52 protein-coding genes (2 of these 52 only partly in view) are annotated in these 56,318 nt (G+C 60.5%); 37 read left to right on the top strand and 15 right to left on the bottom strand.

All coding sequences use genetic code 11. From position 1 onward, the window contains the following. The 4 genes in view from ssuD to ACEN8Z_RS01550 are tightly spaced (at most 33 nt apart) and all read left to right on the top strand, a layout consistent with a single transcriptional unit that may run on beyond the window. Positions 1–223, top strand: the final stretch of a protein-coding gene (gene ssuD / locus ACEN8Z_RS01565; protein ID WP_495596583.1) for an FMNH2-dependent alkanesulfonate monooxygenase. It extends 926 nt beyond the left edge of the window; only the last 223 of its 1,149 coding nucleotides appear in the window; its start codon lies beyond the left edge, outside the window; the stop codon is at positions 221–223. 9 nt (positions 224–232) lie between these two features. Continuing rightward, positions 233–1,015 carry an aliphatic sulfonate ABC transporter permease SsuC gene (gene ssuC, locus ACEN8Z_RS01560; RefSeq protein WP_495596582.1) on the top strand — a complete coding sequence of 261 codons (783 nt, stop codon included), beginning with the start codon at positions 233–235 and terminating at the stop codon, positions 1,013–1,015. Continuing rightward, on the top strand, positions 1,012–1,818 hold the full coding sequence (gene ssuB / locus ACEN8Z_RS01555; protein ID WP_495596581.1) for an aliphatic sulfonates ABC transporter ATP-binding protein: 807 nt from the start codon (positions 1,012–1,014) through the stop codon (positions 1,816–1,818). The genes ssuC and ssuB overlap by 4 nt, the downstream gene beginning before the upstream one ends. 33 nt (positions 1,819–1,851) lie before the next feature. Further along, positions 1,852–2,067, top strand: coding sequence for a TOBE domain-containing protein (locus tag ACEN8Z_RS01550; RefSeq protein ID WP_007967989.1), 216 nt, complete (start codon positions 1,852–1,854; stop codon positions 2,065–2,067). Positions 2,068–2,268: 201 nt separating this feature from the next. Here the strand turns inward: ACEN8Z_RS01550 and ACEN8Z_RS01545 are convergent, their stop codons facing one another. Both ACEN8Z_RS01545 and ACEN8Z_RS01540 read right to left on the bottom strand, forming a co-directional pair. Then, a complete protein-coding gene (locus tag ACEN8Z_RS01545; RefSeq protein WP_495596580.1) occupies positions 2,269–2,907 on the bottom strand; it encodes a TetR/AcrR family transcriptional regulator in 639 nt (212 codons plus the stop codon). A 241-nt stretch (positions 2,908–3,148) separates the two neighbouring features. Continuing rightward, positions 3,149–4,525 carry a glutamine synthetase family protein gene (locus tag ACEN8Z_RS01540; RefSeq protein ID WP_007993134.1) on the bottom strand — a complete coding sequence of 459 codons (1,377 nt, stop codon included), beginning with the start codon at positions 4,523–4,525 and terminating at the stop codon, positions 3,149–3,151. A 667-nt stretch (positions 4,526–5,192) separates the two neighbouring features. Here ACEN8Z_RS01540 and ACEN8Z_RS01535 point away from each other — a divergent pair. From ACEN8Z_RS01535 to ACEN8Z_RS01505, 7 genes are all read left to right on the top strand, one after another. Then, on the top strand, positions 5,193–6,551 hold the full coding sequence (locus ACEN8Z_RS01535) for a glutamine synthetase family protein (RefSeq protein WP_008048742.1): 1,359 nt from the start codon (positions 5,193–5,195) through the stop codon (positions 6,549–6,551). A 59-nt stretch (positions 6,552–6,610) separates the two neighbouring features. After that, positions 6,611–7,975: an aspartate aminotransferase family protein gene (locus ACEN8Z_RS01530; protein WP_495596579.1), complete on the top strand. Its 1,365-nt coding sequence runs from the start codon at positions 6,611–6,613 to the stop codon at positions 7,973–7,975. Positions 7,976–8,164: 189 nt separating this feature from the next. Beyond that, entirely contained in the window at positions 8,165–9,274 is a 1,110-nt protein-coding gene (locus tag ACEN8Z_RS01525; protein WP_007993128.1) for a polyamine ABC transporter substrate-binding protein, read from the top strand. Between the two features lie 243 nt (positions 9,275–9,517). Beyond that, on the top strand, positions 9,518–10,615 hold the full coding sequence (locus tag ACEN8Z_RS01520) for a polyamine ABC transporter substrate-binding protein (RefSeq protein WP_495596578.1): 1,098 nt from the start codon (positions 9,518–9,520) through the stop codon (positions 10,613–10,615). 72 nt (positions 10,616–10,687) lie between these two features. After that, positions 10,688–11,830, top strand: a complete 1,143-nt coding sequence (locus ACEN8Z_RS01515) for an ABC transporter ATP-binding protein (protein ID WP_007993125.1) — start codon at positions 10,688–10,690, stop codon at positions 11,828–11,830. Between the two features lie 35 nt (positions 11,831–11,865). Beyond that, the gene (locus ACEN8Z_RS01510; protein ID WP_495598075.1) at positions 11,866–12,747 is read left to right on the top strand and encodes an ABC transporter permease subunit; all 882 of its coding nucleotides are present in this window, start codon (positions 11,866–11,868) and stop codon (positions 12,745–12,747) included. Then, positions 12,744–13,634: an ABC transporter permease subunit gene (locus ACEN8Z_RS01505; protein ID WP_413421897.1), complete on the top strand. Its 891-nt coding sequence runs from the start codon at positions 12,744–12,746 to the stop codon at positions 13,632–13,634. The genes ACEN8Z_RS01510 and ACEN8Z_RS01505 overlap by 4 nt, the downstream gene beginning before the upstream one ends. A gap of 135 nt (positions 13,635–13,769) precedes the next feature. Here the strand turns inward: ACEN8Z_RS01505 and ACEN8Z_RS01500 are convergent, their stop codons facing one another. Beyond that, the gene (locus ACEN8Z_RS01500; RefSeq protein ID WP_495596577.1) at positions 13,770–14,411 is read right to left on the bottom strand and encodes an HD domain-containing protein; all 642 of its coding nucleotides are present in this window, start codon (positions 14,409–14,411) and stop codon (positions 13,770–13,772) included. Between the two features lie 306 nt (positions 14,412–14,717). Between ACEN8Z_RS01500 and ACEN8Z_RS01495 the strand changes: the two genes are divergently transcribed. Beyond that, the gene (locus ACEN8Z_RS01495; RefSeq protein WP_495596576.1) at positions 14,718–15,683 is read left to right on the top strand and encodes a GlxA family transcriptional regulator; all 966 of its coding nucleotides are present in this window, start codon (positions 14,718–14,720) and stop codon (positions 15,681–15,683) included. 144 nt (positions 15,684–15,827) lie between these two features. Here ACEN8Z_RS01495 and ACEN8Z_RS01490 read toward each other — a convergent pair whose 3' ends face one another. Together ACEN8Z_RS01490 and ACEN8Z_RS01485 are read right to left on the bottom strand one after the other, a co-directional pair. After that, the gene (locus ACEN8Z_RS01490) at positions 15,828–18,227 is read right to left on the bottom strand and encodes a penicillin acylase family protein (protein ID WP_495596575.1); all 2,400 of its coding nucleotides are present in this window, start codon (positions 18,225–18,227) and stop codon (positions 15,828–15,830) included. Positions 18,228–18,315: 88 nt separating this feature from the next. After that, on the bottom strand, positions 18,316–18,912 hold the full coding sequence (locus tag ACEN8Z_RS01485) for a DUF6436 domain-containing protein (protein ID WP_495596574.1): 597 nt from the start codon (positions 18,910–18,912) through the stop codon (positions 18,316–18,318). A 96-nt stretch (positions 18,913–19,008) separates the two neighbouring features. Here ACEN8Z_RS01485 and bipL point away from each other — a divergent pair, with 96 nt between their 5' ends. Beyond that, positions 19,009–19,956: a phospholipase BipL gene (gene bipL / locus ACEN8Z_RS01480; RefSeq protein WP_495596573.1), complete on the top strand. Its 948-nt coding sequence runs from the start codon at positions 19,009–19,011 to the stop codon at positions 19,954–19,956. Between the two features lie 130 nt (positions 19,957–20,086). Here the strand turns inward: bipL and ACEN8Z_RS01475 are convergent, their stop codons facing one another. Continuing rightward, positions 20,087–20,839: a DUF2059 domain-containing protein gene (locus tag ACEN8Z_RS01475; RefSeq protein ID WP_008003922.1), complete on the bottom strand. Its 753-nt coding sequence runs from the start codon at positions 20,837–20,839 to the stop codon at positions 20,087–20,089. A 108-nt stretch (positions 20,840–20,947) separates the two neighbouring features. Here ACEN8Z_RS01475 and ACEN8Z_RS01470 point away from each other — a divergent pair, with 108 nt between their 5' ends. Both ACEN8Z_RS01470 and ACEN8Z_RS01465 read left to right on the top strand, forming a co-directional pair. Further along, the gene (locus tag ACEN8Z_RS01470; RefSeq protein WP_495596572.1) at positions 20,948–21,580 is read left to right on the top strand and encodes a 2OG-Fe(II) oxygenase; all 633 of its coding nucleotides are present in this window, start codon (positions 20,948–20,950) and stop codon (positions 21,578–21,580) included. Positions 21,581–21,582: 2 nt separating this feature from the next. Further along, positions 21,583–22,068: a 2-thiouracil desulfurase family protein gene (locus tag ACEN8Z_RS01465; protein ID WP_495596571.1), complete on the top strand. Its 486-nt coding sequence runs from the start codon at positions 21,583–21,585 to the stop codon at positions 22,066–22,068. Positions 22,069–22,204: 136 nt separating this feature from the next. Here the strand turns inward: ACEN8Z_RS01465 and ACEN8Z_RS01460 are convergent, their stop codons facing one another. Continuing rightward, positions 22,205–22,795 (bottom strand): transporter substrate-binding domain-containing protein, encoded by a 591-nt coding sequence (locus ACEN8Z_RS01460; RefSeq protein ID WP_495596570.1) that lies wholly within the window; start codon positions 22,793–22,795, stop codon positions 22,205–22,207. A 136-nt stretch (positions 22,796–22,931) separates the two neighbouring features. Here ACEN8Z_RS01460 and ACEN8Z_RS01455 point away from each other — a divergent pair, with 136 nt between their 5' ends. Next, on the top strand, positions 22,932–23,357 hold the full coding sequence (locus ACEN8Z_RS01455) for a DUF4399 domain-containing protein (RefSeq protein ID WP_495596569.1): 426 nt from the start codon (positions 22,932–22,934) through the stop codon (positions 23,355–23,357). 61 nt (positions 23,358–23,418) lie between these two features. Here the strand turns inward: ACEN8Z_RS01455 and serA are convergent, their stop codons facing one another. Continuing rightward, a complete protein-coding gene (gene serA, locus ACEN8Z_RS01450; RefSeq protein WP_007995536.1) occupies positions 23,419–24,648 on the bottom strand; it encodes a phosphoglycerate dehydrogenase in 1,230 nt (409 codons plus the stop codon). 204 nt (positions 24,649–24,852) lie between these two features. Here serA and ACEN8Z_RS01445 point away from each other — a divergent pair, with 204 nt between their 5' ends. The 4 genes from ACEN8Z_RS01445 to ACEN8Z_RS01430 all read left to right on the top strand — a co-directional run bounded on the left by ACEN8Z_RS01445 (position 24,853) and on the right by ACEN8Z_RS01430 (position 29,182). After that, positions 24,853–26,247 carry an FAD-binding oxidoreductase gene (locus ACEN8Z_RS01445; RefSeq protein ID WP_495596568.1) on the top strand — a complete coding sequence of 465 codons (1,395 nt, stop codon included), beginning with the start codon at positions 24,853–24,855 and terminating at the stop codon, positions 26,245–26,247. 37 nt (positions 26,248–26,284) lie between these two features. Next, positions 26,285–26,950, top strand: coding sequence for a fumarylacetoacetate hydrolase family protein (locus ACEN8Z_RS01440; protein WP_007995532.1), 666 nt, complete (start codon positions 26,285–26,287; stop codon positions 26,948–26,950). A 270-nt stretch (positions 26,951–27,220) separates the two neighbouring features. After that, the gene (locus ACEN8Z_RS01435) at positions 27,221–28,147 is read left to right on the top strand and encodes an SdiA-regulated domain-containing protein (RefSeq protein WP_495596567.1); all 927 of its coding nucleotides are present in this window, start codon (positions 27,221–27,223) and stop codon (positions 28,145–28,147) included. A gap of 117 nt (positions 28,148–28,264) precedes the next feature. Continuing rightward, entirely contained in the window at positions 28,265–29,182 is a 918-nt protein-coding gene (locus tag ACEN8Z_RS01430) for an SdiA-regulated domain-containing protein (protein WP_495596566.1), read from the top strand. A 146-nt stretch (positions 29,183–29,328) separates the two neighbouring features. Here the strand turns inward: ACEN8Z_RS01430 and rpiA are convergent, their stop codons facing one another. Beyond that, positions 29,329–30,003, bottom strand: coding sequence for a ribose-5-phosphate isomerase RpiA (gene rpiA, locus ACEN8Z_RS01425; protein ID WP_007982953.1), 675 nt, complete (start codon positions 30,001–30,003; stop codon positions 29,329–29,331). Between the two features lie 269 nt (positions 30,004–30,272). Between rpiA and ilvA the strand changes: the two genes are divergently transcribed. Further along, the gene (gene ilvA / locus ACEN8Z_RS01420; RefSeq protein WP_495596565.1) at positions 30,273–31,787 is read left to right on the top strand and encodes a threonine ammonia-lyase, biosynthetic; all 1,515 of its coding nucleotides are present in this window, start codon (positions 30,273–30,275) and stop codon (positions 31,785–31,787) included. A 39-nt stretch (positions 31,788–31,826) separates the two neighbouring features. After that, a complete protein-coding gene (locus ACEN8Z_RS01415) occupies positions 31,827–32,252 on the top strand; it encodes a DUF2269 domain-containing protein (RefSeq protein WP_495596564.1) in 426 nt (141 codons plus the stop codon). A gap of 106 nt (positions 32,253–32,358) precedes the next feature. Here ACEN8Z_RS01415 and ACEN8Z_RS01410 read toward each other — a convergent pair whose 3' ends face one another. Continuing rightward, positions 32,359–33,015 (bottom strand): histidinol-phosphatase, encoded by a 657-nt coding sequence (locus tag ACEN8Z_RS01410; RefSeq protein WP_495596563.1) that lies wholly within the window; start codon positions 33,013–33,015, stop codon positions 32,359–32,361. 143 nt (positions 33,016–33,158) lie between these two features. Between ACEN8Z_RS01410 and ACEN8Z_RS01405 the strand changes: the two genes are divergently transcribed. Next, positions 33,159–33,638 (top strand): RNA pyrophosphohydrolase, encoded by a 480-nt coding sequence (locus ACEN8Z_RS01405; RefSeq protein ID WP_003229203.1) that lies wholly within the window; start codon positions 33,159–33,161, stop codon positions 33,636–33,638. Between the two features lie 22 nt (positions 33,639–33,660). Next, the gene (gene ptsP / locus ACEN8Z_RS01400) at positions 33,661–35,940 is read left to right on the top strand and encodes a phosphoenolpyruvate--protein phosphotransferase (protein ID WP_495596562.1); all 2,280 of its coding nucleotides are present in this window, start codon (positions 33,661–33,663) and stop codon (positions 35,938–35,940) included. Positions 35,941–36,071: 131 nt separating this feature from the next. Here the strand turns inward: ptsP and ACEN8Z_RS01395 are convergent, their stop codons facing one another. After that, positions 36,072–36,818 carry an NRDE family protein gene (locus tag ACEN8Z_RS01395; RefSeq protein WP_495596561.1) on the bottom strand — a complete coding sequence of 249 codons (747 nt, stop codon included), beginning with the start codon at positions 36,816–36,818 and terminating at the stop codon, positions 36,072–36,074. Positions 36,819–36,953: 135 nt separating this feature from the next. Between ACEN8Z_RS01395 and ACEN8Z_RS01390 the strand changes: the two genes are divergently transcribed. The 3 genes from ACEN8Z_RS01390 (at position 36,954) to ACEN8Z_RS01380 (ending at position 39,667) form a co-directional block, all read left to right on the top strand. Beyond that, complete coding sequence (locus ACEN8Z_RS01390; protein ID WP_007995515.1) at positions 36,954–37,736, top strand: sulfite exporter TauE/SafE family protein; 783 nt, start codon at positions 36,954–36,956, stop codon at positions 37,734–37,736. Positions 37,737–37,833: 97 nt separating this feature from the next. After that, the gene (gene lgt, locus ACEN8Z_RS01385) at positions 37,834–38,646 is read left to right on the top strand and encodes a prolipoprotein diacylglyceryl transferase (protein WP_495596560.1); all 813 of its coding nucleotides are present in this window, start codon (positions 37,834–37,836) and stop codon (positions 38,644–38,646) included. Positions 38,647–38,695: 49 nt separating this feature from the next. Further along, entirely contained in the window at positions 38,696–39,667 is a 972-nt protein-coding gene (locus tag ACEN8Z_RS01380) for a thymidylate synthase (protein WP_495596559.1), read from the top strand. A gap of 135 nt (positions 39,668–39,802) precedes the next feature. On the opposite strand, the gene cadR is transcribed toward ACEN8Z_RS01380, so the two are convergent. After that, positions 39,803–40,252: a Cd(II)/Pb(II)-responsive transcriptional regulator gene (gene cadR, locus ACEN8Z_RS01375; protein ID WP_495596558.1), complete on the bottom strand. Its 450-nt coding sequence runs from the start codon at positions 40,250–40,252 to the stop codon at positions 39,803–39,805. Positions 40,253–40,345: 93 nt separating this feature from the next. On the opposite strand from cadR, the gene ACEN8Z_RS01370 reads away from it, so the two are divergent. The 7 genes from ACEN8Z_RS01370 to ACEN8Z_RS01340 all read left to right on the top strand — a co-directional run bounded on the left by ACEN8Z_RS01370 (position 40,346) and on the right by ACEN8Z_RS01340 (position 49,426). Then, positions 40,346–42,607 carry a heavy metal translocating P-type ATPase gene (locus ACEN8Z_RS01370; RefSeq protein ID WP_495596557.1) on the top strand — a complete coding sequence of 754 codons (2,262 nt, stop codon included), beginning with the start codon at positions 40,346–40,348 and terminating at the stop codon, positions 42,605–42,607. Between the two features lie 16 nt (positions 42,608–42,623). Then, a complete protein-coding gene (locus ACEN8Z_RS01365) occupies positions 42,624–43,487 on the top strand; it encodes a LysR family transcriptional regulator (protein ID WP_442096299.1) in 864 nt (287 codons plus the stop codon). A gap of 250 nt (positions 43,488–43,737) precedes the next feature. Next, positions 43,738–44,814 (top strand): putative 2-aminoethylphosphonate ABC transporter ATP-binding protein, encoded by a 1,077-nt coding sequence (locus ACEN8Z_RS01360; RefSeq protein WP_495596556.1) that lies wholly within the window; start codon positions 43,738–43,740, stop codon positions 44,812–44,814. Next, positions 44,814–46,538: a putative 2-aminoethylphosphonate ABC transporter permease subunit gene (locus ACEN8Z_RS01355; protein WP_495596555.1), complete on the top strand. Its 1,725-nt coding sequence runs from the start codon at positions 44,814–44,816 to the stop codon at positions 46,536–46,538. Before ACEN8Z_RS01360 ends, ACEN8Z_RS01355 begins: the two co-directional genes overlap by 1 nt. Before the next feature lie 54 nt (positions 46,539–46,592). Continuing rightward, entirely contained in the window at positions 46,593–47,618 is a 1,026-nt protein-coding gene (locus tag ACEN8Z_RS01350; protein WP_495596554.1) for a putative 2-aminoethylphosphonate ABC transporter substrate-binding protein, read from the top strand. Positions 47,619–47,735: 117 nt separating this feature from the next. Next, positions 47,736–48,869, top strand: a complete 1,134-nt coding sequence (locus ACEN8Z_RS01345; RefSeq protein WP_007995503.1) for a TIGR03364 family FAD-dependent oxidoreductase — start codon at positions 47,736–47,738, stop codon at positions 48,867–48,869. Then, positions 48,869–49,426 carry a phosphonate degradation HD-domain oxygenase gene (locus ACEN8Z_RS01340; RefSeq protein ID WP_495596553.1) on the top strand — a complete coding sequence of 186 codons (558 nt, stop codon included), beginning with the start codon at positions 48,869–48,871 and terminating at the stop codon, positions 49,424–49,426. The genes ACEN8Z_RS01345 and ACEN8Z_RS01340 overlap by 1 nt, the downstream gene beginning before the upstream one ends. Before the next feature lie 132 nt (positions 49,427–49,558). Here the strand turns inward: ACEN8Z_RS01340 and ACEN8Z_RS01335 are convergent, their stop codons facing one another. After that, on the bottom strand, positions 49,559–50,935 hold the full coding sequence (locus tag ACEN8Z_RS01335) for a GTPase/DUF3482 domain-containing protein (RefSeq protein WP_495596552.1): 1,377 nt from the start codon (positions 50,933–50,935) through the stop codon (positions 49,559–49,561). Next, positions 50,928–52,298 (bottom strand): DUF2868 domain-containing protein, encoded by a 1,371-nt coding sequence (locus tag ACEN8Z_RS01330; RefSeq protein ID WP_495596551.1) that lies wholly within the window; start codon positions 52,296–52,298, stop codon positions 50,928–50,930. Before ACEN8Z_RS01330 ends, ACEN8Z_RS01335 begins: the two co-directional genes overlap by 8 nt. A gap of 85 nt (positions 52,299–52,383) precedes the next feature. On the opposite strand from ACEN8Z_RS01330, the gene ACEN8Z_RS01325 reads away from it, so the two are divergent. Continuing rightward, complete coding sequence (locus tag ACEN8Z_RS01325) at positions 52,384–52,896, top strand: dihydrofolate reductase (RefSeq protein ID WP_495596550.1); 513 nt, start codon at positions 52,384–52,386, stop codon at positions 52,894–52,896. 99 nt (positions 52,897–52,995) lie between these two features. Here ACEN8Z_RS01325 and ACEN8Z_RS01320 read toward each other — a convergent pair whose 3' ends face one another. Beyond that, positions 52,996–54,387 carry an L-cystine transporter gene (locus ACEN8Z_RS01320; protein WP_495596549.1) on the bottom strand — a complete coding sequence of 464 codons (1,392 nt, stop codon included), beginning with the start codon at positions 54,385–54,387 and terminating at the stop codon, positions 52,996–52,998. Positions 54,388–54,629: 242 nt separating this feature from the next. Between ACEN8Z_RS01320 and ACEN8Z_RS01315 the strand changes: the two genes are divergently transcribed. Together ACEN8Z_RS01315 and ACEN8Z_RS01310 are read left to right on the top strand one after the other, a co-directional pair. Then, entirely contained in the window at positions 54,630–55,685 is a 1,056-nt protein-coding gene (locus ACEN8Z_RS01315; RefSeq protein WP_495596548.1) for an HAD family hydrolase, read from the top strand. A 477-nt stretch (positions 55,686–56,162) separates the two neighbouring features. Next, positions 56,163–56,318, top strand: partial view of a DUF6124 family protein gene (locus ACEN8Z_RS01310; protein ID WP_495596547.1) — the 5' portion only. The gene runs 132 nt beyond the window's last position; the window shows 156 of its 288 coding nt (coding positions 1–156); its start codon is at positions 56,163–56,165; its stop codon lies beyond the right edge, outside the window.

The raw sequence follows: 56,318 nt of genomic DNA, 5'->3' as shown, positions 1-56,318 counted from the left end.
TCCGACCGTGGCTGCCCGCGTGAAGGAGTACGCGGACCTGGGCATCGATACGTTTATTTTTTCCGGATACCCACATCTGGAAGAGTCGTACCGGGTGGCCGAGTTGCTGTTCCCGCACCTTGATGTCGAACGTCCTGAACTGCCGAAAAGTGCCGGCTACGTCAGCCCGTTCGGCGAGATGGTCGCCAACGACATTCTGCCCAAAGCCGCGTCGCAGAGCTGAGGCGCTGTCATGAAGAAAATCATCCACAGCCTGACGCCCTGGGCGTTGCCGATATTGTTGCTGGCGGTGTGGCAGTTGTCGGTGTCGGCGGGCTGGTTGTCGACACGGATCCTGCCGGCACCGATCGCCGTGATCGAGGCCGGCGTGAGCCTGGTGCGCAGCGGTGAAATCTGGACGCATCTGGCGATCAGTGGCTGGCGTGCCGCGTTGGGCTTCGCCATCGGCGGCGGCCTGGGCTTGACCCTGGGCTTCATCACCGGCCTGTCGAAGTGGGGCGAACGCTTGCTGGACAGTTCGGTGCAGATGATCCGCAACGTGCCGCACCTGGCGCTGATTCCTTTGGTGATCCTGTGGTTCGGCATCGACGAGTCGGCGAAGATTTTCCTGGTGGCGCTGGGCACGTTGTTCCCGATCTACCTCAACACCTATCACGGCATCCGTAACGTCGACCCGGCGCTGGTGGAGATGTCGCGCAGTTATGGCTTGTCCGGTTTCAGCCTGTTCTGGCAGGTGATCCTGCCGGGTGCGCTGCCTTCGATTCTGGTCGGCGTGCGCTTCGCCCTGGGTTTCATGTGGCTGACGTTGATCGTGGCGGAAACCATTTCCGCGAGTTCCGGCATTGGCTATCTGGCAATGAACGCCCGGGAGTTCTTGCAGACCGACGTGGTGGTGTTGGCGATTCTGCTGTACGCGGTGCTCGGCAAACTGGCCGACCTCGCGGCCCGTGGACTTGAACGTGTGTGGCTGCGCTGGCACCCGGCGTATCAGGTTGCCAAGGGAGGTGCGGCATGATCGCGGAGCAACCTCCACGCCTGCTGCGCGGGATTCCGCTGGCGGTGCGCAAGCTGCAAAAAACCTTTGGCTCGCGACAAGTCTTGCGTGAGATCGATCTGCACATTCCGGCGGGCCAGTTTGTCGCCGTGGTGGGTCGTAGCGGTTGCGGCAAAAGTACCTTGCTGCGATTGCTCGCCGGGCTCGATCGACCCTCGGGCGGTGAGTTGCTCGCCGGTGCTGCGCCATTGAGTGACGCGCAGGAAGACACGCGGCTGATGTTCCAGGAAGCGCGTTTGCTGCCTTGGAAAAAGATCATCGACAACGTCGGTCTGGGCCTCAAGGGCAACTGGCGGCCGCAAGCGTTGCAGGCTTTGGAGGCGGTTGGCCTGGCCGACCGCGCCAACGAGTGGCCGGCCGCGCTGTCCGGTGGACAGAAGCAACGCGTGGCTTTGGCTCGTGCGTTGATTCATCAGCCGCGCCTGCTGTTGCTCGACGAACCCTTGGGTGCGCTGGATGCCCTGACTCGAATTGAAATGCAGCAGTTGATCGAACGGCTCTGGCAACAGCACGGCTTCACGGTGTTGCTGGTGACCCACGACGTCAGCGAAGCGGTGGCGATTGCCGATCGGGTGATCCTGATCGAAGAGGGTGAAGTCGGCCTCGATCTGCACGTGGAACTGCCGCGCCCTCGGGTGCGCGGTTCCCATCGGCTGGCGGCGCTGGAAACCGAAGTGCTCAATCGCGTGCTGGCGCTGCCCGGCCAGCCGCCGGATCCGGAACCTGTTTCACCCTTGCCTACGCAATTGCGCTGGGCTCAATAACTCAAGTCTTACCCAACGACAGGAATCAACACCATGACTATCAAGGCCATCAACGTTCGCAACCAGTTCAAAGGCTCCATCAAGGAAATCGTCCTCGGCGACGTGCTGTCGGAAATCGACGTGCAGACCGCTTCCGGCATCGTCACTTCGGTGATCACCACGCGCTCGGTGAAAGAACTGGAACTGGCCGTCGGCAGTGAAGTGATCGCGTTTGTGAAATCCACGGAGGTGTCGATCGCCAAATTGTAATCGTGCGCGTAAACGACAACCCCGAAGGGTTTGAGCCCTTCGGGGTTTTTTGTGCGGGTGATTCAGTGACAGCCGAGGTGTTGCCATCGCGAGCAGGCTCGCTCCCACAGGGTTACTTGTCGTTCACAGAATCTGTATTCACTGAAGATCCTTGTGGGAGCGAGCTTGCTCGCGATGAGGCCAGAGGGGTCAGCACAAGAGTCAGGCCGGAATGCTGCGCTTGGGCAGATAGGGCGGCAGATACAACCCAAGGTAGGCATCAAACACCCGCATCCCTTCTTCAGCCATGCGCGGCGTAATCTGCCCGTGCTGCTGCACCGAACGCGCATACACCCGGTCGCCCAGCTCCATGGCCAAAGCAAACACATCAACGTCCCCCGGCAGCTTCGGCAGCTCGAAGTGGTGATCGAAGAGTTTGTGCATCAGGTCGCCCAGTTCGATGTCGTGCTGACGGTCGGCCTGGGTGACTTCGGTCAGGCCGTGCTGGGCCAGTATGAGTTGGCGGGCGGCGGCGTCTTCACCGTAGATGTCGAGCATGCGTTGTTCCACCAGTCGCGACAAATCGCGCCAGCCGCTCAAGGCGTCATGCTCGATCGGCGCTTGCAGGCAGGCGCGGAACGCAGCGTGGACGTCGGCGGTCAGGGCTTCGAGCAACGCCGGCACGCTGGCGAAGAAATGGTAGACCGAGGAGGGCGGAATCTCCGCGCGCTCGGCGACGCTGTAGATCGACAGACTGGCCACTCCCTCGGCGGCTAACAACGTGCGGGCCGCATCGAGTATCGAATCGATCCGGGCCTGGCTGCGTGCGCGGGGTTTACGGGGGGGGGCTACGCGTGTCATTGGAGTCTCCTGCGGGGCAGCGGGCATTGTACGAGTCGGGTTGTGTGTTGTCTGCCCGGACGCCTTCGTCGGAACGCCGCCCGGAGCAAGCCCGCTCCCACACTGGATTTGTGTTCAACGCAGATGTTGTGTTCGCAGAAGATCCCTGTGGGAGCGAGCTTGCTCGCGATCCGCCGAAGGCGGCCATAAAAAAACGCCGCAGGCTATCTGGCCGGCGGCGTTTCTTCACTACTGCAACCGCTTACACGGTATGCAGGTACCAGTTGTACTCGAGGTCGGAGATGGAGTGTTCGAACTCCTCCAGCTCGCTCTCTTTACAGGCCACGAAGATATCGATGTATTTCGGATCGATGTACTTGGCCATGACTTCGCTGTCGTCCAGCTCGCGCAGGGCATCACGCAGGTTGTTCGGCAGGCTCTGCTCGTTCTGCTCGTAGCTGTTGCCTTCCACCGGATCGCCTGGCTCGATCTGGTTGGTCAGGCCGTGGTGAATACCGGCCAGCACCGACGCCATCAGCAGGTACGGGTTGGCATCGGCACCGGCCACGCGGTGTTCGATACGTACGGAGTCTGGAGCACCGGTCGGTACGCGAACGGCCACGGTACGGTTGTCCAGGCCCCAGCTCGGCGAGTTCGGCACGTAGAACTGTGCGCCGAAACGGCGGTAGGAGTTGACGTTCGGGCAAAGGAACGCCATCTGCGCCGGCAGGGTCTCGAGCACACCGCCGATCGCGTGTCGCAGCGCGGCGTTCTGCTCGGGATCCTCGCTGGCGAAGATGTTGTTGCCTTCCTTGTCGAGAATCGAAATGTGCACGTGCAGACCATTACCTGCCTGGCCTGGGTAAGGCTTGGCCATGAAGGTGGTGTCCATCTCATGGTCATAGGCAATGTTCTTGATCAGGCGCTTGAGCAGGACCGCGTAATCGCAGGCCTTGATCGCGTCTTTCACATGGTGCAGGTTGACTTCGAATTGTGCCGGGGCACTTTCCTTGACGATGGCGTCAGCCGGGATGCCCTGTTCCTTCGCGCCTTCGAGGATGTCTTGCAGGCAGTCGACGTATTCGTCGAGGTCGTCGATCAGGTACACCTGGGTCGACATTGGACGCTTGCCGGACACTGGCGAACGAGGCGGTTGCGGACGACCGTTCACGTTCTCCTGGTCGATCAGGTAAAACTCCAGTTCGAACGCGGCGCAGATGGTCAGGCCCATCTCGTCGAACTTGGCCACGACTTGTCGCAGCACTTCGCGCGGGTCGGCGAAGAAAGGGTCACCTTCGAGTTCGTGCATGGTCATCAACAGTTGCGCGGTCGGGCGCTTCTGCCATGGCTCGTTGCACAGGGTATCGGGGATTGGATAGCAGATTCGATCGGCGTCGCCGATGTCCAGGCCCAGGCCGGTGCTTTCCACCGTGGAGCCATTGATATCCAGAGCAAATAGAGAGGCCGGCAGGTTGATGCCTTTCTCGTAAACCTTGTGGAGGCTGGTGCGTTCGATGCGCTTGCCGCGCACCACACCATTCATATCCGCAATCAGAAGGTCAACGTACAGAACCTCAGGATGTTCCTTAAGGAACGCGTTCGCTTCGTTAAGCTGAACGGCACGCGGGGGTACCGACATGATGCAACACCTTTGTTGTTAAAAATATCAATCATTGATCTTTTCAGATTCCAGTCAACCCGAACGGCATGCCGAAGTCAAGCGAGGCCTTTTTTGCCCTAAAAAAGCGCTCGTGTGGCTTTTTTGAAGCACTTTTGGGCGTTTTTACTCCGCTTGGCGCGGTGACGGCCGCGGGCTTGAGCGGGCCGTGTTGTATTTTTTACGGGGGTGTTGTGTAAAAAAATGAACAAGGCTAAGCTCGAATCAAACCCATAACAGCAATAATACCGGGGTGCTTCATGTCTCGCCTGCCGATAATCGGCGTCACCGACTGCTCAAGACAGGTCGGTCGGCATGCTTATCACATCAGTGATGGCACGTCCGTCCGTTCCGTGGCCTCAGCGGTTCCGGTGATCCTTCCGTCCCTGACGGTTCAACCGTCCCCGTCCGTTATTCTGGACGGTCGCGATGGCACCCCCATTACGGTTACTCCATTCAATATAGAACCGATTCACAATAGCGGCCTGACCATCGTTCAGGGCACCGCTCGCGATTCTGCACGCCCGGCTTCTGCAGCCGTGTCGGCAAGCACGATAATCTGCCGCGCAAACGCTCTACAACGCGACGCCGATGCGTCAAACAACGCCTGACCTTGAAGGGGGCAGACAACTCAAGCCTAGAGGCATTTATGAGTAACAACCTCGACCAGCTCACCGATTGGTTGAAAAACCACAAGATCACAGAAGTCGAATGCATGATCGCCGACCTGACCGGGATTACCCGGGGCAAGATTTCGCCGACCAACAAATTCATCGCCGAAAAAGGCATGCGCCTGCCAGAAAGCGTTCTGTTGCAGACCGTGACCGGCGATTACGTCGAAGACGACATCTATTACGAACTGCTCGACCCGGCCGACATCGACATGATCTGCCGTCCCGACCAGAGTGCGGTGTACCTGGTGCCGTGGGCCATCGAGCCGACCGCCATCGTCATCCACGACACCTACGACAAGCAAGGCAACCCGATCGAGCTGTCGCCACGCAACGTGCTCAAGAAAGTCCTGAAACTCTATACCGACAAAGGCTGGCAGCCGATCGTGGCGCCGGAAATGGAGTTTTACCTGACCAAGCGCAGCGACGACCCGGACTACCCGCTGCAGCCGCCGATCGGTCGTTCCGGGCGCCCGGAAATCGGTCGCCAGTCGTTCTCCATCGAAGCGGCGAACGAATTCGATCCGCTGTTCGAAGACGTCTACGACTGGTGTGAACTGCAGGACCTGGACCTCGATACGCTGATCCACGAGGACGGCACCGCGCAGATGGAAATCAACTTCCGTCACGGCGATGCCCTGTCCCTGGCCGACCAGATCCTGGTGTTCAAGCGCACCATGCGCGAAGCCGCGCTCAAGCACGACGTGGCCGCGACCTTCATGGCCAAGCCGATGACCGGCGAGCCGGGCAGTGCCATGCACTTGCACCAGAGCATCATCGACATCGAGACCGGCAAGAACATCTTCTCCAACGAAGACGGGACCATGAGCCAACTGTTCCTGCACCACATCGGTGGCTTGCAGAAACTCATCCCCGAGCTGTTGCCGCTGTTCGCACCCAACGTCAACTCGTTCCGCCGCTTCCTGCCAGACACCTCGGCACCGGTAAACGTGGAATGGGGCGAAGAGAACCGCACCGTGGGCCTGCGGGTTCCGGATGCCGGGCCAAATAACCGTCGGGTGGAAAACCGCCTGCCGGGCGCCGATGCCAACCCGTACCTGGCGATTGCCGCGAGCCTGCTCTGCGGATACATCGGCATGGTCGAAGGCCTGAACCCGAGTGCGCCGGTGGTGGGTCGTGGCTATGAACGCCGCAACCTGCGCCTGCCGCTGACTATCGAAGACGCGCTGGAGCGCATGGAAAACAGCGCGACCATCGAGCGTTACCTGGGCAAAAATTTCATCACTGGCTACGTCGCGGTCAAGCGGGCCGAGCATGAAAACTTCAAGCGCGTGATCAGTTCGTGGGAACGGGAATTCCTGCTATTCGCCGTCTGATTCGCCGGGCGCCGCTGTTGTCGGGCGGCGTTCTCACCTGGACTTTTTAGGAGATTCGTATGACCAGCAACAATCCGCAAACCCGTGCATGGCAAACCTTGAGCAATGATCACCACCTGGCTCCGTTCAGCGACTTCAAACAGCTGAAAGAGAAAGGCCCGCGGATCATCACCAACGCCAAGGGCGTTTACCTCTGGGACAGCGAAGGCAACAAGATCCTCGACGGTATGGCCGGCCTGTGGTGTGTCGCGATTGGTTATGGTCGCGATGAACTGGCCGATGCCGCCAGCAAACAGATGCGCGAGCTGCCTTACTACAACCTGTTCTTCCAGACCGCGCACCCGCCGGTCCTGGAACTGGCCAAGGCTATCTCCGACATCGCGCCGCAAGGCATGAACCATGTGTTCTTCACCGGTTCCGGCTCTGAAGGCAACGACACCATGCTGCGCATGGTTCGTCACTACTGGGCGATCAAGGGCCAGCCGAAGAAGAAAGTCATCATCAGCCGCAAGAACGGCTATCACGGTTCCACCGTGGCCGGCGCGAGCCTGGGTGGCATGACGTACATGCATGAACAGGGCGACTTGCCGATCCCGGGCATCGTTCACATTGCCCAGCCGTACTGGTTCGCCGAAGGCGGCGACATGACCCCGGAAGAATTCGGTGTATGGGCGGCCAACCAGCTGGAAGAAAAGATTCTGGAAGTCGGCGTCGACAACGTCGGTGCCTTTATTGCCGAGCCGATCCAGGGCGCCGGCGGCGTGATCATTCCGCCAGACACCTACTGGCCGCGCATCAAGGAAATCCTCGCCAAGTACGACATCCTGTTCGTGGCTGACGAAGTGATTTGCGGTTTCGGCCGTACCGGCGAGTGGTTCGGTACCGATTTCTACGGCCTCAAGCCAGACATGATGACCATCGCCAAGGGCTTGACCTCGGGCTACATCCCTATGGGTGGCCTGATCGTGCGTGACGAAGTGGTAGACGTGCTCAATGAGGGCGGCGACTTCAACCACGGCTTCACTTATTCCGGGCACCCGGTGGCGGCGGCTGTGGGGCTGGAAAACATCCGTATCCTGCGCGACGAAAAAATTGTCGAGCGCGTGAAGTCAGAAACGGCACCGTATTTGCAAAAGCGTCTGCGGGAACTGAACGATCACCCGCTGGTGGGTGAAGTTCGTGGGGTCGGGCTGTTGGGGGCTATCGAACTGGTCCAGGACAAGGCCACTCGCAAGCGTTACGAGGGCAAGGGCGTCGGCATGATCTGCCGTCAGTTCTGCTTCGATAATGGCCTGATCATGCGCGCAGTCGGCGACACCATGATCATCGCTCCGCCTCTGGTGATCACACCGGCGGAAATCGATGAACTGGTGACCAAGGCTCGCAAGTGCCTTGACCTGACCCTGAGTGCATTGCAGGGCTAAGTGCTAGGCTCTGAGCGAAGGTCCAACGTTCTGCATATGAAGTAGGAACTTTCGCTCAGAACTGTCAGAAAGCGTGGCCGTTTCCTTGAAAGACCGATGTGGATCTTGCCAGACTAGCCGCGGTTCCAGTTGCCCGGGTTCGGCCGCTGAACAAAGTGGTTCAAAAAAGAAAAATTTGGAGCATGACGCATGAAGGCATTAGGTAAAAAGCTTGCAGGCAAGACACTTCTCGCCCTGTCCGTCGCGGGCATGATGGCGGGTGCGGTTCAGGCGGACGACAAGGTGTTGCACGTCTACAACTGGTCCGACTACATCGCTCCGGACACCATCGCGAACTTCGAGAAAGAGTCGGGGATCAAGGTCGTTTACGACGTATTCGATAGCAACGAAACCCTGGAAGCCAAACTGCTGGCGGGCAAGTCCGGCTACGACGTGGTCGTGCCATCGAACAACTTCCTGGCCAAGCAGATCAAGGCCGGCGTATATCAGGAGCTGGACCAGTCCAAGCTGCCTAACTGGAAAAACCTGAACCAGGATCTGCTCAAGGCCGTTTCGGTCAGTGACCCTGGCAACAAGCACGCCTTCCCGTACATGTGGGGCTCGATCGGCATCGGTTACAACCCGGAGAAGGTCAAGGCTGCGTTGGGCGTCGACACCATCGACTCCTGGGACGTGCTGCTCAAACCGGAAAACATCGCCAAGCTCAAGGGTTGCGGTGTGAGCTTCCTCGATTCGCCGACCGAAATGCTCCCGGTCGCGCTGCACTACCTGGGTCTGCCAACCGACAGCCAGAAGAAAGAAGACATCAAGAAAGCCGAGGAACTGTTCCTCAAGATTCGTCCTTCGATCACCTACTTCCACTCCTCCAAGTACATCTCGGACCTGGCCAACGGCAACATCTGCGTAGCGGTTGGCTACTCGGGTGACGTTCAGCAGGCCAAGTCCCGTGCTGCAGAGGCGGGTGACAAGGTCAAAGTCAGCTACGCCATTCCGAAAGAAGGCGCTGGTAGCTTCTTCGATATGGTTGCAATTCCCAAGGATGCCGAGAACGTTCAGGGCGCCTACAAGTTCATGACCTTCCTGCAGAAGCCTGAAGTCATGGCGGGTATCACCAACGCCGTACGCTTCCCGAACGGTAACGCCGCTGCAACAGCTCTGGTAGAAAAAGACATCACCAGCGATCCAGGCATCTACCCGCCAGCCGATGTGCAGGCCAAGTTGTATGCCATCGCCGACCTGCCAGCGGCAACCCAGCGTGAAATGACCCGCAGCTGGACCAAGATCAAGTCGGGCAAGTAAGTAGTTAAACCTTGTAGGAGCGAGCTTGCTCGCGAAAAAAGCCGGAACACCGCAGGGTGTCAGGCACCACGCGTTATCGTTGACGACCATCGCGAGCAAGCTCGCTCCTACAAGGGTCTGCATAAAAGTTTTGCTGGAACGGTTTTTCGAGGGTAAGTTGCGCGCCGGTTTTGTTGCCGGGCAACCACGGTTGTCATGTAACGCGGGGCAACTTGGGCCCAACTAATTTTAGAGGACCTCCACTTGCCTGTTTTTTCTTTGTTGCGCAATGCCATGCTGGTTGGCGCCGGGCTGACGATTGCAGTCAGTGTTCAGGCCGCCGGCAGCGTGCATATTTATAACTGGTCGGACTACATCGGCGAGACGACACTGGCCGACTTCCAGAAAGACACCGGTATCAAGCCGGTTTATGACGTCTTTGATTCCAACGAAACCCTGGAAGGCAAGTTGCTCGCCGGGCGTACCGGCTACGACGTGGTCGTGCCGTCGAACCACTTCCTCGGCAAGCAGATTAAGGCCGGGGCATTCCAGAAGCTCGACAAGTCGCAGTTGTCGAACTATTCGAACCTCGACCCGGTGCTGCTCAAGCGCCTGGAACAGAACGATCCGGGTAACCTGTACGCCGTGCCGTACCTGTGGGGCACCAACGGCATCGGTTACAACGTCGACAAGATCAAGGCTGTGCTGGGTGTCGACAAGATTGATTCCTGGGCTGCGGTGTTCGAACCGGAGAACATCAAGAAGCTGAACAGTTGCGGCGTGGCGTTCCTCGATTCTGCCGATGAAATGATGCCGACGGTCCTCAACTACATGGGCCTGAACGCCAACAGCACCAACCCCGAAGACTACAAAAAGGCCGAAGCCAAATTGCTGGCAGTCCGGCCTTACGTGACCTACTTCCACTCCTCCAAATACATCGCGGATCTGGCCAACGGCGATATCTGCATCGCGATCGGCTTTTCCGGCGACATGTTCCAGGCCCGCAACCGCGCGGCTGAAGCGAAGAAAGGCGTGAACATCGCCTACTCGATTCCCAAGGAAGGTGGTGCGCTCTGGTTCGACATGCTGGCAATTCCGAAGGACTCGGCCAACGTCAAGCAGGCCCACGCCTTCATCAACTATTTGCTGAAGCCTGAGGTAATTGCCCAGGTCAGTGATTACGTCGGCTATGCCAACCCTAACCCGGGGTCGGACAAACTGATGGAACAGTCCATTCGCACCGACGAAGCGGTTTACCCACCGCAAGAGGTGCTCGACAAGACCTACGTGTCGGTCGAGTTACCGCCGAATATTCAACGTTTGATGACCCGCAGCTGGACCAAGGTCAAGTCGGGTAAATAGTTTCAAGGCTCAGACTATCCAGGTTGGCTCACCTTGAGCGAACTGCACTCTTTTTTTTTGGGAGTTTCGTAAATGGCAGTTGCCTCCGGCGCCTATAAGAAAGCCCTCGAGGGCGACCAGCAACCTAAGCAGGTGCTGGTCAAAATCGACCGGGTCACGAAGAAGTTCGACGAGACGATTGCCGTGGACGATGTGTCCCTGGAAATCAAGAAAGGCGAAATTTTCGCCCTGCTCGGCGGTTCGGGATCGGGCAAATCCACTTTGCTGCGCATGCTCGCCGGTTTCGAGCGACCGACCGAAGGCCGGATCTTCCTCGATGGCGTAGACATCACCGATATGCCGCCGTACGAGCGTCCGATCAACATGATGTTCCAGTCCTACGCGCTGTTCCCGCACATGACCGTGGCGCAGAACATCGCCTTCGGTCTCAAGCAGGACAAGATCCCGAACGCTGAAATCGACGCCCGCGTGGCCGACATGCTCAAGCTGGTGCAGATGAGCCAGTATGCCAAGCGCAAGCCGCATCAGTTGTCCGGTGGTCAGCGTCAGCGCGTGGCCCTGGCCCGTTCCCTGGCCAAGCGACCGAAACTGCTGCTGCTCGACGAGCCGATGGGCGCACTGGACAAGAAACTGCGCTCGCAAATGCAGCTGGAGCTGGTGGAGATCATCGAGCGCGTCGGCGTAACCTGCGTGATGGTGACCCACGACCAGGAAGAGGCCATGACCATGGCCGAGCGCATCGCGATCATGCACCTGGGCTGGATCGCCCAGATCGGCAGCCCGATCGACATCTACGAAACCCCGACCAGCCGCCTGGTCTGCGAGTTCATCGGCAACGTCAACATCTTCGACGGTGAAGTGATCGACGACGCCGAAGGCCACGCGACCATCACCTGCAAAGACCTGGACCGCAAGATTTATGTCGGCCACGGCATCAGCACCTCGGTGCAAGACAAATCCGTGACCTACGCGATCCGTCCGGAAAAACTGCTCGTGACCCCGACCATGCCGACCTGCGAATACAACTGGTCCAGTGGCAAGGTGCACGACATTGCCTACCTCGGCGGTCACTCGGTGTTCTACGTCGAATTGCCGAGCGGCAAGATCGTCCAGTCCTTCGTGGCCAACGCCGAACGCCGTGGCGCTCGTCCGACCTGGGGTGATCAGGTCTACGTGTACTGGGAAGACGACAGTGGCGTGGTACTTCGCTCATGAACATGCGCAAACTCAAACGCCGACTCAATCGAATAATTCCCGGTGGCCGCCAACTGGTCATCGGGGTTCCCTTCATCTGGTTGTTCCTGTTCTTCATGTTGCCGTTCTTCATCGTCCTGAAGATCAGCTTCGCCGAAGCGGACGTGGCCATTCCGCCGTACACCGAAATCTACAGCTACGCCGAGCAGAAGCTGCAACTGCTGCTTAACCTGGGCAACTACGCGATGCTGGGCGGTGACGAGCTGTACATCGCCGCTTACCTCGGCTCGTTGAAGATGGCGTTTTTCAGCACCATCCTCTGCCTGTTGATCGGCTACCCGATGGCCTACGGCATCTCCGTTGCCCGCAAGGAAGTGCAGACGGTGCTGGTGCTGCTGATCATGATGCCGACCTGGACTGCGATCCTGATCCGCGTTTATGCGTGGATGGGCATCCTCAGCAACAACGGCCTGCTCAACGGTTTCCTGATGAGTATGGGCTGGATCGACGAGCCGCTGCAGATCCTCAACACCAACCTGGCGGTCTACATCGGCGTGGTTTATTCCTACCTGCCGTTCATGATCCTGCCGCTGTATGCCAACCTGGTGAAGCACGACCAGAGCCTGCTGGAGGCAGCGTCGGACCTGGGTTCGAGCACCTTCAACAGCTTCTGGAAAATCACCGTGCCGCTGTCGAAAAACGGCATCATCGCCGGCTGCATGCTGGTGTTTATCCCGGTGGTGGGCGAATTCGTGATCCCGGAACTGCTCGGCGGTCCGGAAACCCTGATGATCGGTAAAGTGCTCTGGCAAGAGTTCTTCAACAACCGTGACTGGCCGGTGGCGTCTGCCCTGGCGGTGGTGATGCTGGCGATCCTGATTGTGCCGATCATCCTGTTCAACCGCAGTCAGGCCAAGGAAATGGAGGGTAAAGAATGAAGCGCTTCCGTTTCTCCAGCCTGATGCTGGTACTGGGTCTGTTGTTCATCTACCTGCCGATGCTGATCCTGGTGATCTACTCGTTCAACGCCTCGAAATTGGTAACGGTGTGGGGCGGCTGGTCGATCAAGTGGTACGTCGGCCTGCTCGACAACAGCCAACTGATGGGCTCGGTGGTGCGTTCGCTGGAAATCGCCTGCTACACGGCGGTGGCTGCGGTGGCACTGGGTACACTGGCGGCGTTCGTCCTGACGCGTATAACGCGCTTCAAGGGCCGTACCCTGTTCGGTGGCCTGGTCACCGCGCCGCTGGTGATGCCTGAGGTGATCACCGGTCTGTCGCTGTTGCTGCTGTTCGTGGCCATGGCGCAGATGATCGGCTGGCCGCAGGAACGCGGCATCGTCACCATCTGGATCGCCCACACCACGTTCTGTGCGGCGTATGTGGCGGTGGTGGTCTCGGCACGCCTGCGCGAGCTGGACCTGTCCATTGAAGAAGCAGCCATGGACCTCGGTGCGAAACCGTGGAAGGTGTTCTTCCTGATCACCATCCCGATGATCGCGCCGTCACTGGCAGCGGGCGGCATGATGTCCTTCGCCCTGTCCCTAGATGACCTGGTGCTGGCGAGCTTCGTGTCGGGTCCGGGGTCTACGACCTTGCCGATGGAAGTGTTCTCGGCGGTACGTCTGGGTGTCAAACCCGAGATCAATGCCGTGGCCAGTCTGATCCTGCTGGCGGTGTCGATCGTGACTTTCATGGTCTGGTTCTTCAGCCGTCGCGCCGAAGAAAGCCGCAAGCGTGCGATCCAGCAAGCGATCGAAGAAGCGGCAGCCGATTCGTGGAAGCAACCGGACGTGCGTCGCGCGCAGGCACCGGAAGCGGCTTGAGCCTGAAGTCGGGTTGACCACGCTCTTGTGATCAACCTAATCCTCTGTAGGAGCGAGCTTGCTCGCGAAGGTGTGTCAGTCGAGGTCTATGTGGCTGATTCACCATCGCGAGCAAGCTCGCTCCTACAAAGTTTTTTATGCAGTCCAAGGGGATTTGCGGATGACCTCGACGAAGTTCATCGGTTTGAACCCCGGCTCCTGATCCACCAGAACATCAGTCTTCACGTTACCGAACGTGGTCTGCGGACGATGGCGCAGGCCGTCGGCAAACGCGCAGATGATGCACTCCTTGAATCCCTCGCCCCGTGGATGGGCATGCACCACCGCTTCGCGCTGCGCGGCGGGGAACGCCGCGTAATCCATGCCCAGCACGTCCATTTCGACACCCGCCGTGACCAGCGCTACGGTGGGTCGCAAGTGCTGAGGCACGCCCGGTGTGGTGTGCAGGGCAATCGATAGCCAGACCTGTTCGATATCGTCATCGCTCAGTCCGTAAGGCTTGAGAAACGCTGCTGCCGCGTTGGCGCCATCGACTTCGAATCGTTCGTTATCACTGCGATGACCTTGCACCAGGCCCAGGTCATGGAACATTGCCCCGACGTACAGCAACTCCGGGTTGTAGGCCAGTTGCTTGCGCTCACCGCTCAGAGCGCCGAACAGGAATACCCGGCGCGAATGGTGGTAGAGCAGGTCCGATTCGATGTCACGGATGTATTCGGTGGTGGCCTTGGCCAATGCGCTGTCGGGGATCCTGATGCCGGCGATGGTGGTGCTCATGGAGTTTTCCTCGTCGTATACGCCTTGGCGGCGCTGAGGGTTTCAGTCTGTTCCGGCCCCCGAAGCCGGACAATCGATCCATGGCTGCGATCCCGGCCAATGAGCGTGCATATCGCGCCAACCTCGCTTGTTGCGCTTGGTTTGGCTAGGGTGCATGCATACCTTGTAGGAGCGAGCTTGCTCGCGATGGATGTCAACGAAGACGAGGGTTGCCTGAATGAACGCGGCGTCCTCACGTCCATCGCGAGCAAGCTCGCTCCTACAGGTGTGCGTTGCCATTCAATGCCATCAGAGACGTTTCGAACCATGAGTAAATCCGTTGCCATCGTGGTCTTCGCCGGCGTCCAGTCGCTGGACGTCACCGGACCCATGGATGTGTTTTCCGAGGCCAACCGTTTTCTTGCCCCGGCAGATCACTATCGTCTGGAGGTGATTGGTGTCGAACACGGGATGATGGCGTGCTCCAACGGGTTGGCACTCAATGCCCATCGGCATTTCAGCGAAGCGCTGGAGGGGTACGACTTGTTATTGGTAGCGGGCGGGCCGCAGCTGCCGTTCATGAGTTTCGGCGCGGCATTCGACACTTGGCTACGAGAAGCCTGCGGGCGGGCGCAACGGTTTGGCTCGATCTGCAACGGCGCCTTCATGCTCGCCCGGGCCGGGTTGCTGGAGGCGCGCACGGTCACCACCCACTGGAGTGATGCGTCAGCGCTGGCGACGTTGTGCCCGTCGACCCGGGTTGAAGCGGACCGCCTTTACATGGAGGACGGGGAGTTGTTCACCTCCGCGGGGGTCACGGCGGGGATCGATCTGTCCCTGTATCTGCTGGGCCGGGATCACGGGCCGGAAGTGGCACTGAACGTCGCCAAGCGGCTGGTGGTGTTCACCCAGCGTTCGGGCGGACAGTCGCAGTTCAGTCCCTTCCTCACGCCCCATGCCGAACCGGACTCGGCGGTGGCGATGGTCCAGCATTACGTGCTGGCCAACCTGACGGGCGACCTGACTATCGCCGACCTGGCCAATGCAGCCAACATGAGCGCGCGCAATTTTTCCCGGGTGTTTGCCAGGGAAGCGAAAATCACCCCGGCCGAGTTCGTCGAGCGCGCGCGGGTCGATGCGGCGCGGGTGATGCTCGAAAGCACCCGTGCGCCGCTCAAGACCGTGGCCTATCAATGCGGCTTTCGCGATGCCCAGCACATGCGCAGCGTGTTCAATCGCAGGCTGGGGGTGACGCCGCAACAGTTCCGGCTGAACTTTGCGGCGATGGTTTGAACTGACATTTTGTTGCCTGTGAGGGCCTCTTCGCGAGCAAGCTCGCTCCCACAGGTTTTTCTGGTGTTCACAGAATTTGTGATCAACAAAGATCCCTGTGGGAGCGGGCTTGCCCGCGAAGGGGTCGGTTCAGCCAATGCAAAATTACTGAGCCGCCCGCGCCGGCAACAGCTTCAAGGTGCTGCGGGTATTGGCCGCGACTTCTTCGTCATTGAGATGCGCCTGGAAATACATCCCCTCGATGTAGGCCTCAGCCTGATCATCATAGTGACTGTCGAACGGTATGCCGCTCTGGCCAACCGGGTTGACGGTCAAACTGTGGGCCGGGTCGGCGAAGTCGATCAGGCGGCGGGTCGAGGGGCCGTAGGTGACAGGCCATGGTGCCGGGCCGATTTTCGCCGAGAGGTTGTTCGGCACTTCATGACTGCCGGGTGCGGCGAAGGGGCCGACGTTGAAGATCAGGTCCAGCGGCTTTTGCTGCCCCAGCGGATGACCATGGGTCAATGTGTGCGCATTGCCCCACTGCCACTGTGTGAAGTCTGCACCGAGGGTGGTCTTGAGGTGCGCGATGCTGGCCTGCCACGCAGCCTTGACCGTATCGGCACGGGTTTCGTTGCCGAGGGTGTCGCGGTTGTCCCACCACGGCGAATCGGCACTGGCGGCCAGGCGGGGTAGCGCGGCGTCGATCACCCGGGTCGAGAGCAGCGTCTCGAAGAAGTCGTTACCCAGCTCATCGTGCATCGTCGCTTCAGCCAGGTTGAACAGGAACTGGTTGAACAGCGTTGCGCTGGTCGAATCGAGCGGGTAATCGCCTTTCCACTGGGCCAGTTGCTCCACGAGCTTGAGCTCGGCGGGATCGCTCACCACTTCGCGCAGCACCGGCAACAGTGGCGCCAACAGGCGCGGGCCGTAGGCGGTGGTGGTGCCCAGTTGCAGCGTCTGGCTGTTTTCCAGGTCCCATTTGACGGCTTTGTCGCCAAGCTGGCGATTGAGCTGCTGGCCGCGATCGGCAAGGTTGTAGTAGCCGGGAATCTCCATGCCGGTCGGCGTCACCGGCTGGAAGTTGGCCGAGACGATGTAGCCCCGCGCCGGGTTTTCTTCCTGGGGGTTGGCCGTGAACGGGTAGAAGCCGTCCTTGTCGGCCTCGGTGGTGCTGCCGTCGAGGATGAACCACGGGCGTACACCCGCCGGGCGCTTGGGCAATTGCGCAGCCGCCCACCAGCCGATGTCACCCTTGGCATTGGCCCAGACCACGTTCAGGCCCGGTGCCTGGATTTTTGCCGCGGCACCACGGGCCTTGGCCAGGGTGTCGGCGCGATTGAGCTGGTAGAAGCCCTCCAGGATCGGATTCTGGCTTTCGAGAAACGCCCACCACATGGCAATCGGCGTTTTGCCGACGGCGTTGCCCAAGGCATCGTTGACGATCGGACCATGGGGCGATTGACGCAGCACCAGCGTCACTGGTTCCTGACCCTTGACCGCAATCTTCTGTTCGCTGGTGACCATGTCCACCCATTTTCCGCGATACCAGACCTGATTGGGGTTGTCCGGGTTGACCTTCTCGGCGATCAGGTCGAGGTCATCGTTCTGGAACATGGTGATGCTCCAGCCGAAGTCACGGTTCATGCCCAGGGAGGCGAACGGCATCAAGGCCTGATAGTGGCCGTAGAGTTCAAAGCCCGGTGCCGAGAGGTGCGCTTCGTACCACACCGACGGCGCGGAAAAACGGATATGCGGATCGCCCGCCAGCAGCGGCTTGCCGCTTTGGGTCCGGTTGCCTGCGACGACCCACGCGTTGCTGCCTTCGAACTGTGGCAGGCCATTGTCAGCCAGGGCTTGTTCGCTCAGGCGGGCGAGGGCGTTGAGGTCTTTCCAGTCGGCGCTGGCCAGTGAGGGCGCGGTCCCGTTGAGCACGCCTTTGGGCTGCCAGTCGAGATCGAAGATATTCAGGTATTCGGGGCCCAGTTGATCGCGCACGAATGTCAGCAAGGGTTCGGTACGAAATGCCGCGGCAAAACTGTAGGCCATGTAACCGGCGATGCTGATGGTGTCCTGGGCCGTGAACGGGCGTTTTGGAATGCCCAGCACGTCGAACTCCACGGGTTTGGCGTGGCTGTCCTGATACTGGTTGATGCCGTCCAGATAGGCTTGCATGGCGATGAAGGAGGGCGACTGCTTGTCGAGATTCGCAAAGTAGGTTTCGGCGCGTTCGCGAATGCGCAGGCTGCGCATCAGTTTGTCGGTGTCGAGCAATTTTGGCCCGAGCACTTCGGCCAGTTCGCCACGGGCCAGGCGACGCAGGACTTCCATCTGGAACAGGCGGTCCTGGGCATGCACATAGCCGAGGGCGCGGTACAGGTCGGTTTCGTTGTCGGCGCGGATGTGCGGGATGCCGCGCTCGTCGTAACGCACGGTGACGGAGCCTTGCAGGTGTTGCAGTTCCACCATGCCCTGGCGTGACGGCTGCTTGCTGTAGAGGTACCCGCCGGCCCCGGCGGCCAGCACGACGATCAACAGCGCGAGAGCGGTCAGGCTGCGTTTCATGGCGACTCCTTGTTGTTATGGTGATTCCTGGTGCCACTGTGTAACACGGTGCATCGGTTTGGCGCATCGCCCGTAGGAGGGATTCGTATTACCGCGTCTTTCCCTGTTTCGCCGGATCGACAGGCCATGGGCAGTAACACCCCACGGCCAGTGTGTGCGTGACGCTCACCGCTCGGCCTTCATCGAGCGCTTGCAGGATCGGTTCGATAAAGCTGTTGCTGGAATTGCAGGTCAGGCCTTCGCTGTAGGGGCCGAAGTACGCCAGTTTGCCGCTGCGGTCCCAGATCGCCACGGCCGGGCTGGCGGGGACCTGTTCGGAGCCGGGCAGGATGTCGATGGATTTGAGGCTGCTCAAGGTGCCCGGTAACTGGCCGTGGCTACCGGTTTTTTGCACGGCATAGAACTCCACGCCATGGGGTGCATAGCGCTCGACCAGTTCGCTCAGGTGTTGTTGATTGCCGACATTGCACGGGCAGGCCGGGTCCCAGAAATGCACCAGGCGGATGGCGCCAGGGCCGGCGAGGGATTCGGGAAGGCGCAGCGGATCCCCCGAAAACATCGCCGTGTGCTCGCTGAACGCCCGCAGGTAACGCCCCTGGAACCAGTCGTAGGCCGCCCACAGCACGCCGGCACACACCACGGCGAGCAGGCTGGCAAACAGGGTGGTGCGAAAGGGCGGGCGCATCGGTTCAATCCTCGAAGGCCGGCTAGCTTGCCATGCTTGCCGCGACAGAAGAATATCGCAGGCCTATAAAGTCCGTTTCACGTTCTGGAATCGTCCATGCCGGCTACCTTCGACCCCGATCTTCTACGCGCAAGCCTGTTGCCACTGGCGGCCGGGCAGCCGTTGTCGGTACAGGCGCAGGCTTACCAGCGATTCTACGGACTGGATTTTGCGCAGCGTCAGGTGCGCAGTGGCCTTGGGCGATTCGAGGTCGATGGATATGAGTTGGTCAGCCAGTTCTGGTGGCCCGAGCAGGCCAAGGCGACGCTGTTTGTCATCCACGGTTTCTACGACCACACCGGGCTCTACCGGCATGTGATCGAGTGGGCGCTGGACCAGGGCTTTGCGGTGATTGCCTGCGACTTGCCGGGGCATGGCCTGTCCAGCGGCGAACGAGCAAGCATCAAGGATTTCGCCGAGTATCAGGACGCGTTGCAAGGGTTGTTCAGCGAGGCGCAATCCCTCGACTTGCCGCAGCCTTGGCACCTGTGCGGGCAGAGTACCGGCGGGGCGATCGTGATTGATCATGTGTTGAATGCGGGAGCGAACAGCCCGGCCCAGGGCCAGGTGATTCTGCTGTCGCCGCTGGTGCGGCCGCGGGCATGGGGTTGGTCGCAACTGAGTTACTACCTGCTCAAGCCTTTCGTCAAAGCCATCGCCCGGCGCTTCAGCGAGAACTCCAATGACCCGGCTTTTCTGCCGTTCCTGCAAGCCGATCCGTTGCAGCCGCTGCGCCTGCCGACGGCCTGGGTGGGTGCATTGGCGCGCTGGATCAAACGCATCGAGACCGCACCCACGAGTAGCCGCCGGCCGTTGATCGTGCAGGGGCAGGCCGACATGACGGTGGATTGGGAGCACAACCTGGAAATGTTGCGGGGCAAGTTTGATCGGCCACAGGTGCTGATGCTGCCTGAGGCACGGCATCATCTGGCGAATGAGACTCTGGTGATGCGGCAGGAGTATTTCGGGTTTTTGACCAGGCGGATCAAGGGGCGTAATCCTTAGCGTCTGTTCCGGCCCCATCGCGAGCAAGCTCGCTCCCACAGGTTTTTCGGTGTTCACAGAATAGTGGGCATGCACAGGCCCACTGTGGGAGCGAGCTTGCTCGCGATAGCGGTCTGTCAGGTGCCGAAGATCACTGGGTCAAATTCGAATTGCTCTGCCCCACCGCCAACCCCGCGCGAATCGCCGCCAGCGCCGCCTGATAATAAGCCTGGCCTTCCGCCGATTCGGCAAAGGTCGCGAACTCTTCCAGCTCGTTGTCCGACAGGTCGCGATAGACGTAGAGCAGCGTGTTGTTCAGGTCACTGCCGATCTGATCCATCAGGCGCTGACGTTGTCCGTTCAACATGCCCTGTGCCTGACCGGCACCCAACAGCCCGGGGATCATCGAGCTCAAACTGTCCGCGGCGACGCCAGCAATCGCCAGGCTGACCTCCGCGCCGGCCTCGCGTGCGGGCAGGGCTTGGGCCAAATGGCCGATGATCAGCATGCGGCTGTCGCTCGCCTGCATCTTCGGCAGACCCTTGGCGTTTTTCGCCAGTTGGTCGCGACGGGTCGCCAGCAGCTCGGCGGCGACGATTTTCTTGCCCAGGGGCGACTTGAAAAACGTTAGCGCGGGTTTGGGGTCGGCGAGGTTCTTGCGCAATTGTGCTTCGGCGCGCTGGTCCACGGCCCGGTCGGCAAAACGCTGATTGCTGTTGTTGACCAGTGCCTGAAACACCGCCGGCGGCAGGCTGCCCTGGTAGCGTTGCTGAGCAGCCGAGAGGGCGTCGTTGAAATGCGCGCGTTGTTCCGGCCAGCCGGCGACCTTGTACAACTGGTCGTGGCCGTCTGCCCAGGCGGGCAAAACGCAGAACATCAGCAGTGATAAAAGCAAACGGCGCATAGGGACTCCAGTCAGCAGGCGACTATTCTCCGTGCGGTATCCGTACTTGTCGAGAATTCGTATCAACCCGCTGCGCGGCTCTGTCGGATTTCCGGGCACAGGAATACTATGCGCGGCATGCAAATATCCTCTGATCACCCGCTGCTGTTACGAATCGTCGACGACCTGGCTGAGCACGGCTGGTCGCAGCAGAATATTTTCCTGCCTCTGGATCTCACCCGAGCGCTGGCGGCCGAGTGCCGTCAACGAGCTGCCGAGGGTGAACTGGCTCCGGCCGCCGTGGGCCGCGGGCCGTCATCGGAGATCCGCGAAGGGATTCGTGGCGACCATATCCAGTGGATCGACCCCGGCCAGGCCGAGGCCTGCGACAGCTACCTGAGTTTGATGGACAGCCTGCGCGAGGCGATCAATCGGGGCCTGTTTCTCGGCCTGGAGGATTTCGAAAGCCATTTTGCGATGTACCCGCCCGGTGCCTTCTACCTGAAACATGTCGACCGCTTTCGCGATGACGACCGGCGCATGGTTTCGGCGGTGGTTTACCTCAATGACGGCTGGCTTCCCGAACACGGTGGCCAGTTGCGCATGTACCTCGACAATGATCGCGTCCACGACGTGCAGCCTATCGGCGGCTGCCTGGTGGTGTTTCTCTCCGGTGAGGTGCCCCACGAAGTCCTGCCCGCGACCCGGGATCGCCTGTCGCTGACCGGCTGGTTCCGCCGGCGCGGCAACGAGCCGTTCTGATCATGCAGAAAATTCTTGTCAGCCGCTGCCTGTTGGGCCACCGCGTCCGTTACGACGGCGGGGCCAGCGGGCCGTTCGATCAGCTTCAGCAGTGGCTTGATGAAGGACGGGTCGTGCCGTTGTGTCCGGAAGTGGCCGGTGGTTTGCCAACGCCACGGGCGGCGGCGGAAATCCCGGGCGGGCAGGGCGCACAAGTCCTCGATGGCCAGGCGTTGGTAATCACCACCGAGGGCGAGGACGTCAGTGCGCAGTTTCTGTCGGGGGCGTATCAGGCACTGGAGCTGGTGCAAAAGCACGGCATCCGCGTCGCCATCCTCAAGGCCAACAGCCCGTCCTGCGGCAATCGGCTGACCTATGACGGGACGTTCAGCGGCGTGAAGGTCAGTGGCGAGGGCGTGACGGCGGCGCTGCTCAAGCGCCATGGCGTGCAGGTATTCAGTGAGCTGGAGTTGCCGCAGGCAGCGCAGGCGTTGGCAATGCTGAACTGACAGCCGACACAAAACCCTGTGGGAGCGAGCTTGCTCGCGATGAGGCCAGTCCAGTCAACATTGATGTTGAATGTCAGGCCGCCATCGTCGGAACGCCGCCCGGAGCAAGCTCGCTCCCACAGGTTCTGCATTTACTTCAGTTCTGCAGCTTTGGCACCACACCCGCATCCACCCCCAGCCACTTCTGCTCCAGCGCTTGCAGCCGACCATCCTCCTTGATCCGCTGCAAGGCGTTCTCCAGGCTGGCATGGAACGCCGGATTGCCCTTCTGAAACGGAATCGCCAGGCTCACGGCCGGGTCGGATTTGGGCTTCTCTTCCGTCAACGACTGCACCAGCAGAATGGAGCGCGGCTCTTCTTTCTGCGCGATCAATTGCGCATTGGTTTGAATATAGGGTTCGCTGAAGTCGAAACGATCCTTGAGATCGGGGGTCACTGCTATGTGGTTGATGGCGATGTCGTACTTGCCACTTTCGACACCGGTCAGCAGATCGCTGCCGTCGGTGACGACAAAGTCGGCCCGGACATCGAGTTCACTTGCCAGCAGTTGGCCCAGCTCGACTTCGAAGCCGGTGAGTTTGTCGTCATCCTTGAAGTTGAATGGGGGGGTGTTGGCTTCAACAGCAATGCGCAATTCACCCCTGTCGTTGACGTCATCAATCAGTTCGGCGTGAGCCAAAGGGCTCAAAAGGGGTAGCAGGCAGATCAGGCCAGGCAGAAAGCGCATGGTCACTCCTTTGAATTTATTATCGCGGACCCTCTGATTCAGGCTCGCTTTGCTATGGTTGTCGAGTGCCTTCGACAACAAATGACCATGAAGTTGTCATGACCACGCGAATTTTACGGAAAAACTGGAGAAGATAATGAAAACCTTTATGTCACGAGCTGCTTTGGCTGGCCTGTTGATGGGTGTTTCAGTGCTGGCCAGTGCTGCCACGCCGGCTCCGAAAGGCGCCGAAGTGTCCATCGTTACTCCCAAAGACGGCGCGACGATCCCACAGACAGTCCTCGTCAAATTCGCGGTCGAGAACATTGCCCTGGCACCGGCGGGCGATACCACCAAGAACACCGGTCATCACCACGTGCTGATCGACGTCGATGAGCTGCCAGCCGCCGGTGTGCCGATCCCCAAGGATGCCAACCACCTGCATTTCGGCGGTGCGCAGACCCAGGCGGAAATAACGCTCACGCCGGGCAAGCACACCCTGCAGCTTGAACTGGGCGATAGCAACCACATACCGTTCGATCCACCGATCGTTTCCAAGAAGATCACGGTCAACGTCAAGTGACCTTGTTGCGTGAATGAAAAAGGGAGCCCGAAGGCTCCCTTTTTTGTCGCTCAGGTCGTGATCAGAACAACACACGACTACGGATAGTGCCGTTGACGTGTTGCAGCTTCTCTTGCGCCAGGTCCGAGTACTCGGCGTCGACGTCGATCACCACGTAGCCGACCTTCTCGTTGGTCTGCAGGAACTGGCCGGAGATGTTGATGCCGTTTTCGGCGAAGACCTTGTTGATCTCGCTCATCACACCCGGGATGTTCTCGTGGATGTGCAGCAGGCGGTGCTTGCCAGGGTGAGCCGGCAGGGCCACTTCCGGGAAGTTCACGGACGATACCGAAGTACCGTTGTCGCTGTACTTGACCAGTTTTTCCGCGACTTCCAGACCGATGTTGGCCTGGGCTTCGGCGGTGGAGCCACCGATGTGCGGGGTCAGGATCACGTTGTCCAGGCCACGCAGCGGGCTTTCGAACTCTTCGTCGTTGGAGCGTGGCTCCACCGGGAATACGTCGATGGCCGCGCCGATCAGGTGCTTGTCCTTGATCGCGTCCGCCAGGGCGTCCAGCTCGACCACGGTGCCGCGGGCGGCGTTGATCAGGATGCCGCCTTTCTTGATAGCGCGGATTTCTTTCTCGCCCATCATCCACTGGGTGGCGGCGGTTTCCGGTACGTGCAGCGAAACGATGTCAGACATCGCCAGCAGCTCGTGCAGGTTGCCTACCTGAGTAGCGTTACCCAGTGGCAGCTTGGTGATGGTGTCGTAGAAGTACACCTGCATGCCCAGGCCTTCCGCCAGGACCGACAGTTGAGTACCGATCGAGCCGTAACCGACGATACCCAGCTTCTTGCCACGGATTTCGAAGGAGTTGGCCGCGCTCTTGATCCAGCCGCCACGGTGGCAGGAAGCGTTCTTCTCAGGGATACCGCGCAGCAGCAGGATCGCTTCGGCCAGCACCAGCTCCGCTACGGAACGGGTGTTGGAGTACGGTGCGTTGAACACCGCGATGCCGCGTTCGCGGGCCGCATCCAGGTCGACCTGGTTGGTGCCGATGCAGAAACACCCTACAGCCACGAGCTTCTTCGCGTGATCGAAGATCTCTTCGGTCAGTTGAGTGCGGGAGCGAATGCCGATGAAGTGAGCATCAGCGATCTTTTCCTTGAGCTGGGCTTCCGGCAGAGAACCTGTGAGGTACTCGATGCTGGTGTAGCCCGCCGCCTTGAGGACGTCGACAGCCGATTGGTGGACGCCTTCGAGAAGAAGGAACTTGATCTTGCTCTTATCGAGAGAAGTCTTGCTCATCTGCGTAAACCTGTATCCCGGAGAAAAATGGCAGGAAATGGTCAACAGACGCTGACCCGAGCGGCATGACAGCCGTCGCCGCAGAATAGCCGTTGGGCACTATGCTGCGGGGTCGGTATGCTAGCATATGCGCCCCGCTAAACACTCATTCCTGCGACGTGAAGCGTTCTCAGGATGACCATGAATTGTTCGAGAGTTCTGTCGATGACCAATCCTGCCCTGATTGAAGAGCTGAAGACCCTGGTTGAGCCTGGCAAGGTGCTGACCGATGCCGACTCCCTGAATGCTTACGGAAAGGATTGGACCAAGCATTTCGCCCCGGCCCCGACCGCCATCGTGTTCCCCAAGACCACTGAGCAGGTCCAGGCCATTGTCCTGTGGGCCAATAAACACAAGGTGGCGCTGGTGCCGTCCGGTGGTCGCACCGGCCTTTCCGCAGCAGCGGTGGCGGCCAATGGCGAAGTGGTCGTGTCCTTCGACTACATGAACCAGATCCTCGACGTGAACCTCACTGACCGCACGGCCGTTTGCCAGCCGGGCGTGGTCACTGAGCACCTGCAGAACGTGGCCGAAGAAAAAGGCCTGTACTACCCGGTGGACTTCGCTTCGGCCGGTTCCAGTCAGATTGGCGGCAATATCGGCACCAATGCCGGCGGGATCAAGGTGATTCGCTACGGCATGACCCGTAACTGGGTCGCCGGCATGAAAGTGGTCACCGGCAAGGGCGACGTGCTGGAGCTGAACCGCGACCTGATCAAGAACGCCACCGGCTACGACATGCGTCAGCTGTTCATTGGCGCCGAAGGCACCCTCGGTTTCGTGGTCGAGGCGACCATGCGCCTGGACCGTGCGCCGAAAAACCTCACCGCGATGGTTCTCGGCACCGCCGATTTCGACTCGATCATGCCGGTGCTGCACGCCTTCCAGAGCAAACTCGACCTGACCGCCTTCGAATTCTTCTCCGACAAAGCCCTGGCCAAGGTCATGGCCCGTGGCGATGTCCCGGCGCCGTTCGAATCCGACTGCCCGTTCTACGCACTGCTGGAATTCGAAGCGACCACCGAAGAAGTGGCCAACCATGCCCTGGAAACCTTCGAGCACTGCGTTGAGCAAGGCTGGGTGCTGGATGGCGTGATGAGCCAGAGCGAAACCCAGCTGCAGAACCTGTGGAAACTGCGCGAATACATCTCCGAAACCATTTCCCACTGGACGCCGTACAAGAACGACATCTCGGTCACCGTATCGAAAGTCCCGGCGTTCCTGAAGGAAATCGACGCGATTGTCGGCGAACACTACCCGGACTTCGAAATCGTCTGGTTCGGCCACATCGGCGACGGCAACCTGCACTTGAACATCCTCAAGCCGGATAACCTGAGCAAGGACGAGTTCTTCGCCAAGTGCGCCACCGTGAACAAGTGGGTGTTCGAAACCGTCGAGAAGTACAACGGTTCGATCTCCGCCGAGCACGGCGTGGGCATGACCAAGCGTGACTACTTGACCTACAGCCGTTCGCCGGCTGAGATCGAGTACATGAAGGCGGTCAAAGCGGTGTTCGACCCGAACGGCATCATGAACCCGGGCAAGATTTTCGCTGTTTGATTTTCTAACTCAAGTGCCAACGAAACAGGAGTCGGTAATGAGCTATCAGCACCAGTATGTCGACGGTACGCGCATTCATTTCCCGCTGGGGAAAGTGGTTTGCATCGGCCGTAACTACGCCGAACACGCCAAGGAACTGGACAACCCGGTGCCGACCGAGCCACTGCTGTTCATCAAGCCGGGCAGTTGTGTTGTGCCGCTGGAAGGCGGATTCAGCATTCCGACCGAGCGCGGTTCGGTGCATTACGAAGCGGAAATCGCGGTCTTGATCGGCAAGCCGTTGTCGACCAAACCGAGCCGTGAAGAAGTGCTCGACGCCATCTCCGGTTTCGCCCCGGCCCTGGACCTTACCCTGCGCGACAAGCAGGCCGAGCTGAAATCCAAGGGATTGCCTTGGGAAATCGCCAAGTCCTTCGACGGTGCGGCAGTGATTGCTCCGTTCGTATCCGGCAGCACATTTGCCGACCTGACCGACATTGGCATCCGCCTGACCATCAACGGTGAAGTGCGCCAGGACGGCAACAGCAGTGCAATGCTCAACCCGATCGTGCCGATGATCCAGCACATGGCCGGCTGCTTCTCGCTGCAGGCCGGGGACGTGATCCTCACCGGCACGCCAGTGGGTGTCGGTCCGCTGAATGTCGGTGACGAGATCGTTCTGGAGTTGCCGGGCGCCAGCCGGTTTACCAGCAGCGTTCGCTAGTCCAGGTACTGCCAAGCCCTGTGGGAGCGAGCTTGCTCGCGATGAGGCCGTGTCAGGCAACAGAGATGTTGAATGACACACCGCAATCGCGAGCAAGCTCGCTCCCACAGTAATATTTGGTGGGCTGCAGTTCGGATTCCACACGGTTCCATCCTGTCATTTCCCGTTTTTTTCACATCCTGTCTGGATAATTTCAGGACCTTCGGTCTCTGAACCGGCCCCAAACTGTGCTATTACCCCCTAGCCTGAATTTCTGGAACGCATTCCCCGATGGCCACTCCTCCGCTTTCCACGCTTGAACCTGCCCGCCGCTCGCGCTTCGCCCTGCGTTGGTACATCTGGCTTCTATTGGTGGCCGTTGTCGCCTACGGCGTCGCATTTGCCATGCATTGGGATGCGCGAGGCGTGCTCTGGGTGAAAGAGCAATTCAAGAGTCCGGCCGAGCGCCAGGCGAGCATCTGGCTTCCGGACTACCGGGTGGTGATCGATGCCAAGCCGTTGCCGGGCATGGAGAAGGACGAAGCATCGGATCTGGCCTACGACCCCCAGACCAAGACCCTGTTTTCGGTCATGGGCAAAAACCCCTTCCTGGTCGAGCTGACATTGCAGGGCGACGTGCTGCGCAAAATGCCATTGGTCGGCTGGAGCAACCCCGAGGGCGTCACCGTGCTGGGCGACGGCCGACTGGCCATCGTCGATGAGCGCGAGCATCTGATCGCTATCGTCAAGGTTGATGCCGACACCCGCGAACTGAACATCGCCGATTTCCCGAAATACGACCTTGGGCCTTCGAAAGACCAGAACAAGGCTTTTGAGGGTGTCACCTGGGATCCTCGTAATCAGCAACTGGTGTTGGGCGAAGAGCGTCCGCCGGCATTGTTTGCCTGGAAAGGTGACGGCAAGGTTCTGACCGGCGACAAGCTGAGGCTGGCCAGTCATGCACTGGACATGCGCAACCTGTCGGCACTGGCCATCGACCCGCGGACCGGCCACATGCTGGTACTGTCCGCCGAATCGCACCTGTTGCTGGAGCTGGACAAGCAGGGTGAGCAGGTCAGTTTCATCACCCTGCTGCGTGGCTTCAATGGCCTGAAAAATACCATTCCCCGTGCTGAAGGCGTGGCTATGGATGAGGCAGGCACGCTGTACGTGGTAAGTGAGCCGAACCTGTTTTATCGCTTCGAAAAACAGCACTGACGTTTACGATTTGCAGGATTTCCTGCGCTCGGTTGTAGGATCGGGTCAGTGACCATTAAGCTTCAGTTCAGACAGGCGTGATATTTCATCCGCCTGTTTTGACTCGAGCCCGTCCGAATGCATCGATTTGCCCGCCCAAAATTTCTGATTCTGATCCTGTCGGTGGTCTTGCTGATCGCGTTGACAGTGATCGCCCAGTACCAGCGCCTGTTCGAGCGCGCGTGGTTCAATGTGCACGCGCTGTGGCAGCCGGTGAATTCCCGGTCGATGGGGCTGGACCAATACCAGGTCGTGACCGAAGCGCAGGTGATCGATGGCCTGACTGACGACGTTTCAGCGTTGACCTACGACCCGGTGCGCAAAAGCCTGTTCACCGTCACCAACAAACGCAGCGAATTGATCGAGTTGTCCCTCGACGGCAAGGTTTTGCGCCGTGTGGCGCTGGTCGGTTTCGGCGATCCGGAGGCGGTGGAATTCATCAGTGCGGACACCTATGTGGTCGCTGATGAAAGCGAGCAACGGCTGATCAAGATTCATCTGGAGCAGGACACCGTCTTCGTCGATGCAGCAGACGCGGAGCAGATGAGCATTGGCGTACACATGGGCACCAACAAGGGCTTCGAGGGTCTGGCTTACGATTCGCGGGGCAAGCGCCTGTTCGTCGCCAAGGAGCGCGACCCGATGTTGATCTACGAGGTGCACGGTTTTCCGCGCTTCAATCCCGAAGAATCCTACTCGGTGCACGTGATCAACAACCCCAAGCGTGATGCCGGGATGTTCGTGCGCGACCTGTCGAGCCTGCAATACGACGAGCGCAGCGGGCATTTGTTGGCGCTGTCGGATGAATCGCGGTTGATTCTGGAGCTGGATGTGGATGGGCGCCCGCTGAGCACCATGTCCCTGAGCAAGTGGCACCAGGGGTTGCAAAAAAACGTGCCGCAAGCGGAAGGGATTGCCATGGATGACGACGGTACGATGTATCTGGTCAGTGAGCCGAACCTGTTTTACGTGTTCAAAAAACCAACACAACTCTAACCAGCACCACAAAGTAAATGTGGGAGCGAGCCTGCTCGCGATAGCGGTGTATCAGTCGAGATTGATTTCAACCGACTGTCCGCTATCGCGAGCAAGCTCGCTCCCACAGGTATTTCATCTGCCCGCAAACAGGTGGGCAGGTTGGCTTATTGGGCGCGCAGTGTCTTCACGCCTTCGCTTGTACCCAGCAACAGCAAATCCGCCGGACGGGCCGCGAACAAACCGTTGGTGACCACGCCGACGATCGCATTGATTTGCGTCTCCAGTTCCACCGGGTTGGTGATCTGCATGTTGAACACGTCGAGGATGATGTTGCCGTTGTCGGTCAGCACGCCTTCGCGGTAAACCGGGTCGCCGCCGAGCTTCACCAGCTCGCGGGCGACGTGGCTGCGGGCCATCGGGATCACTTCCACCGGCAACGGGAAAGTACCGAGGACCGGTACCAGTTTGCTCGCGTCGGCGATGCAGATGAAGGTCTTGGCCACGGCCGCGACAATCTTCTCGCGGGTCAGGGCAGCGCCGCCGCCCTTGATCAGGTTCAGGTGTTCGTCGCTTTCATCGGCGCCGTCGACATAAAACTCCAGGTCGCTGACGGTGTTCAGTTCGTACACCGGAATCCCGTGGCCCTTGAGGCGCGCGGCGGTGGCTTCGGAACTGGCGACGGCGCCATCGAATGCACCCTTGTGCCGGGCCAGGGCGTCGATGAAGCAGTTGGCGGTGGAGCCGGTGCCGACCCCGACAATGCTCTTGTCGTCGAGTTTCGGAAGGATGAAGTCGACGGCGGCCTGAGCCACTGCCTGTTTGAGTTGATCCTGGTTCATGCGGGCTCCGAGGTGCCGAGGAGGGAACGAAAGGCCGGCATTATAGGCTTCGGGGCGGGGAAGGTCATTGCCCGATTGGCGGTTCGTGACCGTTCCCTGTAGGAGCGAGCTTGCTCGCGATGGTCGTGAACGATAACGCGTGAAAATAGATGTTCAGCGGTGCCATTGCGTTTTTCGCGAGCAAGCTCGCTCCTACAACAGGTGGTCGTGTAACTGAAAGCCGGGTTAGACTCCTTGGTCCTGCCCAACCCGCTCAGTGATGCTTTCCGATGCTTGAACAGTACGTCAAAAAGATCCTCACCTCGCGCGTTTATGACGTTGCCGTAGAAACCCCATTGCAGACTGCCCGCCAGCTCTCCGAGCGGCTGGGCAACAGCATTTGGCTCAAGCGCGAAGACTTGCAGCCGGTGTTCTCGTTCAAGATTCGCGGCGCCTACAACAAGCTGACACAGTTGAGCGACGAAGAGCGTGCACGTGGTGTCGTCACCGCGTCGGCGGGCAATCACGCGCAAGGCCTGGCTCTGGCGGCGAAGGTGTTGGGCGTGAAAGCGACCATCGTCATGCCCAAGACCACCCCGGAAATCAAGGTCGAAGGCGTGCGCTCCCGTGGCGGCAAAGTGGTGCTGCACGGCGATTCGTTCCCGGAAGCCCTGGCCTACTCGCTGAAACTGGTCGACGAAAAGGGCTACGTCTACATCCACCCCTACGACGATCCCCACACCATTGCCGGGCAGGGCACCGTGGCCATGGAGATTCTGCGCCAGCACCCTCAGCCACTGGATGCGATTTTCGTTCCGGTGGGCGGCGGCGGCCTGATCGCCGGCATCGCAGCGTACGTCAAGTACCTGCGCCCGGACATCAAGATCATCGGCGTCGAGCCGGATGACTCCAATTGCCTGCAAGCCGCCATGGCGGCGGGCGAGCGTGTGGTGTTGCCGACTGTGGGCATCTTCGCCGACGGTGTGGCAGTGGCCCAGATCGGTCAGCACACGTTCGACATCTGCAAAGATCATGTCGATGAAGTGATCACCGTCAGCACCGACGAAATCTGCGCCGCCATCAAGGACATCTACGACGATACCCGATCGATCACCGAACCTGCCGGCGCCTTGGGCGTGGCCGGGATCAAGAAGTATGTCGAGCAGCGCGGCGTCAGTGGCCAGACCTTCGTGGCCATCGACTCCGGGGCCAACGTCAACTTCGATCGCCTGCGCCACGTCGCCGAGCGTGCGGAGTTGGGCGAGGGCCGCGAAGCCATCATCGCTGTGACCATTCCCGAGAAGCCGGGCAGCTTCAAGGCGTTCTGCGAGGCCATCGGCAAGCGCCAGATCACCGAATTCAACTACCGCTACAACACTGGCAGCGAAGCGCACATCTTTGTCGGCGTGCAGACCCACCCGGAAAACGACCCGCGCAGCGCGTTGATCGCCAGCCTGAGCGAGCAAGGTTTCCCGGTGCTGGACCTGACCGACAACGAGCTGGCCAAGCTGCACATCCGCCACATGGTGGGCGGGCGAGCGGCGCATGTGGTCGATGAAGTGATCCTGCGTTTCGAATTCCCGGAGCGTCCGGGGGCGCTGTTCAACTTCCTCAACAAGCTCGGCGGGCGCTGGAACATTTCGATGTTCCACTACCGCAACCATGGCGCGGCAGATGGCCGGGTCGTCGCGGGCCTGCAAGTACCCCACGACGAGCGCCATCTGGTGCCGGCGGCGCTGGAAGAAATCGGTTACCCGTACTGGGACGAAAGCGACAACCCGGCCTATCAGCTGTTTCTTGGCTGAGCGGCTACGCTGTTGGGCAGGCAATAAGGAAAACTGACAATGGAAACGTTAACTGCCCTGAAAGCGGCGCACATGGTGGCAACTGTCGTACTGCTGGCTTGTGCGCTGGGTCTGGGAATCTGGGTGTTGCTTGCGCGGCGCAAAGGTGACGCGACGGCGGGTAGTCGCACCTTGCAGCGGCCAAGGGTGTTTATCTGGCTGCTGATGGGGCTGGCGCTGCTGAGCATGCCGTTTACCGGCTGGTGGATGGTGCATCTGGTGGGCTGGCCGTTGGGTCAGACCTGGTTGCTGGCGTCCAGCGTGTTGTACACCGTTGCGGCGCTGGCGTGGTTCTGGTTGCTGGTGCGGCTGAACAAGCTGCGCAAGGCGCCGGGTGCTGTGGGGAAATTCACCTTTGCCCTGGCATTGTTCAGTTTTGTCTGTTTTGTTGCCATTGCCGGGTTGATGGGTGCCAAGCCGGTGTAGGAGCGAGCCTGCTCGCGATGGGCGTTAACGATAACGCGGGGCGCCTGACGCCCCGCAGCGATCTTGAGTTTTTCGCGAGCAAGCTCGCTCCTACAGTAAGGCGATATCAATCGCGCAACGAAATCACCGGCCAGCCGCGCTTCTCGGCCTCGGCCCGCAGATTCGAATCAGGATCGACAGCGATCGGATTAGCCACCAGCTCCAGCAACGGCAAATCATTCATCGAGTCGCTATAGAAGTAGCTGTCATCCAGCGTATACCCGGTTTCCTCCAGCCAGCGATTCAACCGCGTCACCTTGCCTTCACGGAAGCACGGCACATCGGTGCTGCGCCCGGTGTAGCGGCCGTCGAGCATTTCGCATTCGGTGGCGATCAGGGTTTCGACGCCCAGGCGCTCGGCGATCGGTCCGGTAACGAAGCGGTTGGTGGCAGTGATGATCACCAGTTTGTCGCCGGCCGCGCGGTGTTTGGCCAGCAGTTCGATCGCCTTGGGCAGCAAGATCGGCTCGATGCAGTCGCGCATGTAATCGCTGTGCCACTGATCCAGCGTGGCCATTTCGGTGCGGCCAAGGACTTCCAGGCAGAAGTTCAGGTAAGCCGCGTTATCCAGTTTGCCGGCCAGGTAATCCTGGTAGAACGCATCGTTGCGTGCCTTGTAGGCGACGGCATCAAGAAAGCCGCGCTCGCACAGGTAATCGCCCCAGGCGTGATCGCTGTCACCGCCCAGAAGGGTGTTGTCCAAATCGAATAAAGCCAGGCGCATTACAGTTACCCGCTGAAAAGTCAGTAAAAAGGCGACAAGAATACGGTCTTTTCACAAGAGTGCACATAAGGTAGGAACCTTCGTTGCCGCCTTAACAACCTTTGTGGAACAATGCGGCGACATGCGTTTGCGAGGTTGTTGCCGTGATCGACCCCGATGGTTTTCGCCCCAATGTCGGGATCATTCTGACGAATGACGCCGGCCAGGTGCTATGGGCTCGCCGAATCAATCAAGATGCCTGGCAGTTTCCGCAGGGGGGAATCAACCCCGAAGAGACGCCGGAAGACGCCTTGTACCGCGAGTTGAACGAAGAAGTAGGCCTGGAGCGCGAAGATGTTGAAATTCTCGCCTGCACCCGGGGCTGGTTGCGCTATCGTTTGCCGCAACGTCTGGTGCGTACCCACAGCCAACCGCTGTGCATCGGCCAGAAGCAGAAATGGTTTCTCCTGCGCCTGATCTCCAACGAGCAGCGGGTGCGGATGGATTTGACCGGTAAACCGGAGTTCGATGGCTGGCGCTGGGTCAGCTATTGGTATCCGTTGGGCCAGGTGGTGACATTCAAGCGCGAGGTGTATCGACGCGCTCTCAAAGAGCTTGCCCCGCGCCTTTTAGCGCGCGACTGACGACGGAGTTCGACCCCGAGCCATGCTCAATACGCTGCGCAAGATCGTCCAGGAAGTTAACTCCGCCAAGGATCTCAAGGCGGCGTTGGGGATTATTGTGTTGCGCGTCAAAGAGGCCATGGGCAGCCAGGTCTGCTCGGTCTACCTGCTTGATCCCGAGACCAACCGTTTCGTGCTGATGGCCACCGAGGGCTTGAACAAGCGCTCGATCGGCAAGGTCAGCATGGCGCCCAATGAAGGTCTGGTCGGCCTGGTCGGCACGCGCGAAGAACCCCTGAACCTCGAAAACGCCGCGGACCACCCGCGCTACCGCTACTTCGCCGAAACCGGTGAAGAGCGTTTCGCGTCGTTCCTCGGCGCGCCGATCATTCACCACCGTCGCGTCGTCGGCGTGTTGGTCATCCAGCAAAAGGAGCGTCGCCAGTTCGATGAGGGTGAAGAAGCCTTCCTCGTGACCATGAGCGCGCAGCTCGCCGGCGTTATTGCCCACGCCGAAGCCACCGGTTCGATCCGTGGCCTCGGTCGTCAGGGCAAGGGCATCCAGGAAGCCAAGTTCGTCGGCGTGCCGGGTTCACCGGGTGCGGCGGTCGGTACGGCAGTGGTCATGCTGCCACCGGCCGATCTGGACGTGGTGCCGGACAAGACCATCTCTGACATCGACGCCGAACTCGGGCTGTTCAAGACCGCCATCGAAGGCGTGCGCGCCGACATGCGCGCGTTGTCCACCAAGCTTGCCACGCAGTTGCGCCCGGAAGAGCGGGCCTTGTTCGACGTCTACCTGATGATGCTCGACGATGCCGCGCTGGGCAGCGAAGTCACCACCGTGATCAAGACCGGCCAGTGGGCCCAGGGCGCGCTGCGTCAGGTGGTCACCGATCACGTCAACCGTTTCGAATTGATGGACGACGCTTACCTGCGCGAGCGTGCCTCGGACGTCAAGGACCTCGGTCGGCGCTTGCTGGCCTATTTGCAGGAAGAGCGCCAGCAAACCCTGGTCTACCCCGACAACACCATCCTGGTCAGCGAAGAACTGACGCCGGCGATGCTCGGCGAGGTGCCGGAAGGCAAGCTGGTCGGTCTGGTGTCGGTGCTCGGTTCCGGTAACTCCCACGTCGCCATCCTCGCCCGCGCCATGGGTATCCCGACCGTGATGGGTCTGGTCGACCTGCCGTACTCCAAGGTCGACGGCATCCAGATGATCGTCGACGGCTACCACGGCGAGGTCTACACCAACCCGAGTGACGTGCTGCGCAAGCAGTTCGCCGAAGTGGTCGAGGAAGAAAAACAACTGGCCCTCGGGCTGGATGCGCTGCGCGATCTGCCGTGTATCACGGTCGATGGCCACCGCATGCCGTTGTGGGTCAACACCGGCCTGCTGGCGGATGTGGCGCGCGCGCAGAAGCGCGGAGCCGAAGGTGTCGGCCTGTACCGCACCGAAGTGCCATTCATGATCAACCAGCGTTTCCCGAGCGAAAAGGAACAACTGGCGATCTACCGCGAACAACTGGCCGCGTTCCACCCGCAACCGGTGACCATGCGTACTCTGGACATCGGCGGCGACAAGTCGCTGTCGTACTTCCCGATCAAGGAAGACAACCCGTTCCTCGGCTGGCGCGGCATTCGCGTCACCCTCGACCACCCGGAAATCTTCCTGGTGCAGACCCGTGCCATGCTCAAGGCCAGCGAAGGCTTGAACAACCTGCGCATTCTGCTGCCGATGATCTCCGGTACTCATGAATTGGAAGAAGCGCTGCACCTGATCCACCGCGCCTGGGGCGAAGTGCGCGACGAAGGCTGCGACGTGCCGATGCCGCCGATTGGCGTGATGATCGAGATCCCGGCCGCTGTTTATCAGACCAAGGAACTGGCGCGGCAGGTGGACTTCCTCTCCGTTGGTTCCAACGACCTGACCCAGTACCTGTTGGCCGTGGACCGAAACAACCCGCGGGTCGCCGACCTCTATGACTACCTGCACCCGGCGGTGCTGCAAGCCCTGCAAAACGTGGTGCGCGACGCCCATGCCGAAGGCAAGCCGGTGAGCATCTGCGGTGAAATGGCCGGTGACCCGGCGGCGGCCGTGCTGTTGATGGCGATGGGTTTCGACAGCTTGTCGATGAACGCCACCAACTTGCCGAAAGTGAAGTGGATGCTGCGCCAGATCAACCTGAGCAAGGCCAGGGAATTGCTGGCGGAACTGATGACCATCGACAACCCGCAAGTGATCCACAGTTCGTTGCAACTGGCGCTGAAAAACCTCGGGCTGGCGCGGATGATCAATCCGGGGGCGATCAAGGCCCTCTAAAACGCTGACGGCCTCTTCGCGAGCAAGCTCGCTCCCACAGGGTTTTGTGTTGTTCACAAAGCAGTGAACCTGCACAAGTCCACTGTGGGAGCGAGCTTGCTCGCGATGGGGCCAGTACAGGCAACAAAAAACTAAAGCCTGATTTCCACTTCCCCCAAATGCCCGCCAAACGGCCCGAAACTGCGTTCGACCAGATGCCGCGTCCCATCCGCCTGCACGATCAACGCCGTACTGGCCCGAGTCCCGTAACTCTGACTGGCGATAAACACACTCGATAGCAGTGTCTCGGTGGCCAAGCCGACCCCCGTATCCGGCAACTCGGCAAACGGTGCTTGCTGCGAATCGCTCAATAACGCCAGCAATGCTTGAGGCTGCGGATCGTCCAGCACCTCGCTCAACGCCGCTTTGGCCTTGAGCAGTTTCGGCCAGGGCGTATCCAGCCCGGCGTTCGACAGCCCATGAACCCCGGCAGGCAACATCACAGGCCCAGATTCCCGGGCATTGAAGTGCCAGAGTTCGTTGGCATTGCCGACCAGCAGGTTAAAGCCGCCATATTCCGACGAACGTGCGACAACGTCGCTCAAATAATCATCAATCGATACTTCCCCGGTGAGAAACCGCGCCACCAGTTCTCCACGAGACCTGCGCCCCGGTGGCTGCTGGGGATCGCGAATGTTGGTCAGCGCGGCAAAGCGTCCGTTGGCACCGACACCGAGCCAGGTACCACCGGCCTCCAGGTCGCGTCCGGCGTACACCTGGGGCGCTTCGGGCCATTGCGCCAGCGGCAGGCTGGGGCGGGCGTAGAACTCATCGCGATTGGCCGCCACGACCAGCGGCTGGGCATGACCCGGGCGCCAGGCAAAAACAATCAGGCACATAAGGCTGTCCTTGTGTGTTTTTTGCCCACTCTACGCAGACATCGCTCATCGATCCATCGCCTTGCACAGTGGAGCTTGAGGCCATGCATCCGTTACCATGCCGCTCCGGTTTTGGGGAGGCGAGCGGGAACGACCATGGAATTTCTGCTCTATCTGGCGCTCGGCGCCTGCGCAGGCGTGCTGGCCGGGCTGTTCGGGGTAGGCGGCGGGATCATTATCGTTCCGGTGCTGGTGTTCAGTTTCAAAGCGCAAGGGTTCGATCCATCGATCCTCACGCATCTGGCAGTGGGTACCTCCCTGGCGACGATTATCTTCACCTCGGTCAACGCGGTCCGTGAGCATCACCGCCGAGGCGCCGTGCGTTGGCCGATCTTCGTATGGATGACCGTCGGCATTCTGATCGGTGCCGGGTTCGGCGCACTGACCGCCGAGGCGATTTCCGGACCGAACCTGCAGAAAATCATCGGCGTGTTCGCGTTGGTGATCGCTGCGCAATTGACACTGGACCTCAAACCCAAGGCCAGCCGAACCGTGCCGGGTAAACTCGGTCTGACCGTGGCCGGCAGCGTGATTGGCTGGGCTTCGGCGATTTTTGGCATTGGCGGCGGTTCGTTGACCGTGCCGTTCCTGACCTGGCGCAGCGTGCCGATGCAGCAAGCCGTGGCCACCTCATCGGCCTGCGGTCTGCCGATTGCCCTGGCCAGTGCATTAAGTTTCATGATTTTGGGCTGGCACGATCCGTTGCTCCCGGCCCATAGTCTGGGTTTCATTTATTTGCCGGCGCTGCTGGGCATTGCCCTGACCAGCATGGTGTTCGCCCGCTTGGGTGCGCGATTGGCTCACAGGTTGTCGCCGAAGTTGCTGAAAAGGCTGTTTGCCGCTTTGCTGTTCTGCGTCGGTCTGAACTTTCTAGTCTGAAGCATCTGCTCTGACGGGCAGCGCAATCCTGGCTTAATCCTGAGGTGGCAGCGTCGCCCGGGAATTTTTAAGATTTGAACTCTAACGAGGAGTCGCAATGCTGCCTTACCCGCAGATCGACCCGGTGGCCCTGGCCATCGGTCCGCTGAAAATCCACTGGTACGGTCTGATGTACCTGATCGGCATCGGCGGCGCCTGGCTGCTGGCGTCCCGCCGCATGAACCGCTTCGACCCGACCTGGACCAAGGAAAAACTCTCCGACATGGTGTTCTGGATGTCGATGGGGGTGATCGTCGGCGGGCGACTGGGTTATGTGCTGTTCTACGATCTGAGCGCTTACCTTGCCAACCCGACGCTGATTTTCGAAGTGTGGAAGGGCGGCATGTCGTTCCACGGCGGTTTCATCGGCGTGATGCTGGCGGCGTTGTGGTTCGGCAAGAAGAACAACAAGTCGTTCTTCCAACTGATGGACTTCGTTGCGCCGATGGTGCCGATTGGCCTGGGTGCCGGGCGTATCGGCAACTTCATCAACGCCGAGCTGTGGGGCAAGCCGACCGACGTGCCGTGGGCGATGATCTTCCCGCCGTTCAGTGACCCGGCGCAGTTGCCGCGTCACCCGTCGCAGCTGTACCAGTTCGCCCTCGAAGGCGTAGCGCTGTTCCTGATCCTCTGGTTGTTCTCGCGCAAGCCGCGGCCGACCATGGCGGTCTCCGGGATGTTTGCGCTGTTCTACGGCATCTTCCGTTTCATCGTCGAGTTCGTCCGAGTGCCGGACGCGCAATTGGGCTATCTGGCCTGGAACTGGCTGACCATGGGCCAGGTGCTGTGCCTGCCGATGATCGTCGGCGGACTGGTCCTGATCTGGCTGGCGTATCACCGCGCCCCGGCAACTCCAGCGGCAGCCGTATAAAATTCGAACCCCGCAGCGATGGCTGCGGGTTCAAGGACACAGGTAACTCATGAAGCAATATCTCGAACTGGTCGCCCACGTCATCAAGAACGGCACCAAGCAGGCCAACCGTACCGGCGTGAACACCATCAGTTTTCCCGGTGCGATGCTGCGTTATGACCTGCAGGAAGGTTTCCCGGCGATCACCACGCGCAAGATGGCGTTCAAATCGGCCATTGGCGAAATGTGCGGATTCCTGCGTGGCGTGAACAACGCTGCCGAATTCCGTGCGTTGGGCTGCAAGGTCTGGGACCAGAACGCCAACGAAAACGCCCAGTGGCTGGCCAACCCGTTCCGCCAGGGTGAAGACGACCTCGGCGAGATCTACGGCGTGCAATGGCGCAAATGGCCGGCGTACAAGCAGATCCCGGTCAGCAACCAGGCCGCCATCGAGCAGACCCTGAAGCAAGGCTATCGCCAGATCGCCGAAGGTGAAGAAGACGGACAGGCCTACGTGGTGCTGTACAAAGCCATCGACCAGGTCCGCCAGTGCGTCGATACCATCATCAAGGACCCGGGCAGCCGCCGTATCCTGTTCCACGGCTGGAACTGCGCCCAGCTCGATGAAATGGCCCTGCCGCCGTGCCACCTGCTCTACCAGTTCCACCCGAATGTCGAGACCAAAGAGATCTCCCTGACTCTCTACATCCGCTCCAACGACCTGGGCCTGGGCACGCCGTTCAACCTGACCGAAGGTGCCGCACTGCTGAGCCTGATCGGGCGCCTGACCGGCTACACGCCGCGCTGGTTCACCTATTTCATCGGCGATGCGCACGTCTACGAGAACCACCTGGACATGCTCAGCGAGCAGCTCAAGCGCGAGCCGTTCCCGATGCCGAAACTGGTGATTTCCGACCGTGTGCCGGAGTTTGCCAAGACTGGCGTTTACCAGCCGGAATGGCTGGAGCTGGTGGAGCCGGGTGATTTTTCGCTGGAAGGCTACGAACACCACGCGCCGATGACCGCGCCGATGGCGGTTTAACACCTCAAGCCATCCCCCTGTAGGAGCGAGCTTGCTCGCGATGAACTCAAGGACGACTCGTTTTTTCAGACAAGACGCGTCATCGTTCACGACCATCGCGAGCAAGCTCGCTCCTACAGGGGGTAGGTGGTGTTCTTAGTGGCCGTGACTACGGCCCACATGTGAATGCTCCACTTCCGTCGCCACAACTCCGCCGGTCACTTCCAGCCGCTGTAAAATCCCGCATTGATCGACTCCCGGCCCCTCGCCACAGCGTTGGCGCAGGTCGAGCAGTTGTGTCTGCAAGGCCAGCAAGCCGTCGATTCGCGCCTTCACATGGTGGATGTGCTCGTCGATCAACGCGTTGACGCTTTCGCACTGGTCCTGCGGACTGTCGCGGAACGCCAGCAGGCTGCGGATTTCTTCGAGCGTCATGTCGAGGGTGCGACAGTTGCGGATGAAGGTCAGGCGCTCGGCGTGAGCCTGGGTATAGACGCGATAGTTGCCGTCGCTGCGGGCCGGTTCCGGCAGCAGGTTCTCGCGCTCGTAGTAGCGGATCGTTTCCACGGCGCAGTCCGTGAGTTTCGCCAACTCTCCAATCTTCATGACGCCAATCTCCAAAACTCCAGAATCGGTGCTTGACCCTATAGTGGCTACAGGGTCTTTACTTGGCAACAGGCACTCTTATGGACGCAACCAATGAGCGATTCCCTGCACTCCCACAAACCCGGGGCTGAACATGAACACAGCCACCAGCTCAAGCCGCTGCAAAAGCATGGCCATGGCGATCACGACGACGCCTGCTGTTCTTCCAGGGCGACTGCACCCGCGGTGATAAAACTGAGCGAGTCGCCAACGCCCGGGGCCCGGCTGAGCAGTTTTCGCATTGAGGCGATGGACTGTCCAACCGAGCAGACACTGATCCAGAACAAGCTAAGTAAACTGACCGGGGTACAGCAGCTTGAGTTCAATCTGATTAACCGGGTGCTCGGCGTGACCCATGATTTGCCCGGTATCGAGCCGATCGTCGAGGCCATCAAATCCTTGGGCATGCAGGCCGAGCCAATGGAACAGGGGGCTGAAACCCCGACGCCGGCGTCCCGGAAAAAGCCGTGGTGGCCCCTGGCACTGTCCGGTGTGGGTGCATTGCTGGCGGAAGTTATCCACTTCACCGCTTCCGCACCGAACTGGGTGGTGGCGGTTATCGCACTGGTCTCGATCCTCAGTGGTGGCCTCGGCACCTACAAAAAAGGCTGGATCGCCCTTAAAAACCGCAACCTGAACATCAACGCCTTGATGAGCATTGCCGTGACCGGCGCGGTGCTGATCGGCCAGTGGCCGGAAGCGGCCATGGTGATGTTCCTGTTCACCGTGGCCGAGTTGATCGAAGCCAGATCCCTCGACCGCGCGCGCAATGCCATCGGCGGCCTGATGCAGATGACCCCCGACACGGCAACGGTGTTGCAGTCTGACGGGAGCTGGCTTGAGCAGGATGTCAAAACCGTTGGGCTCGGCGCGCGGGTGCGGGTCCGTCCCGGTGAGCGCATCGGCCTGGACGGTGAAGTGCTGTCCGGCCGGTCGACTATCGATCAGGCGCCGATTACCGGTGAAAGTCTGCCGGTGGAAAAAAACGTCGGCGACAAAGTGTTCGCCGGCACCATCAATCAGGCCGGTTCCCTGGAGTATGCGGTGACCGCCGCCGCGGATAACTCAACCCTGGCCCGTATCATCCACGCCGTCGAGCAAGCCCAGGGTGCGCGGGCGCCGACCCAGCGTTTTGTCGACAGTTTCTCGAAAATCTACACTCCGGCGGTGTTCGTCCTGGCCCTGGCCGTAGCGGTGATCCCGCCATTGTTCATGGGCGCGTTGTGGTTTGACTGGATATACCGGGCGCTGGTGCTGCTGGTGGTTGCCTGTCCGTGTGCGCTGGTAATTTCCACGCCGGTGACCATCGTCAGCGGCCTCGCGGCGGCGGCGCGCAAAGGCATTCTGGTCAAGGGGGGCGTCTATCTGGAGGGCGGTTACAAGCTCGACTACCTGGCCCTGGACAAAACCGGCACCATCACCCACGGCAAACCGGTGCAGACCGATTACCAGTCGCTTGACCCGACCGCCGACGAATCGGCCCCGGCAATTGCCGCTGCGCTGGCCGGGCGCTCGGATCACCCGGTTTCCCAGGCCATCGCCAAAGCGGCTGTGGATAAACAAACCGCGACGCTGATTGTGGATAACTTCGAAGCGGTGGGCGGGCGCGGTGTGCGTGGCGAGATCAACGGCCAGCTCTACCATTTGGGCAACCATCGTCTGGTGGAGGATCTTGGCCTGTGTTCGCCGGCGCTGGAAGAGAAGCTGTTTGCCCTGGAGAAACAGGGCAAGTCGGTGGTGCTGCTGCTTGAATCGTCCGGCCCGTTGGCGCTGTTCGCCGTCGCCGATACGGTAAAAGCGTCCAGCCGCGAAGCCATCCGGCAACTGCATGAGCTGGGCATCAAAACCCTGATGCTCACGGGCGATAACGTCCACACCGCGCAAGCCATCGCTGCGCAGGTCGGCATCGACGAGGCCAAGGGCGACCTGTTGCCGGGGGACAAATTGCAGGCTATCGAGGCTCTTTATACCCAAGGGCACCGGGTCGGCATGGTCGGCGACGGCATCAACGACGCGCCTGCGCTGGCGCGTTCCGAGATAGGTTTTGCGATGGCCGCCGCGGGCACCGATACCGCTATCGAAACCGCCGATGTCGCCCTGATGGACGACGATCTGCGCAAAATCCCTGCATTCATTCGCCTGTCGCGGCAAACATCGAGCATCCTCAAACAAAACATCGCCCTGGCTTTGGTCATCAAGGCGATCTTTCTTGGGGTAACCTTCGCCGGGCTCGCTACCATGTGGATGGCGGTGTTCGCCGACATGGGCGTGAGCTTGTTGGTGGTGTTCAATGGTTTGCGCCTGCTGCGCAAATAAAGGATGAGGGACAGTTGTGCTGAGTGCCGAGCTGAAGGCGTTTTACATGGTGGCCCGCCTGGGCAGCATTACCCAGGCTGCAAAGAAGCTCGGCCTGAGCCAGCCGACGGTGACGACGCAGATCCGCAACCTCGAAAGCCAGTATTCGGTCGAACTGTTCTACCGTGGCGGCCGGCGCCTCAGCGTCAGCGAGGAAGGTGCGCGGCTGCTGCCGATGGTCAAGGTGCTGATGCAACAGGAAGCCGACATCGAGTTTTTTCTGCGCAACTGCGGCCAGGTCCAGGGCACATTGCGCATTGCCGCCACGGCGCCGTATTACATCCTCGACCTGGTGAAGACTTTCCGCGAACGCCTGCCGCAAGTGGAGGTCTCGGTCGAAATCGGCAACTCCCAACAGGTGCTTGAAGCGCTGGAGGATTACCGGGTCGATGTCGCGGCGTCGTCACAGTTGCTCGATGACGCGCGGCTGATTCGCCGGGTGCTCGGCAGCGATCCGCTGGTGCTGGCGGTGCATCGCAATCATCCGCTGGCGGTTCACGATCACGTACCACTCGGCGCCTTGGCCGGGCATACCTTGCTGATGCGCGAGCCGGGCTCGACCACCCGTCGCCTGACCGAAGAGTTGCTGGCCAGCGCCGGCGTGTGTTTCGGCCCGCTGCTGGAGATCGGCAGTCGCGAATCGATCCGTGAAGCGGTGCTGCGCAACATCGGCATCAGCATCATTGCCCGCCAGGAAGTGCCCCATGATCCGCAGCTGCGGGTGCTGACCATCGAGAACGCGCCACAGATTCCCGAGTACCTGTACTGTCTCAAGGAGCGCAAAGGCGCGCGGCTACCGGCGGCGTTTCTGGGGTTGGCGCAGGAAATGGCCCCGGCCTGAATTCTGGGGTGTCTGTACCGGCCTCATCGCGAGCGAGCTCGCTCCCACAGTGGGTTTGAGGTGAAACACAAATTGTGTGAACACCAAAAATCCCTGTGGGAGCGAGCTTGCTCGCGATGGCGGCTGATCAGGCGACTCAAAATTTAACCCAAAATCCTTGAATACCACTATCGGCAGTTTTTGCCTTATTGCCACATGACGGACTCATTACAACCCTAGGATGGCCCCATCTGCTAGATGAGGTCCGTCCATGAACAACTCGATCGCAACTGCCCTGACCAACCCCGGCGCACCAATGAAAGTGCGCGGCGTACAGAAACGTTTTGGCGCCTTCACGGCGCTGGATAACGTTTCCCTCGACGTGGCGGCCGGTGAGCTGGTGTGCCTGCTCGGCCCGTCGGGCTGTGGCAAAACCACCTTGCTGCGCTGCATCGCCGGTCTGGAGAAGCAGGACAGCGGCGAGTTGTACCTGGGTGATCGCGATGTTTCCCTCCTGGCGCCCCAGGCGCGGGACTACGGCATTCTGTTCCAGTCCTACGCGTTGTTCCCCAATCTTACCGTCGAAGCGAACATCGCCTACGGCCTCGCCGGCAGCGGTCGCGACGAAGTGCGCCGTCGGGTCGGTCAGATGCTGGAACTGGTTGGCCTGACCGGCAGCGAGAAAAAGTACCCGGGCCAGTTGTCCGGCGGTCAGCAGCAACGGGTGGCACTGGCCCGAGCCCTGGCGCCCGCGCCTTCGCTGTTGCTGCTCGACGAACCGATGTCGGCCCTCGATGCCCGGGTGCGCGAGCATCTGTGTACCGAACTGCGCCAACTGCAACGCAACCTCGGCATCACCACCCTGATGGTCACCCACAACCAGGACGAGGCCATGCTGATGGCCGACCGCATCGCCGTGATGAACAACGGCAAGGTCGAGCAGTACGCCACGCCGCAGGAAATCTACAACCGCCCGGCCACGCCATTCGTGGCGGAGTTCGTCGGCCAGGGCAACTGGTTGCCGTTCCATAGCGGCAGCGATAGCCACGCCCAGGTCGGCGGGATGAACATGCGCCTGGCCAATGGCAGCGCTAAAACCTCGTCCGGCCGTTTGTTCTGCCGTCCGGAAGCGATCAATGTCAACCCGCTGGTGCATGAGGAAAACCTGTTCCCGGCCAAGGTTCGTGAAATCACCTTCCTCGGCAACCGCTGCCGCATGAGCTTCGAGCTCGATCAATTACCGGGCCATGCGCTGTTGGCGGAGCTGGCACCGGAAGCCATGCCGCGCCTTGGCGCCCGGCAGATCATGGTCGCCTTGCCGCCGCGCAGCCTGCAGGTGTTTGCCTGATGAGCGCGAACATCGCGCTGCCGCTGCCGCAAAAGCAGGTTCGGCAGACCACCCGCGCCGAGATCGGTGACCGGTTGTTCGTGGTTGGCGGCAAAGTCCTCCTGCTGGTGTTGTTGGGCGTTGCCGTTTTGATGCCGTTGCTGGCGATCTTCTGGCGTGGTTTCAGTGCGGAAGCCGGGCAGGGCGGTGGTTGGGTCGCTGCCAAAGAACTGGTGACCAGCGAAAACTTCCACTGGTTGCTCGGTAACAGCCTGAAGGTTTCCCTCAGCGTCGCCGCCATTGTCGTACCTCTGGCCTATCTGTTTGCCTACGCTCTGCAACGAACCTTGATTCCGGCCAAAGGCATTTGGCGTGGAATTTCGCTGCTGCCATTGATGGCGCCATCGATGCTGCCGGGCATTGCGCTGGTTTACCTGTTCGGCAACCAGGGCATGTTGCGGGGTTTGCTCTCGGACAACATCTACGGTTTCTGGGGCATTGTGCTCGGCGAAGTCATCTACACCTTCCCGCACGCCTTGATGATTCTGCTGTCGGCCCTGTCCCTGGCCGATGCGCGACTGTTCGACGCTGCCTCCAGCATGGGTGCGAGTTCTGCCAAAGCCTTTCGCAGCATTACCTGGCCGGCGACCCGTCAGGCCGTGTTCGCCGCGTTTTGCCTGGTGTTCACTCTGACCATCACCGACTTCGGTGTGCCGGTGGTGGTCGGTGGCGACTATCAGGTGCTGGCGCTGGAGGCCTACAAGGCTGTGGTGGGTCAGCAACAGTTCGGTCGCGGTGCGCTGATCGGCATGGTGTTGCTGCTGCCCGCGCTGTTCAGCTTCGGGGTCGATGCCTGGTTGCGTCGGCGTCACGGCGACGCCATGAGTGGCCGTGCCCAGGTGTTCAAACCGGAGCCATCGAAGCTGCGCGACGGCTGCTACCTGGCCATCGTCCTGTTGATCAGCGCCGCATTGTTGCTGGTGTTCGGCATGGCGGTGTTCTCGTCCTTGGTGAAGTTCTGGCCGTACAACCTGTCGCTGTCGCTCAACCATTACCAGTTCAACGAAACCGCCGGCGGTGGCTGGCTGGCCTACGGCAACAGCCTGAAGATGGCCTTGGGCACGGCGTTGATCGGCAGCCTGCTGATCTTCACTGGTGCGTACCTGATGGAGAAAACCAAGGGTCAGCGCGGCCTGAACCTGACCTTGCGCATGCTCAGTTTCGTACCGATGGCGGTGCCAGGCCTGGTGCTGGGGTTGGGTTACGTCTTCTTCTTCAACCTCACCGGCAACCCGCTGCACGTGCTCTACGGCACCATGACGCTGTTGATCGTCTGCACCATTGCTCACTATTTGACCACCGCGCAGATGACCGCCACCACCGCGCTGCGTCAACTCGATGCCGAGTTCGAAGCGGCCGCTCTGTCGCTCAAGGCGCCCCTGTACCGCCACTACCTGCGGGTCACTGTGCCGATCTGCCTGCCGGCGTTGCTGGATATCGTGCGCTACCTGTTCGTCTCGGCCATGACCACCGTCTCGGCGGCGATCTTCCTCTACAGCCCCGACACCATCCTCGCGGCGGTGGCGGTGCTGAACATGGACGACGCCGGCAACGTCGGCGGCGCGGCAGCGATGTCGACCCTGATTCTGTTCACCTCGGCGGGCGTGTCCCTGCTGCTGGCCTGGGCTTCGCGCGGTTTGCTGCGCCGGTCCCAGGCCTGGCGGCAGACCGCGCCCGGCCACTGATTCTCTTCTCCTCAAACCGAAAGCACCCACTCAACTCAACAACAGGAAAAGATCATGTTCAAGCCTATGGCCCTGGCCGCTGCTGTCCTCACCGCTTTCAGCCTGAACGCCTATGCGGCGAAAACCGAGTTGACGGTGTACACCGCTCTCGAAGCCGAACAGCTGACCGCCTACAAGGCCGCGTTTGAAAAGACCAACCCGGACGTCGAAATCAAATGGGTGCGTGATTCCACCGGCATCATCACCGCCAAACTGCTGGCCGAAAAAGAACGCCCGCAGGCTGACGCCGTATGGGGCCTGGCCGCTTCCAGCCTGGCGATCCTCGATCAGCAAGGGATGCTGCAAAGCTACGCACCAAAAGACCTTGGCAAGATCGGCGCCAACTACCGCGACGCCGCCAGCCCGCCAGCCTGGGTCGGCATGGACGTCTGGGCCGCGACCATTTGCTTCAACACCGTCGAAGCCGAGAAGCAGGGCCTGACCAAGCCAGTGAGTTGGCAGGACCTGACCAAGCCTGAGTACAAGGGCAAGATCGTGATGCCGAACCCGGCATCCTCCGGCACCGGTTTCCTCGACGTCAGCGCCTGGCTGCAAACCTTCGGCGAGAAGCAGGGCTGGGCGTACATGGACGGCCTGCACCAGAACATCGGCCAGTACGTTCACTCTGGCTCCAAGCCTTGCAAACTGGCGGCTGCCGGCGAATTCCCGATCGGTATTTCCTTCGAATACCCGGCTGTTCAACTCAAGCGTAAAGGCGCGCCGCTGGACATCATCCTGCCGAAGGAAGGCCTGGGCTGGGAGATCGAAGCGACTGCCGTGATCAAGGGCACTGCCCACGAAGACGCCGCAAAGAAACTGGCTGACTTCTCCGCCAGCCCTGAGGCGATGGAACTCTACAAAGAAAACTTCGCCGTGCTCGCCCAGCCAGGCATCGCCAAGCCGCAGACCGAACTGCCGGCCGACTACGAACAGCGCCTGATCAAGAACGACTTCGCCTGGGCTTCGAAGAATCGCGACGAAATCCTGACCGAATGGCGCAAGCGCTATGACGGCAAGTCCGAGAAAGTGGTAGCCAAGTAAGATCTTCATCGGCTGAAAGGGCCTCTTCGCGAGCAAGCCCGCTCCCACACTGGAATGCGTTCTCCTGTGGGAGCGAGCTTGCTCGCGATAGCGGTCTTGAATTCAGGACAATTCGTCATGACACAACACAACGACATGCTGATCGTCGGCGCCGGCATCCTGGGTTTGTCCCACGCGTATGCCGCCGCCAAACGCGGTCTGAAGGTCACAGTTTTCGAGCGCAGCGAAACGCCTGTTGGCGCCTCGGTACGCAACTTCGGCCAGGCCCTGGTCACCGGCCAGCCGCCGGGACCGATGCTGGAACTGGCCCGCGCCAGTCGCGCAATCTGGGGCGATTGGGCACAGCTCGCCGGCCTGCAACTCAAGCGCAATGGCTCGTACCTGTTCGCCCGCACCGAGGCGGAAGAACAACTGCTGGAAGCCTTCTGCGATGGCCGCGCGGTGGAGCACGGTTACCGCGTCGACCTGCTGCGCGGCGCTGCGTTACGCGATTTGTACGGCGGCCAGTTCCGCCATCACCGCGCGGCGTTGCACGGCATGGACGACCAGCAGCTGTATTCGCGCGAAGCGATTGCGGCGCTGATCGACTTCCTGCGCCGTGACCTGGGCGTCAAGTTTCACTTTTCCACCCTGGTGCGCGATGTCGAGCCCGGTCGCCTGCACAGCACCGCCGGCAGCTTCAGTGCCGAGCAAATCATCGTCTGCTCCGGCCATGATTATCAGACCTTGCTGGCCGAGCAGATCGCCGAACTCGACCCGCAAATCTGCCGCCTGCAGATGCTCCGCGCCCGACCGCACGTCAACCTCAACCTGCAACACGCCTTGCTCACCGGTTTGAGTTGCGTGCACTACGGCGCCTTCGCCGACTTGCCGGAGGCCGCGGCGGTGCAGGCAGAAATTCTGCAGTACGCGCCGCATCTGCACGAAAACGGCATCCACCTGCTGATCAGCCCGACGCCCTATGGCGAGTTGATCATTGGCGATTCGCACCATTACGGCCGCGATCCGTCGCCCTTCAATGCCGAGCAGGTCGATGTGTGGATGATCGAACTGGCCGAGCAGACCCTGGGTTGCAAGGTGCAAGTGGTCGAACGCTGGCAGGGTGTCTATGGTTCACGGGGACCGGGACCGTTCTCGTTCCTGCGCCCGGCAAAAGGCCTGAGCGTGGCGTTGATGCACACTGGCGTTGGCATGAGCGTCGGACCAGCGATGGCTGAACGCAACGTTGCGACGGTATTGGAGGAAATCTGATGAAGCGCCATAAGCAAGTGATCGCCGAGGTGTTCGGTTTGTACGAGCGCTTTGGCGACAGAGACTACATCGGCGAGCCGGTGTCGCAGATCGAGCACATGTCCCAGGCGGCGGTGCTGGCCATGGCCGAAGGCTTCGACGACGAAGTGGTACTGGCGGCGTTCTTTCATGACATCGGGCATATCTGCGCTGAAAGCGCGGAGAACATGGGCGGCTTCGGAGTGGTCAGCCATGAGCGCCTCGGTGCCGACTACCTGCGTCGCGCCGGCTTCAGCGAACGCATGGCGCGACTGGTGGAGTATCACGTTCAGGCCAAGCGCTACCTGACGTTGAAGGAGCCTGGGTATTACGACCGATTGAGCGAAGCCAGCCGCCGGACCCTGGAGTATCAGGGAGGGGTGATGACCGAGGCCGAGGCAGAAGCTTTCGCGCAAGATCCGCTGTGTGCCGTGAGTTTGCGCATGCGTCAGTGGGATGAGCTGGCGAAAGAGATGCATGTGCCGGTGATTGATCTGGCTGTGTTGAAGGGCAAAGCGGTGCGCCTGTTGGCTGCATAAAGCTTTTGAACCGAGGCGCGGCCATCGCGAGCAGGCTCGCTCCTACAGGGGATCTGTAATCGGCACAAATCCACTGTAGGAGCGAGCCTGCTCGCGATGGCGCCAGTTCAAACAACACAAATGTTCCGGTGACTACAGCTGCTGTGCCAGAACCTCAACCTGCTCCTGCCGCTCCGCCTGATTCAATTTTGGATAAGGATTGAGCGACGACCACTGCGGATGCGCCCGGGCCTTGTTCAAGGCTTCGGGTAGCTTGCCTTCGCGCCAGCTCTTGTCCTGGGGCGTGGCCAGCTGAATGCTGTCCATCGCCGCATGCCCACGGGCGTTCAGCGCTTGCAGCAATTGCCGTTGGCGCAACGCCAACAGGCGCAGCACGTTGTCATCCACCGTCAGTTCGCGCTGGCCCTTGATCTTGCCGAGCAAACGGCTGCCATAACTGCGCGCGGTTTGCAGCGCGCCACCGGCGATGGCCCCGGCCAGTGCCGCCGCACCCAGAGTAATCCCGCCCACCAACAAGTCGACCCCGGCCCCGGCGGCGGCACCCGCGGCGATACCGCCACCGACGCGCACGCCCAGTTGCTTGAGGGTTTCCGGATTGAACAGGTCATCGCCCCAACGGCCGTCGAGCAGCGGCAAATCACTGGCGGCGGCATCCTGGGGGCGGAAGGCATAGAGCTTGAGCAAGGCTTCGACGCAATGCTGTTCACGCTGGCGTACGGCTTTGCGCAGCTCGCTGATCGCCTGTTGTTCCTGCTCGGCATCACTGACCACACTGCGTCGGCAGGCCGCGCAATCAATCAACAATTCGGCAATCAGCCGCGCGGCACTCTGCTGACGTGCCAGGCGTTGTGCCTGTTGATCGGCAATCAACCGCTCCAGTTGCGGGCGGGAATGTTCCAGCAACAGCGCGAGACTTTCATAGAGTCGACGCTCGCCATCCTCGGGCGGCGCAACGCTGTCGAACCGCACCAACGCATGTAAACCAAGACGCGCCAAGGCTTCACGCCACGCCGGTTCGCGGTGGTTGGCGCTGCTGACAAAATTCAGCACCGGCAGCAGCGGCTTGCCACAACCGGCCAGCACTTCCAGTTCGTCACGGTACTTGGCCAGCACCGGTTCGCGGGCGTCGATCACGTAGAGACCGGCATCGCAGGTCAGCAATTGCCGCAGCACCTTGGCCTCCTGTTCGAAGCGCTGGCGTGCTTCGCTGCTCTCCAGGAATCGAGCCAGCCGCGCCGGGCCGTCGAGACGTTCGCCGGGACGCTCCAGGCGTTCGAGGTAATCGAGCAGGGCGATGGCGTCTTCCAGGCCAGGGGTGTCGTAGAGGTCGAGCAACGGCTCGCCGTCCACCGACAGCCGTGCGCCCTCAACATGCCGCGTGGTGCTGGGGCGATGGGACACTTCACCGAAGCCGACGTCGCGGGTCAGGGTGCGCAGCAACGAGGTTTTACCGACGTTGGTGTGACCGACGACGGCGAGTTTCAGAGGCTGCTTCCAGGTGTCAGTCATGACCCGTCTCCAGCCAGTTCATCGGTGCACAATCGGCAAATGGCAGCTCCAGTTGTTGCAGCGCCACGTGCCAGTCGCCGAGGCGTTCGGCGTCGAGTGCTTCACCGGATGGCGCCTGCAACAACCACACGCGGGTGGCGCTGGCGCTGCGGGCCAGTTCGGCAATCAGGGCGAGGCTGCCGCGATCCGGCGAGCGCCGTGGATCGCACGCGATGGCCAGGCGCGCCGGGGGGAAACGGCTCAATTGTTCGAGGAGTTTGTGCCGCGATTCGCGGCTGTCGAGGATGCCGGCGTTGCTCACGTTTTTCGGCAATTGCGGAGGCCACGGGCGCTGGTCGTCCAGCTCGATGGCGACTAGTAACGCGCCGTCACTTTGCTGTTCAGTCACGCCGCTTTCCACGCGGTGCAGTTGCGCCGGTGCCGCATCGCTGACGCCGAGGCGCTCGCTGGTGGGCATCAAACGCTCGCGCAGTTGTGCGTAACCGGGCAGGTTCAAATCCAGGCGCAGCGCCGTTTGACCCGTCTTCCAGCGCCACAGGCAAAACAGCGCGAGCAGCAGGCGCGGCACCACACCGTAAACCAACAGCACACCGACCAGCCACGCGGCCCAGGCCTGTCGGGCGCTTTCGATGTTCAATGCCGCATCGCCGCTGGCGCGGATCATCTCCTCGGTTGGCACGCTGAAGCCGAGCAGGGCCGGCAACGCGCCGAGGGCCTGGGTCATGGCAATGAAGGTGTCGGCGCTGAGAATCGTGGTTTCCCAGACGAAGCCGTAGCGTCGGGTTGCCATCAACATCAGCAGGATGACCAGTGCGCTGAGCATCGCCAGCAACCACAGGCTGTTGACCAGTACACCGATGGCCCAGCGATTGAGCTTCTGCCGTTGCAACAACAGGAGCAGGGCGGGGGCCAGTTGCGCGGCTTTGGCGTCTCGGGCGAGTTTTTCACTCAGCCATAGCCACAGGCGTCCGAGGCTGGCGCCGTGTTCGCCGGCAAATACCAGGCCCAGGCCCCAGCTCAGCAGCAGGATCAGATTGAGCCCGAGCAGGCTGCCCAAGGCCCAGAACACATTCACCGGGTGCAGGCCGTCACCCATTGCGGCAAAGGCCAGGCCGGCGCCGCTGATCACGGCCAGCACCGCCATTACGATCAGCGCCAGTCGTGCACCTTGCAACCAGTGTGTGAGAGCCGCCGCCAGGCCATCGCGTTCGGCCAGCCACAGGGCGCGGCGTTGAATGCGCGACGGCAAGTCGCCCCCGGCGCTGCGGGCCAGTCGGTTGGCCTCCAGATCGTCCAGGGGGCCAGCGTGTTCTTCGCGCAGGCGGATGGTTTCTGTCAGCCAGAGGGTATTGAGTTCAGTCACGCGGCATCCCGTCGCTTAAATCAGCTGTGAGCATAACCGCTGTGGCGCTTATCGGCGAAAGCAAGGCTCTGGTATCCTCGCCGGCATGACTAAATCACTCCCTCTCAGCCTGATCGCAGCCCTCGGTGAAAACCGTGTGATCGGCGTCGACAACAGCATGCCCTGGCACCTGCCGGGGGACTTCAAATATTTCAAGGCAACCACCCTCGGCAAGCCGATCATCATGGGTCGCAAGACCTGGGATTCCCTCGGACGCCCGCTGCCGGGCCGCTTGAACATAGTGGTCAGCCGTCAGGCGGATCTGCTGCTCGAAGGCGCGGAGGTTTATCCGTCACTGGAAGCTGCCATCGTTCGCGCCGAAGCATGGGCGAAGGAGCAGGGCGTTGATGAGTTGATGCTGATTGGTGGTGCGCAGTTGTATGCGCAAGGGCTGGCGCAGGCTGATCGTTTGTACCTGACCCGCGTGGCGCTGAGCCCGGAAGGGGATGCATGGTTTCCGGAGTTTGATTTGAACCAGTGGAAACTGGTGTCGAATGTGCCGAACCCGGCCGAAGGCGACAAGCCGGCGTACAACTTCGAAGTGTGGGAAAAAGCTTAAGAGCTTCGCGAGCAGGCTCGCTCCTACAGGGGAATTGTGTCGATCACAAATCCAATGTAGGAGCGAGCCTGCTCGCGATAGCGGTCTGTCAGGCGCTACTTAAGCCTGCGCCAACGCCGAATGCTCATCCGCATCCAGCAACTGTTTATCAGTCTGTTGCATCACCTGGCTGGTGATCGCACCGGCCGTCATCGAACCACTCACGTTCAACGCCGTACGCCCCATATCAATCAGCGGCTCGACCGAAATCAGCAACGCCACCAGTGACACCGGCAAGCCCATCGCCGGCAGCACGATCAACGCGGCAAACGTCGCGCCGCCACCCACGCCGGCCACCCCGGCCGAACTCAGTGTGACAATAGCCACCAGCGTCGCGATCCACAGCGGGTCCAGCGGATTGATACCCACGGTCGGCGCAACCATCACTGCCAACATCGCCGGGTACAGACCGGCACAACCGTTCTGGCCAATGGTCGCGCCGAACGAGGCGGCGAAACTGGCGATGGACTGCGGAATGCCCAGACGGCTGGTTTGCGCTTCGATGCTCAACGGAATAGTCGCTGCGCTGGAGCGGCTGGTGAAGGCAAACGTCAGCACCGGCCAGATCTTGCGGAAGAACCGCAGCGGGTTGATCCCGGCAACCGACACCAGCACGCCATGCACCACGAACATCAGGCCCAGGCCGATGTAGGACACCACCACGAAACTGCCGAGCTTGATGATGTCTTGCAGGTTGGAACCGGCGACCACTTTGGTCATCAGCGCCAGCACACCGTACGGGGTCAGCTTCATCACCAGGCGCACCAGGCGCATCACCCAGGCTTGCAGGGTGTCGATGGCGTTGATCACTTTCTGACCTTTCTCGGCATCATCCTTGAGCAGTTGCAGCGCCGCGACACCCAGGAACGCAGCGAAAATCACCACGCTGATGATCGACGTCGGCTTGGCCCGCGCCAGATCGGCGAACGGGTTTTGTGGAATGAATGACAGCAGCAACTGCGGCACATTCAGGTCGGCGACCTTGCCGGCGTAATCGGTCTGGATGGTTTGCAGGCGCGCCATTTCCTGGGTGCCGGCGACCAGGCCTTCGGCGGTCAGGCCGAACAGGTTGGTCAGGCCGATGCCGATCAGCGCCGCGATGGCCGTGGTGAACAGTAGCGTGCCGATGGTCAGGAAGCTGATCTTGCCCAGCGACGAAGCGTTGTGCAGACGGGCCACGGCGCTGAGAATCGAGGCGAACACCAGCGGGATCACGATCATTTGCAGCAATTGCACATAACCATTGCCCACCAGATCGAACCAGCCGATGGAGGCTTTCAGCACCGGATTGCCGGCACCGTAGACAGTGTGCAACGCCACACCGAACGCCACACCCAACACCAGCGCGAGCAGGACTTTTTTCGCCAGGCTCCATGTCGTGTGACGAGTTTGCGCCAGGCCGAAGAGCAGGGCGAGGAACACCAGCAGATTGAGGATCAGCGGCAGATTCATTGGAACTCCCATTAGACTTTTGCCAACTGCCTTCCGGGGCAGCTGCGAACCGGCAAGCCTAACAGCTTGAAAACTAATGAATTAATATCAAAAACGCAGGGTGTCCGTCGTTTTTGGAATAAGCGGATGTCGCTGTCAGAAATGCAACTGGCGCGAAAGGGACGCGGACGGTCGCTGACAGACGAGGACTGTCACACTTATTTGTTAGCGTCGATCTCTTTCACATTCAGGGAGAAACGCCGATGAAGTTCGCACCGAAATTACTGGCTGCAGCACTTTGCCTGGGCCTTGCCGGCCAGGTTTTCGCAACGGATCTGAAACACTGGCCAGCCGATCAGGCCAAGGCACTGGACGCGATGATCGCCGCCAACGCCAACAAGGGTAACTACGCGGTGTTCGACATGGACAACACCAGTTACCGCTACGACCTCGAAGAGTCGTTGCTGCCGTTCATGGAGAACAAGGGCCTGATCACCCGCGACAAGCTCGATCCCTCCCTGAAACTGATGCCGTTCAAGGACACCGCCGACCACAAGGAAAGCCTGTTCAGCTACTACTACCGCCTCTGCGAAGTCGACGACATGGTTTGCTATCCATGGGTCGCCCAGGTGTTCTCAGGCTTTACCCTCCAGGAACTCAAGGGCTACGTCGACGAGATGATGGCGTCCGGCAAACCGGTGCCGGCCACATATTACGAAGGCGACGTGGTCAAGAAACTCGACGTCAACCCACCGAAGATCTTCACCGGCCAGCAAGAGCTGTACAACAAGCTGATGGAGAACGGCATCGAGGTCTACGTGATGACCGCCGCCTCCGAAGAACTGGTGCGCATGGTCGCGGCCGATCCGAAGTACGGCTACAACGTCAAACCACAGAACGTGATCGGCGTATCGCTGCTGCTGAAGGACCCGAAGACTGGCGAGCTGACCACCGCGCGCAAGCAGGTCACCGCTGGCAAGTATGACGAGAAGGCCAACCTCGGCCTCGAACTGACCCCGTACCTGTGGACCCCGGCGACCTGGATGGCGGGCAAGCACGCGGCGATCCTGACCTATATCGATGAGTGGAAAAAACCGGTGCTGGTCGGCGGCGACACCCCGAGCAGCGACGGCTACATGCTGTTCCACAGTGTTGACGTGGCCAAGGGTGGCATCCACCTGTGGGTCAACCGCAAGGACAAGTACATGACCCAGATCAACGGCATGATGGCCAAGAACGCCGCAGCCCAGGCCAAGGAAGGGCTGACGGTGACTGCCGACAAGAACTGGGTGATCGTCAAGCCTGAAGAGATTCAATAAGACCGAGTCGCCTCCATCGCGAGCAAGCTCGCTCCCACAAAGATCTCGGGTGAAGCACAGGCTGTGTGTACACCGAAGATCCCCTGTGGGAGCGAGCTTGCTCGCGATGAGGCCCGTCAGTGCAATGAAAGCCTCTGTCTGATCGACATCTCCTGACAGTCGCAACCTACGCATTCTTGCGTAAGGGACTACGACTACGCCAGAATCCGCCGGCTTGTGCGCCTTACTCTCGGACTCTACCGTCTACCTGTCGCTGAACCTCAGTGATCGGGTTTGGTAGCCCGGCTGTGTAGGGTGCAAAGCATCATGATTTGCAGACGTTCTTGCGTCTCTGCTTTTTATGGTGGTCATGCACAGGGCGCTTTCGGGCGCGCCGGTTTCCTTACACCCCGGTCTACCAACCTGCGCATGGCCGCCACCCTTCGTTTGGTAGCGAGGGTGATGGCTCCTTGTCTTATGGTGTAAGGAGTTTTATCTATGCTCAAAATTACCCCCGATCCCCCAAGTACCGACAACCTGTCAGCCCACATCAACGCCACCCAGCGCAAACCCAGCCGAACATTCGTGATCGCGCCCGGCCTCGACACCGAAACCCTGTTGGCCCACGCCTGCGAATCCTTCGCCTCGGCCAAT

Source organism: Pseudomonas sp. Pseusp10 (genome assembly GCF_059492225.1).
This window is presented reverse-complemented; position numbering and strand designations above follow the sequence as displayed.

Bases quoted from the DNA above. Each gene is read 5' to 3' on its own strand.
- ACEN8Z_RS01410 (WP_495596563.1), bottom strand. From the start codon at position 33,015: ATGCGCCTGGCTTTATTCGATTTGGACAACACCCTTCTGGGCGGTGAC.
- ACEN8Z_RS01445 (WP_495596568.1), top strand. From the start codon at position 24,853: ATGACCAATCCTGCCCTGATTGAAGAGCTGAAGACCCTGGTTGAGCCT.
- ACEN8Z_RS01350 (WP_495596554.1), top strand. From the start codon at position 46,593: ATGTTCAAGCCTATGGCCCTGGCCGCTGCTGTCCTCACCGCTTTCAGC.
- cadR (WP_495596558.1), bottom strand. From the start codon at position 40,252: ATGAAGATTGGAGAGTTGGCGAAACTCACGGACTGCGCCGTGGAAACG.
- ACEN8Z_RS01470 (WP_495596572.1), top strand. From the start codon at position 20,948: ATGCGCGGCATGCAAATATCCTCTGATCACCCGCTGCTGTTACGAATC.
- ACEN8Z_RS01395 (WP_495596561.1), bottom strand. From the start codon at position 36,818: ATGTGCCTGATTGTTTTTGCCTGGCGCCCGGGTCATGCCCAGCCGCTG.
- ACEN8Z_RS01475 (WP_008003922.1), bottom strand. From the start codon at position 20,839: ATGCGCCGTTTGCTTTTATCACTGCTGATGTTCTGCGTTTTGCCCGCC.
- ACEN8Z_RS01430 (WP_495596566.1), top strand. From the start codon at position 28,265: ATGCATCGATTTGCCCGCCCAAAATTTCTGATTCTGATCCTGTCGGTG.
- ACEN8Z_RS01335 (WP_495596552.1), bottom strand. From the start codon at position 50,935: ATGACTGACACCTGGAAGCAGCCTCTGAAACTCGCCGTCGTCGGTCAC.
- ACEN8Z_RS01320 (WP_495596549.1), bottom strand. From the start codon at position 54,387: ATGAATCTGCCGCTGATCCTCAATCTGCTGGTGTTCCTCGCCCTGCTC.
- ssuB (WP_495596581.1), top strand. From the start codon at position 1,012: ATGATCGCGGAGCAACCTCCACGCCTGCTGCGCGGGATTCCGCTGGCG.
- bipL (WP_495596573.1), top strand. From the start codon at position 19,009: ATGCCGGCTACCTTCGACCCCGATCTTCTACGCGCAAGCCTGTTGCCA.
- ilvA (WP_495596565.1), top strand. From the start codon at position 30,273: ATGCTTGAACAGTACGTCAAAAAGATCCTCACCTCGCGCGTTTATGAC.
- ACEN8Z_RS01530 (WP_495596579.1), top strand. From the start codon at position 6,611: ATGACCAGCAACAATCCGCAAACCCGTGCATGGCAAACCTTGAGCAAT.
- ACEN8Z_RS01415 (WP_495596564.1), top strand. From the start codon at position 31,827: ATGGAAACGTTAACTGCCCTGAAAGCGGCGCACATGGTGGCAACTGTC.
- ACEN8Z_RS01345 (WP_007995503.1), top strand. From the start codon at position 47,736: ATGACACAACACAACGACATGCTGATCGTCGGCGCCGGCATCCTGGGT.
- ssuC (WP_495596582.1), top strand. From the start codon at position 233: ATGAAGAAAATCATCCACAGCCTGACGCCCTGGGCGTTGCCGATATTG.
- ACEN8Z_RS01440 (WP_007995532.1), top strand. From the start codon at position 26,285: ATGAGCTATCAGCACCAGTATGTCGACGGTACGCGCATTCATTTCCCG.
- ACEN8Z_RS01485 (WP_495596574.1), bottom strand. From the start codon at position 18,912: ATGCGCCCGCCCTTTCGCACCACCCTGTTTGCCAGCCTGCTCGCCGTG.
- ACEN8Z_RS01540 (WP_007993134.1), bottom strand. From the start codon at position 4,525: ATGTCGGTACCCCCGCGTGCCGTTCAGCTTAACGAAGCGAACGCGTTC.
- ACEN8Z_RS01535 (WP_008048742.1), top strand. From the start codon at position 5,193: ATGAGTAACAACCTCGACCAGCTCACCGATTGGTTGAAAAACCACAAG.
- serA (WP_007995536.1), bottom strand. From the start codon at position 24,648: ATGAGCAAGACTTCTCTCGATAAGAGCAAGATCAAGTTCCTTCTTCTC.
- rpiA (WP_007982953.1), bottom strand. From the start codon at position 30,003: ATGAACCAGGATCAACTCAAACAGGCAGTGGCTCAGGCCGCCGTCGAC.
- ACEN8Z_RS01390 (WP_007995515.1), top strand. From the start codon at position 36,954: ATGGAATTTCTGCTCTATCTGGCGCTCGGCGCCTGCGCAGGCGTGCTG.
- ACEN8Z_RS01495 (WP_495596576.1), top strand. From the start codon at position 14,718: ATGAGTAAATCCGTTGCCATCGTGGTCTTCGCCGGCGTCCAGTCGCTG.
- lgt (WP_495596560.1), top strand. From the start codon at position 37,834: ATGCTGCCTTACCCGCAGATCGACCCGGTGGCCCTGGCCATCGGTCCG.
- ACEN8Z_RS01525 (WP_007993128.1), top strand. From the start codon at position 8,165: ATGAAGGCATTAGGTAAAAAGCTTGCAGGCAAGACACTTCTCGCCCTG.
- ACEN8Z_RS01455 (WP_495596569.1), top strand. From the start codon at position 22,932: ATGAAAACCTTTATGTCACGAGCTGCTTTGGCTGGCCTGTTGATGGGT.
- ACEN8Z_RS01490 (WP_495596575.1), bottom strand. From the start codon at position 18,227: ATGAAACGCAGCCTGACCGCTCTCGCGCTGTTGATCGTCGTGCTGGCC.
- ACEN8Z_RS01515 (WP_007993125.1), top strand. From the start codon at position 10,688: ATGGCAGTTGCCTCCGGCGCCTATAAGAAAGCCCTCGAGGGCGACCAG.
- ACEN8Z_RS01355 (WP_495596555.1), top strand. From the start codon at position 44,814: ATGAGCGCGAACATCGCGCTGCCGCTGCCGCAAAAGCAGGTTCGGCAG.
- ACEN8Z_RS01380 (WP_495596559.1), top strand. From the start codon at position 38,696: ATGAAGCAATATCTCGAACTGGTCGCCCACGTCATCAAGAACGGCACC.
- ACEN8Z_RS01370 (WP_495596557.1), top strand. From the start codon at position 40,346: ATGAGCGATTCCCTGCACTCCCACAAACCCGGGGCTGAACATGAACAC.
- ACEN8Z_RS01550 (WP_007967989.1), top strand. From the start codon at position 1,852: ATGACTATCAAGGCCATCAACGTTCGCAACCAGTTCAAAGGCTCCATC.
- ACEN8Z_RS01360 (WP_495596556.1), top strand. From the start codon at position 43,738: ATGAACAACTCGATCGCAACTGCCCTGACCAACCCCGGCGCACCAATG.
- ACEN8Z_RS01460 (WP_495596570.1), bottom strand. From the start codon at position 22,795: ATGCGCTTTCTGCCTGGCCTGATCTGCCTGCTACCCCTTTTGAGCCCT.
- ptsP (WP_495596562.1), top strand. From the start codon at position 33,661: ATGCTCAATACGCTGCGCAAGATCGTCCAGGAAGTTAACTCCGCCAAG.
- ACEN8Z_RS01315 (WP_495596548.1), top strand. From the start codon at position 54,630: ATGAAGTTCGCACCGAAATTACTGGCTGCAGCACTTTGCCTGGGCCTT.
- ACEN8Z_RS01325 (WP_495596550.1), top strand. From the start codon at position 52,384: ATGACTAAATCACTCCCTCTCAGCCTGATCGCAGCCCTCGGTGAAAAC.
- ACEN8Z_RS01545 (WP_495596580.1), bottom strand. From the start codon at position 2,907: ATGACACGCGTAGCCCCCCCCCGTAAACCCCGCGCACGCAGCCAGGCC.
- ACEN8Z_RS01465 (WP_495596571.1), top strand. From the start codon at position 21,583: ATGCAGAAAATTCTTGTCAGCCGCTGCCTGTTGGGCCACCGCGTCCGT.
- ACEN8Z_RS01505 (WP_413421897.1), top strand. From the start codon at position 12,744: ATGAAGCGCTTCCGTTTCTCCAGCCTGATGCTGGTACTGGGTCTGTTG.
- ACEN8Z_RS01435 (WP_495596567.1), top strand. From the start codon at position 27,221: ATGGCCACTCCTCCGCTTTCCACGCTTGAACCTGCCCGCCGCTCGCGC.
- ACEN8Z_RS01340 (WP_495596553.1), top strand. From the start codon at position 48,869: ATGAAGCGCCATAAGCAAGTGATCGCCGAGGTGTTCGGTTTGTACGAG.
- ACEN8Z_RS01500 (WP_495596577.1), bottom strand. From the start codon at position 14,411: ATGAGCACCACCATCGCCGGCATCAGGATCCCCGACAGCGCATTGGCC.